This window comes from Pseudoalteromonas sp. A41-2, from assembly GCF_015767615.1.
In the GTDB taxonomy this organism is placed as follows: Bacteria; Pseudomonadota; Gammaproteobacteria; order Enterobacterales; family Alteromonadaceae; genus Pseudoalteromonas; species Pseudoalteromonas lipolytica.
This window is the reverse complement of sequence record NZ_CP065231.1, coordinates 3,178,187-3,235,857: the sequence shown is the minus strand read 5'-3', so window position 1 is coordinate 3,235,857 and position 57,671 is coordinate 3,178,187. Positions and strand designations below refer to the sequence as shown.

49 protein-coding genes and 1 tRNA gene (1 of these 50 cut by a window edge) are annotated in these 57,671 nt (G+C 40.8%); 46 read left to right on the top strand and 4 right to left on the bottom strand.

Going from position 1 to position 57,671, the window contains the following annotated elements:
• From IT970_RS14555 to IT970_RS14510, 10 genes are all read left to right on the top strand, one after another.
• On the top strand, positions 1-183 hold the final stretch of the coding sequence (locus tag IT970_RS14555; RefSeq protein WP_065979566.1) for an ABC transporter permease subunit. It extends 2,052 nt beyond the left edge of the window; 183 of the gene's 2,235 nt are visible here — the last part of the coding sequence; its start codon lies beyond the left edge, outside the window; it ends in the stop codon at positions 181-183.
• Between the two features lie 15 nt (positions 184-198).
• Positions 199-1,848, top strand: coding sequence for a phosphate ABC transporter permease PstA (pstA, locus tag IT970_RS14550; protein WP_036973315.1), 1,650 nt, complete (start codon positions 199-201; stop codon positions 1,846-1,848).
• Between the two features lie 26 nt (positions 1,849-1,874).
• Positions 1,875-2,702, top strand: a complete 828-nt coding sequence (pstB, locus tag IT970_RS14545; RefSeq protein WP_036973314.1) for a phosphate ABC transporter ATP-binding protein PstB — start codon at positions 1,875-1,877, stop codon at positions 2,700-2,702.
• A 47-nt stretch (positions 2,703-2,749) separates the two neighbouring features.
• Complete coding sequence (phoU, locus tag IT970_RS14540; RefSeq protein WP_036973313.1) at positions 2,750-3,451, top strand: phosphate signaling complex protein PhoU; 702 nt, start codon at positions 2,750-2,752, stop codon at positions 3,449-3,451.
• 149 nt (positions 3,452-3,600) lie between these two features.
• Complete coding sequence (locus IT970_RS14535) at positions 3,601-4,278, top strand: TIGR00153 family protein (protein WP_036973312.1); 678 nt, start codon at positions 3,601-3,603, stop codon at positions 4,276-4,278.
• Positions 4,279-4,320: 42 nt separating this feature from the next.
• Positions 4,321-5,589: an inorganic phosphate transporter gene (locus tag IT970_RS14530; RefSeq protein WP_036973311.1), complete on the top strand. Its 1,269-nt coding sequence runs from the start codon at positions 4,321-4,323 to the stop codon at positions 5,587-5,589.
• Between the two features lie 84 nt (positions 5,590-5,673).
• On the top strand, positions 5,674-6,600 hold the full coding sequence (locus IT970_RS14525) for a hydrogen peroxide-inducible genes activator (protein ID WP_036973310.1): 927 nt from the start codon (positions 5,674-5,676) through the stop codon (positions 6,598-6,600).
• Between the two features lie 123 nt (positions 6,601-6,723).
• The gene (locus IT970_RS14520; RefSeq protein WP_074989223.1) at positions 6,724-7,266 is read left to right on the top strand and encodes an RNA polymerase sigma factor; all 543 of its coding nucleotides are present in this window, start codon (positions 6,724-6,726) and stop codon (positions 7,264-7,266) included.
• Positions 7,259-7,858 carry a hypothetical protein gene (locus IT970_RS14515; RefSeq protein ID WP_118844707.1) on the top strand — a complete coding sequence of 200 codons (600 nt, stop codon included), beginning with the start codon at positions 7,259-7,261 and terminating at the stop codon, positions 7,856-7,858. The genes IT970_RS14520 and IT970_RS14515 overlap by 8 nt, the downstream gene beginning before the upstream one ends.
• Positions 7,815-8,774 carry a hypothetical protein gene (locus IT970_RS14510; RefSeq protein WP_196857454.1) on the top strand — a complete coding sequence of 320 codons (960 nt, stop codon included), beginning with the start codon at positions 7,815-7,817 and terminating at the stop codon, positions 8,772-8,774. The genes IT970_RS14515 and IT970_RS14510 overlap by 44 nt, the downstream gene beginning before the upstream one ends.
• A gap of 29 nt (positions 8,775-8,803) precedes the next feature.
• Here the strand turns inward: IT970_RS14510 and IT970_RS14505 are convergent, their stop codons facing one another.
• Both IT970_RS14505 and IT970_RS14500 read right to left on the bottom strand, forming a co-directional pair.
• Positions 8,804-9,007, bottom strand: a complete 204-nt coding sequence (locus IT970_RS14505) for a hypothetical protein (protein ID WP_118844706.1) — start codon at positions 9,005-9,007, stop codon at positions 8,804-8,806.
• Between the two features lie 231 nt (positions 9,008-9,238).
• Positions 9,239-11,749, bottom strand: coding sequence for a two-component system response regulator (locus IT970_RS14500; RefSeq protein WP_118844705.1), 2,511 nt, complete (start codon positions 11,747-11,749; stop codon positions 9,239-9,241).
• Positions 11,750-11,964: 215 nt separating this feature from the next.
• Between IT970_RS14500 and queA the strand changes: the two genes are divergently transcribed.
• The 8 genes from queA to IT970_RS14460 all read left to right on the top strand — a co-directional run bounded on the left by queA (position 11,965) and on the right by IT970_RS14460 (position 20,983).
• A complete protein-coding gene (queA, locus tag IT970_RS14495) occupies positions 11,965-12,996 on the top strand; it encodes a tRNA preQ1(34) S-adenosylmethionine ribosyltransferase-isomerase QueA (protein WP_036973304.1) in 1,032 nt (343 codons plus the stop codon).
• A gap of 258 nt (positions 12,997-13,254) precedes the next feature.
• Positions 13,255-14,382 carry a tRNA guanosine(34) transglycosylase Tgt gene (gene tgt / locus IT970_RS14490; protein WP_036973303.1) on the top strand — a complete coding sequence of 376 codons (1,128 nt, stop codon included), beginning with the start codon at positions 13,255-13,257 and terminating at the stop codon, positions 14,380-14,382.
• A 29-nt stretch (positions 14,383-14,411) separates the two neighbouring features.
• The gene (yajC, locus tag IT970_RS14485) at positions 14,412-14,750 is read left to right on the top strand and encodes a preprotein translocase subunit YajC (protein ID WP_036973302.1); all 339 of its coding nucleotides are present in this window, start codon (positions 14,412-14,414) and stop codon (positions 14,748-14,750) included.
• A gap of 22 nt (positions 14,751-14,772) precedes the next feature.
• On the top strand, positions 14,773-16,632 hold the full coding sequence (secD, locus tag IT970_RS14480) for a protein translocase subunit SecD (RefSeq protein WP_036973301.1): 1,860 nt from the start codon (positions 14,773-14,775) through the stop codon (positions 16,630-16,632).
• 8 nt (positions 16,633-16,640) lie between these two features.
• Entirely contained in the window at positions 16,641-17,588 is a 948-nt protein-coding gene (gene secF, locus IT970_RS14475) for a protein translocase subunit SecF (RefSeq protein WP_036973300.1), read from the top strand.
• A 57-nt stretch (positions 17,589-17,645) separates the two neighbouring features.
• On the top strand, positions 17,646-18,218 hold the full coding sequence (locus tag IT970_RS14470) for a hypothetical protein (RefSeq protein ID WP_141687265.1): 573 nt from the start codon (positions 17,646-17,648) through the stop codon (positions 18,216-18,218).
• Positions 18,219-18,278: 60 nt separating this feature from the next.
• On the top strand, positions 18,279-20,069 hold the full coding sequence (locus tag IT970_RS14465) for a GGDEF domain-containing protein (protein ID WP_036973298.1): 1,791 nt from the start codon (positions 18,279-18,281) through the stop codon (positions 20,067-20,069).
• A gap of 83 nt (positions 20,070-20,152) precedes the next feature.
• A complete protein-coding gene (locus IT970_RS14460; RefSeq protein WP_074989226.1) occupies positions 20,153-20,983 on the top strand; it encodes a substrate-binding periplasmic protein in 831 nt (276 codons plus the stop codon).
• A 43-nt stretch (positions 20,984-21,026) separates the two neighbouring features.
• On the opposite strand, the gene suhB is transcribed toward IT970_RS14460, so the two are convergent.
• The gene (gene suhB, locus IT970_RS14455; RefSeq protein ID WP_036973296.1) at positions 21,027-21,830 is read right to left on the bottom strand and encodes an inositol-1-monophosphatase; all 804 of its coding nucleotides are present in this window, start codon (positions 21,828-21,830) and stop codon (positions 21,027-21,029) included.
• A 346-nt stretch (positions 21,831-22,176) separates the two neighbouring features.
• Here suhB and trmJ point away from each other — a divergent pair, with 346 nt between their 5' ends.
• The 11 genes from trmJ (at position 22,177) to nagP (ending at position 35,638) form a co-directional block, all read left to right on the top strand.
• On the top strand, positions 22,177-22,899 hold the full coding sequence (gene trmJ, locus IT970_RS14450) for a tRNA (cytosine(32)/uridine(32)-2'-O)-methyltransferase TrmJ (protein ID WP_074989227.1): 723 nt from the start codon (positions 22,177-22,179) through the stop codon (positions 22,897-22,899).
• 192 nt (positions 22,900-23,091) lie between these two features.
• On the top strand, positions 23,092-23,583 hold the full coding sequence (iscR, locus tag IT970_RS14445; RefSeq protein ID WP_036973294.1) for a Fe-S cluster assembly transcriptional regulator IscR: 492 nt from the start codon (positions 23,092-23,094) through the stop codon (positions 23,581-23,583).
• Between the two features lie 22 nt (positions 23,584-23,605).
• Positions 23,606-24,823, top strand: a complete 1,218-nt coding sequence (locus IT970_RS14440) for an IscS subfamily cysteine desulfurase (protein ID WP_036973293.1) — start codon at positions 23,606-23,608, stop codon at positions 24,821-24,823.
• A gap of 40 nt (positions 24,824-24,863) precedes the next feature.
• On the top strand, positions 24,864-25,247 hold the full coding sequence (gene iscU, locus IT970_RS14435; RefSeq protein ID WP_036973292.1) for a Fe-S cluster assembly scaffold IscU: 384 nt from the start codon (positions 24,864-24,866) through the stop codon (positions 25,245-25,247).
• 11 nt (positions 25,248-25,258) lie between these two features.
• A complete protein-coding gene (gene iscA / locus IT970_RS14430; RefSeq protein ID WP_036973291.1) occupies positions 25,259-25,582 on the top strand; it encodes an iron-sulfur cluster assembly protein IscA in 324 nt (107 codons plus the stop codon).
• A gap of 78 nt (positions 25,583-25,660) precedes the next feature.
• On the top strand, positions 25,661-26,188 hold the full coding sequence (gene hscB, locus IT970_RS14425; RefSeq protein WP_075593902.1) for a co-chaperone HscB: 528 nt from the start codon (positions 25,661-25,663) through the stop codon (positions 26,186-26,188).
• Positions 26,189-26,234: 46 nt separating this feature from the next.
• Entirely contained in the window at positions 26,235-28,097 is a 1,863-nt protein-coding gene (gene hscA / locus IT970_RS14420; RefSeq protein WP_196857453.1) for a Fe-S protein assembly chaperone HscA, read from the top strand.
• A gap of 11 nt (positions 28,098-28,108) precedes the next feature.
• Positions 28,109-28,447, top strand: coding sequence for an ISC system 2Fe-2S type ferredoxin (gene fdx / locus IT970_RS14415; RefSeq protein ID WP_036973288.1), 339 nt, complete (start codon positions 28,109-28,111; stop codon positions 28,445-28,447).
• A 142-nt stretch (positions 28,448-28,589) separates the two neighbouring features.
• Complete coding sequence (locus IT970_RS14410) at positions 28,590-30,017, top strand: NAD-dependent succinate-semialdehyde dehydrogenase (RefSeq protein ID WP_036973287.1); 1,428 nt, start codon at positions 28,590-28,592, stop codon at positions 30,015-30,017.
• A 1,476-nt stretch (positions 30,018-31,493) separates the two neighbouring features.
• Positions 31,494-34,139, top strand: coding sequence for a family 20 glycosylhydrolase (locus IT970_RS14405; protein ID WP_036973286.1), 2,646 nt, complete (start codon positions 31,494-31,496; stop codon positions 34,137-34,139).
• Between the two features lie 215 nt (positions 34,140-34,354).
• Positions 34,355-35,638, top strand: a complete 1,284-nt coding sequence (gene nagP / locus IT970_RS14400) for an N-acetylglucosamine MFS transporter NagP (RefSeq protein WP_409076797.1) — start codon at positions 34,355-34,357, stop codon at positions 35,636-35,638.
• A 706-nt stretch (positions 35,639-36,344) separates the two neighbouring features.
• Here the strand turns inward: nagP and IT970_RS14395 are convergent.
• A tRNA-His gene (locus IT970_RS14395) sits at positions 36,345-36,421 on the bottom strand.
• Between the two features lie 277 nt (positions 36,422-36,698).
• Between IT970_RS14395 and IT970_RS14390 the strand changes: the two genes are divergently transcribed.
• The 17 genes from IT970_RS14390 to rfaH all read left to right on the top strand — a co-directional run bounded on the left by IT970_RS14390 (position 36,699) and on the right by rfaH (position 56,583).
• The gene (locus IT970_RS14390; RefSeq protein WP_036973285.1) at positions 36,699-37,517 is read left to right on the top strand and encodes a mechanosensitive ion channel family protein; all 819 of its coding nucleotides are present in this window, start codon (positions 36,699-36,701) and stop codon (positions 37,515-37,517) included.
• Positions 37,518-37,552: 35 nt separating this feature from the next.
• Positions 37,553-38,332 carry a DUF481 domain-containing protein gene (locus IT970_RS14385; RefSeq protein WP_036973284.1) on the top strand — a complete coding sequence of 260 codons (780 nt, stop codon included), beginning with the start codon at positions 37,553-37,555 and terminating at the stop codon, positions 38,330-38,332.
• 126 nt (positions 38,333-38,458) lie between these two features.
• Complete coding sequence (locus IT970_RS14380) at positions 38,459-41,128, top strand: SLBB domain-containing protein (protein WP_196857803.1); 2,670 nt, start codon at positions 38,459-38,461, stop codon at positions 41,126-41,128.
• Positions 41,129-41,186: 58 nt separating this feature from the next.
• Positions 41,187-42,155, top strand: coding sequence for a Wzz/FepE/Etk N-terminal domain-containing protein (locus IT970_RS14375; protein ID WP_075593906.1), 969 nt, complete (start codon positions 41,187-41,189; stop codon positions 42,153-42,155).
• A 48-nt stretch (positions 42,156-42,203) separates the two neighbouring features.
• On the top strand, positions 42,204-43,217 hold the full coding sequence (pseB, locus tag IT970_RS14370) for a UDP-N-acetylglucosamine 4,6-dehydratase (inverting) (RefSeq protein ID WP_075593907.1): 1,014 nt from the start codon (positions 42,204-42,206) through the stop codon (positions 43,215-43,217).
• Between the two features lie 12 nt (positions 43,218-43,229).
• Positions 43,230-44,390, top strand: a complete 1,161-nt coding sequence (gene pseC / locus IT970_RS14365) for a UDP-4-amino-4,6-dideoxy-N-acetyl-beta-L-altrosamine transaminase (protein WP_075593908.1) — start codon at positions 43,230-43,232, stop codon at positions 44,388-44,390.
• A 2-nt stretch (positions 44,391-44,392) separates the two neighbouring features.
• Positions 44,393-45,079: a pseudaminic acid cytidylyltransferase gene (gene pseF / locus IT970_RS14360; protein WP_182395683.1), complete on the top strand. Its 687-nt coding sequence runs from the start codon at positions 44,393-44,395 to the stop codon at positions 45,077-45,079.
• Positions 45,073-46,599 (top strand): UDP-2,4-diacetamido-2,4,6-trideoxy-beta-L-altropyranose hydrolase, encoded by a 1,527-nt coding sequence (gene pseG, locus IT970_RS14355; protein ID WP_196857452.1) that lies wholly within the window; start codon positions 45,073-45,075, stop codon positions 46,597-46,599. The genes pseF and pseG overlap by 7 nt, the downstream gene beginning before the upstream one ends.
• A gap of 6 nt (positions 46,600-46,605) precedes the next feature.
• Positions 46,606-47,658, top strand: coding sequence for a pseudaminic acid synthase (gene pseI, locus IT970_RS14350; RefSeq protein WP_075593911.1), 1,053 nt, complete (start codon positions 46,606-46,608; stop codon positions 47,656-47,658).
• A gap of 50 nt (positions 47,659-47,708) precedes the next feature.
• Entirely contained in the window at positions 47,709-48,926 is a 1,218-nt protein-coding gene (locus IT970_RS14345; RefSeq protein WP_196857451.1) for a lipopolysaccharide biosynthesis protein, read from the top strand.
• Between the two features lie 10 nt (positions 48,927-48,936).
• Entirely contained in the window at positions 48,937-50,322 is a 1,386-nt protein-coding gene (locus IT970_RS14340) for a capsular polysaccharide export protein, LipB/KpsS family (RefSeq protein WP_075593913.1), read from the top strand.
• Positions 50,319-51,404 carry a glycosyltransferase family 4 protein gene (locus IT970_RS14335; RefSeq protein ID WP_075593914.1) on the top strand — a complete coding sequence of 362 codons (1,086 nt, stop codon included), beginning with the start codon at positions 50,319-50,321 and terminating at the stop codon, positions 51,402-51,404. Before IT970_RS14340 ends, IT970_RS14335 begins: the two co-directional genes overlap by 4 nt.
• Positions 51,405-51,810: 406 nt before the next feature.
• Positions 51,811-52,479, top strand: coding sequence for a hypothetical protein (locus IT970_RS14330; protein ID WP_143474487.1), 669 nt, complete (start codon positions 51,811-51,813; stop codon positions 52,477-52,479).
• 137 nt (positions 52,480-52,616) lie between these two features.
• Positions 52,617-53,843 (top strand): exopolysaccharide biosynthesis polyprenyl glycosylphosphotransferase, encoded by a 1,227-nt coding sequence (locus IT970_RS14325; protein ID WP_075593916.1) that lies wholly within the window; start codon positions 52,617-52,619, stop codon positions 53,841-53,843.
• Positions 53,844-53,866: 23 nt separating this feature from the next.
• Complete coding sequence (locus tag IT970_RS14320) at positions 53,867-54,583, top strand: glycosyltransferase family 2 protein (protein ID WP_196857450.1); 717 nt, start codon at positions 53,867-53,869, stop codon at positions 54,581-54,583.
• Between the two features lie 220 nt (positions 54,584-54,803).
• The gene (locus tag IT970_RS14315) at positions 54,804-55,970 is read left to right on the top strand and encodes a nucleotide sugar dehydrogenase (RefSeq protein WP_196857449.1); all 1,167 of its coding nucleotides are present in this window, start codon (positions 54,804-54,806) and stop codon (positions 55,968-55,970) included.
• A gap of 127 nt (positions 55,971-56,097) precedes the next feature.
• A complete protein-coding gene (rfaH, locus tag IT970_RS14310; protein WP_196857448.1) occupies positions 56,098-56,583 on the top strand; it encodes a transcription/translation regulatory transformer protein RfaH in 486 nt (161 codons plus the stop codon).
• Positions 56,584-57,671: the final 1,088 nt, after the last annotated feature.

Sequence of the window (57,671 nt, the reverse complement as noted above, 5' to 3'; positions counted from 1 at the left end):
TTCCAAGGTATGCGAACACTTGCAGCGAATATCGCGGTTGAAATGCCAGAGTCAGAAGTAGGCAGCTCGCATTATCGCATTCTATTCTTAGCAGCGTTTGTACTATTCATATTCACATTTATTTTCAACACAGTGGCTGAGTTTGTTCGTCAGCAACTGCGTGATAAATACAGTTCAATGTAGGTGGAGAGACACGACATGGTAAAGCAGTGGTTTAAGTCTGGTTCTCCTTGGATTTGGATGACCGGTGGTGCGGTGAGCATCAGTTTAATCTCAGTTCTTGGTTTGTTAGCCATGATTGCTTGGAAAGGTTTAAGCTTTTTCTGGCCATCAGAAGTTATTCAACTTGAGTTACAAGGCTCAGTTGCAAAACAAACTGTGATTGGTGAAGTTTATGATCGTGAGCTCGTTGCAAAGTCACGTATTGAGGCAACAGGCGTTGATTTATCTCATTACGACAAAGAGCAGTTAGAACGTTTATTAATTAAAACCGGTAACCGTGAATACGTTGATTTAGATTTCCGTTGGGTATTAGAAACCGATATCAAATCACGCACAGCGCCGGCTGAACTTGCCGTATTTGAGCGCAGTAAAAATGGTAATTTTTACGGCTATGTTGACCAAGTTATTAAAGACGGCGAAGTTATCACAGAGAACAAAATAGACGTACTCTATGATCTTGTTGAGCGTGCTGTTGAGTTAAATGACCAAGCACTTGATCTGCAAAATGGCGACATTGGTCACATTAACTACGAACTTGAGCGCTTACGTTTAAAAGAAAAAGCGTATCAGCTTGATAATGAACTTACCGATGAACGTGTTGCAGAGCTGGCAGCTGCCCGTGCTGAGCTACGTGAAGAATACTCGGTACTTGAAAAACAACTTTTTGCGCTACGCAAAGAAGCAAAGCGTGACCAAGTAACCGTAAAAGATATGCGCGGTGAGGTTGTTACATTACCACTTTATCAAGTGCTTGATGTGTGGTTCCCAAATGACATGGGGTTCTTTGCTAAGTTAGGTCATTACTTTGTACAGCTAGGTAAGTTTGTGTCAGACGATCCGCGCGAAGCAAACACCGAAGGGGGTGTATTCCCTGCGATTTTCGGTACCGTGTTCATGGTATTACTGATGGCCGTTATTGTGACGCCATTTGGTGTGGTTGCGGCAATTTACTTGCACGAATATGCAGCCAAAAATGCTGTTACGAAGATGATTCGCATCGCCGTTATCAACCTTGCGGGTGTACCATCTATTGTTTACGGTGTATTTGGTCTGGGTTTCTTCGTTTACATGTTGGGTGGCAGTATTGACCAATTATTTTACCCTGAATCATCGCCAAGCCCCGTTTTTGGTACGCCAGGTGTGATATGGTCGGCATTGACCCTTGCGATTTTAACCTTACCTGTGGTTATCGTTTCAACAGAAGAAGGTTTATCACGTATTCCAAGTACTGTTCGCCACGGTTCATTAGCACTGGGTGCGACAAAAGCTGAAACCTTATGGCGTATTATTATTCCAATGGCCAGCCCAGCGATTATGACTGGATTAATTTTAGCGGTTGCACGTGCCGCGGGCGAGGTTGCGCCACTTATGTTAGTGGGTGTGGTTAAAATGGCGCCTACATTGCCACTAGACGGCAACTTCCCATACGTACATTTAGATAGAAAATTTATGCACTTAGGTTTCCACATTTATGATGTTGGTTTCCAAAGCCCGAACGTAGAAGCGGCACGTCCGCTGGTATATGCCACGGCATTCTTACTGGTTTCAGTAATTATCGCCCTGAATATCACCGCGATTGGTATTCGTAACCATTTACGCGAAAAGTTTAGAGCTCTAGAGCATTAATACAGAATTTTTATAGGTAGACAGAGATGATTACAGTTGCACCACACGTAAACCAAGCGAAAAGCGCGGCAAAACTAGACTTAGAGAATCTAACCGCAGAGCAAACTGCGTTAGAGATTAAAGATTTAGATCTATACTACGGTGATAAACAAGCGCTTAGCGGCGTAAATATGAAGATTCCCAAAGGTCAGGTAACAGCGTTTATCGGCCCATCGGGGTGTGGTAAATCGACGCTGCTTCGTTGTATTAACCGTATGAATGATCTAGTTGATAGCTGTCGTATCACCGGTGAAATTTTACTACATGGTCATAACATCTACGATAAAAGTGTCGATGTTGCCGCACTGCGTCGTAATGTTGGTATGGTATTCCAACGTCCGAATCCATTTCCAAAATCAATCTACGAAAATGTTGTTTATGGCCTACGCTTACAAGGAATTAAAGAAAAGCGTAAATTAGACGAAGTCGTTGAGCAATCTTTACGTGGTGCTGCATTGTGGGATGAAGTAAAAGATCGTCTTCACGATAGTGCATTTGGCCTATCAGGTGGTCAGCAGCAACGTCTTGTGATTGCGCGATCAATTGCGATTGAGCCAGAAGTGCTCTTGTTAGATGAGCCAACATCGGCACTCGATCCAATTTCTACATTAGTTATTGAAGAGCTCATTAACGACTTAAAGAATAAGTTTACCGTGGTTATTGTTACTCATAACATGCAACAAGCCGCGCGTGTATCAGACCAAACAGCGTTTATGTACATGGGCGAATTGATAGAGTATTCAGATACCAACACCTTATTTACGACACCAAGTAAAAAGAAAACAGAAGATTACATCACTGGCCGCTACGGCTAGTCGAATAAAACACTTGGTAACGTAAACGAATTTTATAGAGGTAGACAATGGAACATAATATTAATAAGCATATTTCAGGTCGCTTTAATGAAGAGCTTGAAAATGTTCGTAACCATGTACTTAGCATGGGTGGCTTAGTTGAGCAGCAGTTAAATAGTGCGCTTGATGCGGTTAGTAAAGGTGATGCAGAATTGGCGCAAAAAGTCCGTGAAAACGACTACAAAGTAAACGCCATGGAAGTCAATATTGACGAAGAATGCACACGCATTATTGCACGTCGTCAGCCTGCTGCCAGTGATTTACGTTTAGTTATTGCGATTGCGAAAACAATCGCCGATTTAGAGCGCATTGGTGACGAAGCAGAGCGCATTGCAAAAGTGGCGCTTGATTCATTTACCAAAGATCAACAAGATCTTCTTGTTAATATTGAAAATATGGGTCGCCAAGTGTCGAAGATGCTTCATGATGTACTTGATGCATTTGCCCGTATGGATGTGCAATGTGCCTTCGAAGTTCATAAAGAAGATGCAAAAGTTGACCGTGAATATGAAGCAATTACGCGTCAAATTATGACATATATGATGGAAGATCCACGCTCAATCCCTAAAATTATGGATTTAGTGTGGTCAGTTCGTTCACTTGAGCGTATTGGCGACCGTTGTCAGAATATCGCAGAATACATTATCTATTTTGTGAACGGTAAAGATATTCGTCATACATCTCAAGCAGATATCGAAAAGTCGCTGTAAATTTTTAAGCACTTTTCATTTTTAAACCGAGCGGCTTTAGGCCGCTTTGTCTATTATTGGTGATGTCAGGCAGAAAAAGCGTTCAAAATCGTACACAATGCTGTAAAATTCGAACCTGCCAAAGCATACTAATTTATAAAGGGTCAGTTATGCCTACAAATGCATTTTTAGGGGTTTTTGCTAAATCTCCTATTAAGCCTATGGAAGATCACATTAAGAAAGTACATCAAGCAAGCAAAGCCTTGATCCCTTTCTTTAATCACGTTTTTAAAGAAGAATGGAAAGAAGCGGAGGAAATCCGTCTAAACATTCGTAATTTAGAACGTGAAGCGGATGACATGAAACGTAACATTCGCCTTCAACTACCGCGCGGCTTATTTATGCCAGTTGAGCGTACCGATTTGTTAGAGCTTGTTACCCAACAAGACAAAATTGCGAATAAAGCAAAAGACATTGCAGGTCGTGTAATTGGTCGAGAAATGACGATTCCGGTAGAAATTCAAGAAGATTTTCTTGCTTATGTAACACGTTGTGTTGATGCGACAAAACAAGCATCAAAAGCAATTAACGAGTTAGATGAGCTACTTGAAACGGGCTTCAAAGGTCGCGAAGTGACTTTAGTAGAAAAAATGCTCGTTGAATTGGATGCAATCGAACAAGACACGGATGACATGCAAATCAAAATACGCCGTCAATTGCGCGCCGTTGAAAATGAACTAAACCCAATTGATGTGATGTTCTTGTACAAGATCATTGAGTGGGTCGGCGATCTAGCTGATATTGCAGAGCGCGTAGGTTCTCGTCTTGAGCTGATGTTAGCTCGTTAATTTAAAATCAGTTCAAATACGAAAAATTAAAGGTTTCACACAATGGATATCATTGCAAATTACGGCACTTTTTTAGTTTTAATTGCCGCAGCAGTCGGTTTCTTCATGGCTTATGGTATTGGTGCAAATGACGTTGCCAATGCGATGGGTACATCAGTAGGTTCAAAAGCACTTACTATCAAACAAGCAATTATTATTGCGATGGTGTTTGAATTCGCAGGTGCTTACCTTGCCGGTGGTGAGGTTACATCAACTATTCGTAAAGGAATTATCGACGCCACGCCATTTATTGATATACCTGAGCTTATGATCTTAGGCATGATTGCCGCGTTATTTGCTGCAGGTAGCTGGCTATTAATCGCCTCTTTCCTTGGCTGGCCTGTATCGACTACTCACTCAATTATCGGTGCGATTATTGGTTTTGCTTTAGTGGCTGTTGGCAGCGAAGCAATCCAATGGAATAAAGTACTGGGCATTGTGGGGAGTTGGATTGTAACACCTGCAATTTCGGGCTTTATTGCTTACCTTATCTTTATGAGTGCACAAAAGCTTATTTTTGATACCGATGCTCCACTTAAAAACGCTAAGCGCTTTGTCCCTGTGTATATGGGTCTAGCGGGCTTCATTATGTCTTTAGTTACGATTAAGAAAGGCTTGAAGCACATTGGTATTAACCTAGGCGCTGTTGAGGGTTACGCACTTTCTATCGCGATCGCTGTCGTGGTTGGTATTATTGGTAAGTTTGCTATTTCACGCTTAAAAATTGATCCTAAAGCTGACAAGAAAATGCAATTTAATAACGTTGAAAAAGTGTTCGCGGTATTAATGGTATTAACAGCTTGTTGTATGGCATTCGCCCATGGTTCGAACGATGTTGCAAACGCGATTGGTCCACTAGCTGCTGTTGTAAACATTGTTGAGCACAACGGTGAAATTGCTAAGAAAGCCGCTATCGCATGGTGGATTTTACCACTGGGTGGTTTGGGTATTGTTGCTGGCCTTGCTATTTTAGGTAAGAAAGTAATCAAAACAATCGGTGAAGGTATTACTCATTTAACGCCTAGCCGTGGTTTCGCTGCTGAGCTTGCTGCTGCATCAACGGTTGTTATTGCATCAGGTACGGGTTTACCAATCTCTACAACACAAACGCTTGTAGGTGCTGTATTAGGTGTTGGTATGGCACGTGGTATCGCAGCGCTTAACATGGGTGTTGTAAGAAACATTGTAGTTTCTTGGGTAATTACATTGCCAGTTGGCGCAGCCCTTGCTATTGTTATTTTCTACGTACTGAGAACAGCCTTCGGCGTTTAAAAAGTACTAACAGACTTTTAGCTTGAAAAGATCTCAATGCCCTAGGTATTGGGGTCTTTTTATTTGCAGGTAGTAAAAAAGAGTATGAATAACTTACCCAGTATTAAACAACTACAATATTTACTCGCCGTTCATCAGCACCAACACTTTGGTCGTGCCGCAAGTGCCTGCTTTATTGGTCAGTCCACGTTAAGCAGTGCGATTCAAAACTTAGAAGAAACCTTAGGTTGTCAGCTTATCGAGCGTGAAAATCGCAGCTTAATGTTTACTGCCATTGGGGAAGAGGTCGTAGAGAAAGCACGTAAAATCATTGACGATACGCTAAGTTTGAAAGAACTCACCAAAAGCTTTTTAACCCCGTTAAGTGGTAAGTTAACCTTAGGCGTGATCCCTACCATCGCCAGCTTTATCGCGGCGCCGTTGTATCACTTTTGCAAGCAAACATTTACCGAGCTTGAGTTAGTACTTGTTGAAGATACCAGTGAAAAGTTACTGGATAAGCTTGAACACGGGCAAATTGATATCGCGTTGCTTGCGTTGCCGTTCGATACCGAAAAGTTTCACACCCAAGTGCTCGCTAAAGACCACTTTAGCTTAGTTCACCATAAAGATTATATGCCAGCGAAAGGTGTCGAAGACTTTAACTTGTTGCCCGATGCCAGTGTGTTTTTGCTAGAGCGAGAGCACTGTATGACAGGTCATGCCTTAAGTGCTTGCCATTTAAATCGCTCAAGTTGCATTAACCCGTTTGAAGCGGCCAGCTTACATACGTTACTGAGCATGGTTGAGCATCAACTGGGCGTTACTTTTTTACCGCAAATGGCGATTAACGCCGGCATTCTAGAGAAAAAAGACATGGTGGCAACGCCATCACAAAGCGACGCATACCGAGATATTGGTATTGTGTGGCGTAAAACCACCGGGCGAATCCGCGATTTTAGGCTGTTTAGTCAACAGTTAGAGCTGTTTCTTGCCAAGCAATGCAGCTTACATACCCAATCAGCAGAATAAATTGCAGCCCCAAATAAAAATTTGGGGTTTTTTATTATTAAAGCAAACTATTTTTTTCCTTCCTTCGACTAACTTTATACATTACCCCTTTTTACGATAGATAAATAACATGACGAGGCTACCGTGTTTTTTCAATCACTCGACACATTAATTGCCAAGGCGCAACAAGGCAATAAACGGGCATGGTTGAAATTAGTGAAGCAACATGAAACGCAGGTCTATAACTATTGTTTGCGAATGTTGAGTCACCCTGATGATGCAATGGACTTAATGCAAGAAGTGTTTATTTCTGTGTATAAGAGTTTGCCTAGCTTTCGGGGAGATTGCAGCTTTAATACTTGGCTTTACCAAATCGTGCATAGACGAAGTGTTGAGTATTATCGTCGCCGTAAGCACCACCAAAGCCTAGATGCTTTACCCGAAGAAGCCTGTGAGCGTAGTGAAATAGAAGCGAATCAACAGCAATCTCAACAGCATAATGAGCTTAAAAGTATGATGAACAATTTGCCGTGGGAGCAGCGTTTGGTTGTAGAGTTAAAGTTTTTTCAGCATTGCACATTTGAGGAAATTGCTGAGCAGTTAGGTATTTCAACTAATACTGCTAAATCAAGATTATACAGTGCGTTAGGTAAGTTAAAAGTGCATTTGGAGGCAGTAGATGGCTAATTTAGAGTCGTTATTTACAGCATGGCTAGAAGGTGAAAGCTTAACGGAAGAGCAAATTAGGTTGCTCGAAAGTAATCCTGACTATGCCTTGATGATGGAAAATGCGACAAAGTGGCAGCAGCATAGTCTTAACTATCAACCGTTACCAGTACCTGACTGGGATCGTGGTTCTTGTATGCCACAAACGCACAAGCAGGCTGTGTATTTTGGTTCTGGTTTATGGGCGATGGCTGCGTCTATCGCATTGTGTGCCTGGTTATTAATAACCAGCCCAGAACAAACAGACTCACAGTTGCTTGAGCAAGTGGCTAAGCAAACTCGTTTATTAGAGTCACAACAAAAACAAATAGATCAATTGCAGAACATGCTAACAGCACAAAATGACATACAACAACAGCATATGTATCAGCTAGCGAAAGAAGCGATTAAAACGGGTCGTGTAGAGCGACAAGAAGATATTGCCAGTGTGCTTGCTTATATCAAAACGCAGCGCGCCCAAGACCAAGCATACTTGCGTATGCAATTGAATGATTTAGCAGAGCAAGTGGATGGCCGACCCATGCCAACCGTTGCCAACAACGTGGAGTATTAAAATGCCAAAGAACATGATAGCCAGTGCGGTGTTATTGCTATGTGGTGTAGCAACAGTGAACCCTGTGTTTGCACAAAGTAGTGATGAGTTAGATAAAATTCAGCGTGAAGTAGGAATTATGGAAAAAATTCTTACGGCTGCTTTAAAGCAAGATACGGATAACAAAGTGAGCAACGTGTCAGCAAGTTATTTACAGCACCAAGGAGTGGTGTTTAGTTTTGACGTGCGGGGGTCGCGATGGTCAACTATTTTTGCATCGGTGCCTGATGCTCCTTTGCCACCTATGCCAGATATTAATTTTGATGAAATAAGCGACATTGAGATTCTTGGTGACCATGTGCAGGTGATAAGCGACGCTGTGGTCGTTAAAACGCAAGAAGCGTATCAGCACGCGATGGAAATGATGCGTGAAAGTGCAGAGCAAGTCCGTGAAGTGGCTGAGCAAGAGCGTGATATTAGCCGTGAAATTCGTGATCTTGAACGCGAAAAACGTGATATTGAATTTGAGCGTCGTCATGATAAGGAAGCTGAAAATCAAGCACTTGAGCAACGTAAAAAAGAGTTACAAGCCTCTATTAAAGAGCTTGAAAAAGAGCAACAAACGCTGTCATTGAAGCAGCAAAGGTTACGCAAACAACTTGCAGAGAAAAAGCAAGCGCGCGCAAAAGAGCAGCAGCAGCAAATGATGGCCCTAACAAACAGTGTAAATAACAGTATTGCATTATCGTTGTGTGATTATGGCAGTGGTTTACGAAGCTTACCCGACGATGAGCACGTCAGTGTTGTTATTCGCGGACTCGATCAGAGCAAAAAGGATCACATTAAAGTGTTTAAAAAAGCAGATATTAAACAGTGTGTAGTGGGGAATATTAAATCGTCGCAACTACTCGAACGTGCATCAAGCTATGTATTTTAATTAATTGATTTTCCAACCAAAAAAGCAGCCTATAAGGGCTGCTTTTCATCCATTGAAAAAGGCTTTAAGCTGGGTAAAAACAATAAGTAAACCCAAACAACCAGATTAAAATAAGGCACTAAGCCCAACCCTGTAAATACTTTTACCGGGTACCCTTTGAAGGTCGCATTACGGTAACATTGATATGCTATCCCTAGATTAACGATCAGTAACAATACGATTAGTTGTGTCATCACTTTTCTCCTAAATACCGCTAATACAAGAACTTATAGATGTTAAGTTGTTTTCAGTATGTGTAATATAAAAGGTAATGTCATGTTTTTTTTAGATTATCACTATAAATACGCGACATTATCTCTTGGCGTGAATTAATTATAGATGAGTATTCTCAGGATGGTAGATAAAAAGTTAATAAAATTGTTTAAAAATGTATCAATATTCGGGGCGAATTAGCTAGTCAGTTGTTAGCTAAAAAGTTTATTGTTAGAGATTCTTTCAAGCTCACTGCTAATTTTTTCAACGGGCATGGGGCGTGCAATAAAGTAACCTTGCCCGTAATCGACGCCTATCTCTTTTAGTGCTAAAAATATTTCTTTATTTTCAACGTATTCAGCAACAGAACGCTTATCTAAAGAGCGGCTAATATCGTTTATCGCCTTCACGAGCGCAAGGTCGATAGGGTCGTTCAACATATCGCGAACAAACGAGCCATCAATTTTTACATGTTGTGCTGGCAGCTGTTTAAGGTAGTTAAATGTACTAAAGCCAGTGCCAAAGTCGTCAATCGAGAAATGGCAGCCTAAGCCATTGAGGCGCTCTATCATTGCGCGGGTGGCCGCTAAATTATTGATACTGGCTGACTCGGTTATTTCAAAAATAATACGCGTGGGTTCAACGTTATACTCTTGTAGGCTTGATTCTATATGCGGTAATAATCGTTCATCTAAAAATGACTGTGCCGATAAATTAATAGCCACTTGGTTGAGCTCAGGAAAATCAGCAACACTTTTAATCGCATTACGAATAACACATTGGTCCATCAGGTATGTGTCGTTTAGTAACTCTAATGCGGGGATAAATTGATTCGGGTAAATAAGCTCATTATCAAGCTTTAAACGCAGTAAGGTTTCAAAGTAAGCCACATGACCACGTTTAAAATCCCAAATTGGTTGGTAATGTAATTCAATTGCATCGTGTTGCAGCGCTTGGCGAATGCTGTGGCCCCACTCTAACCCTGCTTGTAGGCTATTGTGGTGAGTGTCTTCTTTTGAATAACAATGAACCAGATTACGGCCTAAGCTTTTTGCAACATACAGCGCAATATCAGCTTGCTTAAGGCATTCGTTGGGATCATTATTTTGTGCGGTAATTTGTGTTAGGCCAATTGAGCAGCTAATCGAATATTCTTGGCCTTCTGAATGAAATTGATGTTTTTCAATGGCCATACAAATACTTTCTGCGACTAAATGGGCATCAAGCAAATTGGTGTTTTTCAGAATAACCGCAAATTCATCACCGCCAATACGGCAAATTAAGTGCTCGTCGCTAATATTGGCAGTAAAGAGTTGAGCGACTTCTTTAAGCACAATATCACCTTGTTGATGACCTTTACTGTCATTGATGATTTTAAAATGATCTAAATCGATATAAATAAGCGCATGTTCTATATCGCCATTGGTGTATTTTGCTTGGCAAATACGTTGCAATTGTTGATCAAAATAATAGCGGTTATGTAATTCAGTTAGCGTGTCATGCAATGCTAAATGACGAAGCTGTAACTCAGCTTGCTTACGTTCGTGAATGTTATCGATAGTGGCTGTAATCGTTGCAGAGTTACGGCTGTTTTTTATTAACTGCATTCGGCATTCAACCCAAATGGCATTGCCGTTTTTATGACTCAGTTGTATCTCAACTTGCTGTTGTAGCTCCCCCCCGTGCAAAATACTTTGAATCGTATCTTGTAACTTGGACTGACACTCAGGCAAACAAAAATCAGTTAACGACTTAGATAAACTTGATTTAATGCCGTATCCCGTGAGGTTTTCCCATGCAGGGTTAATAAAGCGAATATTTCCTTGCTGATCAAACTCCAATACCACGGTGTTTAAATGCAATAAAATACGTTGGTGAGCCGAAAAAAGCTCTTTATAGCGGCTTTGGCTTTGGCTTAGTTGCTCAACTTTTTGTGCAAACTCTGCATAACTCACCATAAAATCTTCACGGCGTGCGGCATGGTCACATACTTTGCTCAGTAAAGACTGATCATAAGGGGCGCGTATAAAATCGGTGACACCAGAGAGCAACAGTTGCTCGGCATAATCAGCATCGTTGTTATCAATGATGGTAACAATGGCTTGTTTAGGATTATGCTGCAATATTTCGCTAATCAGCGCGCCTGCGGGATCTGATTGCGATTGCGTTGCATCAATCAATACAATTGCAAACTTTTGTTGTAGATACGTCGCCAGTGCTGCTTTTGTCGATGTCGTGTGTGTAACAGCAAAACTGAGTTTGAGTTGTTCGTTGATGTTATTTGCTTTGCTGTTATTCGTTTCAAGCAGGAGTAAATTAAGGCGGCTGCTTTTTTCTAGGTGTGTCGACAGGACATTAGCAAGGACTTGCGGCAGCATATCTTGGCGTTCAAAAGGCAATACAGCATCAATACCATAACTGCGGGCTGTTGTTTCAGCAATACGCTCACAATAAATGGGGGGAGTTAGCAGTATAGGTGTATTTTTTGGGGTTTTTAATAACCCCGAGCGAATCATGCGCGAGAAGCGCCAGCCGTCAATTTTGCCGACTTCAAGGCCCGTAATAATAATATCCACCGGCTGGCTTTTAAGTATTTTTAACGCCTCTTGCGAGTCGTTGGCTTCAATAAACGTAAAAACATTAAGTTTGTTGAGTGTTAACTTAATTGTTTCACGCTCAGCAACGCTAGCGTTTAAAATTAGCAGTTGCAACTGCTTTGCCATGGCGCTACTACCTCTTAACTGAACCCATGCTTAGTGAATGGGTTAGAATAATGACATTTCTATTATTCTACAAGCAAACTTTACCTAAAAACGGTTATTAGCCTGTACCAGCTTACACGGTTAGGTTGTTTGTTCTTGAACCGAGGTGCTTTGCTTGAGGTGGCAAGCGTATCAGAGTAAACTTGGCGCGTTTTTATTAATGAGAGATATGCTCTATGCGCGTGGCTGATTTTAGCTTTGACCTTCCTGATGAATTAATTGCTCGTTTTCCAAAAGCAGATCGAACAAGCAGTCGTTTATTAACGCTCGACGGCCCAACAGGGCAAGTTGAACACAAAGTGTTTAGTGATATTTTATCTCTGGTAAATGAAAATGACTTATTAGTGTTTAACAACACGAAAGTGATACCAGCACGCATGTTTGGCCAAAAAGAGTCTGGCGGTAAGCTTGAAGTACTCGTTGAGCGCGTATTGGACGAGCATCGTGTACTGGCTCACGTACGTGCGAGTAAATCACCAAAACCGGGCTCTAAAATTATCCTTGAAGGCAAAGCCGAAGCAACCATGGTAGCGCGTCACGGTGAGCTATTTGAACTTGAGTTTGCTAAAGACGAAAATGTATTAGATATCTTAAACGATATTGGCCACATGCCATTACCACCATACATAGACCGCCCAGATAACGAGGCTGATCGTGAGCGTTATCAAACGGTGTATGGTGAGAAACCCGGTGCTGTTGCAGCACCAACAGCAGGGCTTCACTTTGACGATAAATTAATGGCGGCTTTAAAAGACAAAGGCATTAACATGGCGTTTGTTACTTTGCACGTGGGTGCGGGTACATTCCAACCTGTGCGTGTTGATTCAGTTGATGAACATGTTATGCACTCAGAATATATCGAAGTTCCTGATGAGGTTGTAAAAGCCGTAGCCGAAACCAAAGCAAAAGGCGGGCGTGTTGTTGCGGTGGGCACCACTTCAGTACGTTCTTTAGAGTCGGCTGCCAAAGTACATGGTGGCAAGCTTGATACTTACTTTGGTGATACTGACATCTTTATTTACCCGGGTTATCAGTTCAATGTGGTGGATGCCATGGTCACTAACTTCCACTTACCTGAATCAACGTTGATTATGTTGGTGAGCGCGTTCGCAGGCCAAGAAAACATTATGGGTGCTTATCACACAGCGATTGAGCAACAGTATCGCTTTTTCAGTTATGGTGATGCCATGTTCTTAACGCGTAAATAAGCGTTAGTCATCTTTTATATTACCCCGTAAAAAGCCCAGCATTTCACTGGGTTTTTTATTTTCAGCCATTATTACTAAGCTATGCGTTGATATGAAGCCTCTGTGCAACACTGAATTCTGCATCGTGGGGAGAGTTTAGCTAGCGGGCTTTTTATTTTTGAATTTAGCCCAATTAATAGTAATAAATGCGCAAACAGGTTAGAATCGAGCGGTTAAATTATAGCTTGTTGGACTGTTTTTCCGACACTAGAGGATAATATGAAATTTGAATTAGACCGCACTGACGGTAAAGCGCGCCGCGGCCGCTTGATTTTTGAGCGTGGTGTTGTAGAAACGCCTGCATTTATGCCAGTAGGTACTTACGGCACGGTAAAAGGGATGACTCCCGATGAAGTAAAAGATACGGGGGCACAAATCTGCCTTGGTAATACTTTTCACCTTATGCTGCGTCCTGGCACAGAAATCATTAAGCAACACGGTGATTTACACGACTTCATGAATTGGGATCGTCCTATCTTAACTGATTCAGGCGGTTTCCAAGTATTCAGCTTAGGTGCGATGCGTAAAATCACCGAAGAGGGCGTCATGTTTAGCTCGCCTGTGAATGGTGAAAAAATCATGCTTTCACCAGAAAAAGCCATGCAAGTTCAGCGCGACTTAGGCTCTGATATTGTGATGATTTTCGACGAATGTACGCCATATCCTGCCACTGAAAAAGAAGCCAAAGACTCAATGGAGCTCTCGCTGCGTTGGGCTAAACGTTCAAAAGAAGGCCATGGTGATAATCCAGCAGCACTGTTTGGTATTATCCAAGGGGGTATGTACCCTGAGCTTCGTGCACAATCACAAAAAGGCCTAGAAGACATTGGTTTTGATGGTTATGCACTGGGCGGTTTATCAGTGGGTGAACCTAAAAACGAAATGATCAATATTCTTGATCATTGTGCGTATAAAATGCCAGCCGACAAACCACGTTACTTAATGGGCGTTGGTAAACCAGAAGACTTGGTTGAAGCGGTGCGTCGTGGTATCGATATGTTCGACTGTGTAATGCCAACCCGTAATGCACGTAATGGTCACTTATTCGTGACAGGTGGCATTGTTAAAATCCGTAACGCAGTACATAAAACAGACACCGGTCCACTTGATCCAGAGTGTGATTGCCATACATGTAAAAACTATTCACGTGCGTACTTGCATCATCTTGATAAATGTAATGAAATCTTAGGCGCACGTCTAAACACGATTCATAACTTACGTTATTATCAACGTGTAATGGAAGGCTTACGTAATGCCATTAGTCATGGCAAACTAGACGAATTTGTTGCAGATTTTTATGCACGCCGCGGCCAAGAAGTGCCAGAGCTTGCAGATACATCAGATTAAATTTTTAGAAAAATTAAAGAGGAAGTGTAATGAGTTTATTCATCTCAAACGCGCACGCAAGTGCGGCAGGTGCAGCACCAGCAGGTGGTGGCATGGAAATGCTAATCATGTTGGGTATTTTTGGTCTGGTATTTTATTTCTTAATTTACCGTCCGCAAGCTAAGCGTGTAAAAGAGCATAAAGCCCTTATGAGCGCGATGGCAAAAGGTGACGAAGTGCTTACGCAAGGTGGTTTAGTTGGTAAAATTGCTAAAATCGCTGATGACAAAGACTTCATCGTTATCTCATTAAACGACCAAGCAGAAGTAACAGTACAAAAATCAGCTGTTTCTGCAGTATTGCCAAAAGGCACTATGAAGTCGCTATAACAATAAAAATAAGGACTCACACGTGTTAAACAAGTTTCCATTATGGAAGTATTTACTTGTTCTTGTTGTGTTAGTCGTTGGTATTTTATATGCCTCTCCTAACTTGTATGGTCGTGACCCGGCCATACAAGTATCGGGCACTAAAGGTACTGATGCTGACCTAAGCGTACTCGATAAAGTAAATGCGACCCTCAAAGAACATAACGTTACTGTTAAATCAAGCAAACTTGAAGACGGACAAATCCTTGTACGTTTTAAGAATGTTGAAGATCAACTTAAAGCGCAAGACCTACTGCGTGATTCCCTTAGTGAAGATTACATCTCTGCCATCAACATGGCTCCAGCACAACCTGAGTGGTTAAAAGCATTGGGTGGTAACCCGATGAAGCTGGGTCTGGATTTAAGTGGTGGTGTTCACTTTACTATGGAAATCGACATGGCGACGGCGGTTGATACACAGCTTGAGCAAATGGAACAAGATTTTAAAAGTGATTTACGTGAAGAAAAGCTGCGTTACCGCACGATTCGTCGTGTAGCTGGCAGCGAGCGTTTACGTGTTGAAATGCGTAACGAAGAAGATAAAGACGCAGCAGAGCGCTTTTTATCAACCCGTTACCCGCTCAATGTGTACATTGATGATAGCAGCAGTGATAACGCTTTTTACGCCAGTATGAGCGAACAAAAGCTTAAAGAAATTCGTGATTACGCTATCAAGCAAAACGAAACGATTATCCGTAACCGTATCAACCAAATCGGTGTTGCTGAGCCAAACGTTCAGCGTCAAGGTGCTGAGCGTATCATCGTACAGCTTCCTGGTGTACAAGACACCGCCCGTGCCAAAGAAATTTTAGGGGCTACGGCAACGCTTGAGTTCCGTGAAGTAGACGAAGATGCTGACCCAAGTGCAGCCTTACAAGGGCGTGTACCACCAGGCACCGAAGTGATCATGGCGCGTGACGGTTACCCTGTGGTACTAAAAAAACGCATTATTCTTGAAGGTAGCCACATCACTGGTGCGCAATCAGGAATGGATGAGTATCAACGTCCGCAAGTAAGCATTAGCCTTGATAGCAAAGGTGGCGCAAAAATGAATGCGTTCACTAAGCGCGCGATTGGTAAGCGTATGGCAACTGTATTCATTGAGTACAAGCCATCGGGTAAAACAGATGAAAACGGTAAAGCACTTCCTCCAATTAAGGTAGAAGAAGTGATTAACGTGGCGACAATTCAAGCACGTCTTGACCGTTCGTTCCGAATCACGGGTATTGATAACCCTGCTGAAGCCCATAATCTGAGCTTATTACTACGTGCAGGTGCACTTGTTGCTCCTATTCAAATTGTAGAAGAGCGCACGGTAGGCCCAAGCTTAGGTCAAGAAAATATCGAAGCAGGTATGACGGCAGTGGTACTAGGCTTTGCATTTGTGCTTGTATTTATGCTGGTTTATTACAAAGGGTTTGGCATGGTGGCAAATATTGCCCTTGGTGCGAACTTAGTATTAATCGTGGGTGTTATGTCATTAATTCCAGGTGCGGCATTAACCTTACCGGGTATTGCAGGTATCGTACTGACCGTGGGTATGGCCGTTGATGCAAACGTGCTTATATTTGAGCGTATCCGCGAAGAGCTTGCCGACGGCCGTAGTCCGCAACAAGCCGTTCATTTCGGTTACGACAGCGCATTTAGCACAATTTTTGATGCAAATATCACCACGTTAATCGCAGCAGTGATTCTGTTTGCAGTGGGCACGGGTCCAATTGCTGGTTTCGCCGTGACACTTGCGATTGGTATTATCACCTCTATGTTTACAGCCATTGTTGGTACCCGTGCGGTAATCAACTTGTTTATTGGCGGTAAGCGTATTGATAAGTTGTCGATTTAGGAGTCAGCATGCAAATCTTAAAACTCGGTGGTAAAACACTCCCGTTTATGAAGTTCCGCAAGTTTGCCATGACATTATCAACGTTGTTGATTTTGGCTTCTTTCGTATCGTTTTTTACAAAAGGCTTAAACTTCGGTTTAGACTTTACCGGTGGTACAGCGGTTGAAGTTGGCTTTGCACAACCTGCAGATCTGAAAAAAGTACGTGAAGCAATTACGGCAAGTGGCTTTGAAGATTTCTCTGTTCAGCTATTTGGCTCAAGTAAAGAAATTCTTGTGCGCCTTGCACCGCAAGGTGATGGCGTGAAAGCAGAAGTCATTGGTAACCAAATCATTGATGCCTTAAAACAAACTGATTCAAGTGTTGAAATGCGCCGTATTGAGTTTGTGGGCCCAAGTGTAGGTGAAGATTTAAAAGAGCAGGGTGGCTTGGCCATGTTAACTGCACTTATTTGTATCTTGATCTACGTGGCATTTCGCTTTGAATGGCGTTTTGCGGTTGGCGCGGTATCAGCACTATTACACGATGTTATTATCACATTAGGTTTATTCTCAATACTGGATCTTGAGTTTGACTTAACGATTTTAGCAGCGATTTTGGCGGTGATAGGTTACTCACTCAACGATACCATCGTTGTATCTGACCGTATTCGTGAAAACTTCCGTAAAGTGCGTATCGATGACACCATAGAAATCATTGATATTTCACTTACGCAAACATTGAATCGTACCCTTGTAACATCAATCACCACAATTTTAGTATTGATTGCGTTGTTTGTATGGGGTGGTCAAACTATTCACGGCTTTGCGACAGCATTACTATTTGGTGTGTTTATCGGTACTTACTCATCTGTGTATGTTGCATCAGCAGTGGCGATTGCAATGGGTGTAAGTAAAGAAGACTTAATTCCAGAAGTAATCGAAAAAGAAGGTGCGGATCTCGATCCTATGCCTTAATAAGCCATGCTTAAAAAAGAACCGCCCTGTTTGGGCGGTTTTTTTATGGAAGAAATTATGAAGTATCTAATAAGTAATGTATTTATTATTTTTTTACTGCTCGGTTGCAAAGAGCAACAGGTTGCCAAGCAAGCTGAGTCAGCACCAAAGCCACCCACAATAACGCCAGAACAACAATTAGGTGAGTACCAAAGTTTGGCGTGGCAGGTTGTGACAGCACTGCAAGGGCAGTCAGATACGCAGCAAGTTAAATCCATGCTGTTGTCGTTGGTTCATTCATCACAGGGATTATTTTTAGCGTTTAATCAGGTGTTTCCAGAGTGTAAGCAGACATTAGACGCTATTACTGAATATGTTGAAAGCACACCGCTTACGGCAATCTCTAGTGACAATGAGCCCCTTAATTTACAACCTGAGTTACCCGATTTTACAGGGCCTAACTGTTATCACATACAACAGCTGTTACTTAATCCGTTAGCCGTTTTGGCGATGACGACACAACAACAAATGAATCATGTTGATATTGAACAGGCTGAACTAAAAATGATCGATAGCTTAGCGCGCATTAAGCAATTGGAATTAGTGGGAATAAATGAACAAGAGGTGAATGAAGCGCAGCGCTTGCCATAAAATTGTCATACTAGATTGCTAATTTAGTCATCTATTTGTATGACAGAAACTAGGTGAAAGGTGAGTGCACAACTACAGCGAATATTAGAAAACAGTGACATTAAAACGCTGTTTCAGCCCATCTTTGATGTTTCTAATCAACATATTTTGGGTTACGAGGCTTTAAGTCGGGGGCCAAAAAGCTCTGAACTTGAGATGCCCAGCGCTTTATTTTCTGCTGCAATTGCCTGCAATAAAATTTCAGAACTTGAGCTTTTGTGTCGCAGTAAAGCCATTGAAAACTTTGTTAAGCTCAACCTACAAGGTAAGTTGTTCTTAAATGTCAGCCCTAAAACACTGCTCGATCCATGTCATCCTAAAGGCGAAACATTACACCTAGTTGAACATTTTGGGCTGGCGGCTAATCGCGTTGTCATTGAAGTAACTGAACAAGAAAAAGTAGACGACGGATGTTTACTGTTAAAGACCATCGCGCATTATCGTCAATTAGGCTTTTCAATTGCCATTGATGATTTAGGGGCGGGTTATTCGGGGTTAAAGCAGTGGTCTGAGTTATGCCCTGAGTTTGTAAAGATTGACCGCTACTTTATTGATCACTGTGACCAAAGTGTGGTGAAAAAAGAGTTTCTAAAATCAATCATTGTATTGGCTAAAGCCACGAATACCCAAGTGATTGCCGAAGGTATCGAGCGCGTAGAAGAGTTACGTTTACTCGAAAGTTTAGGAGTGCAGCATGCACAGGGCTTTTTATTAGAAAGACCGAGTTTACAGCCCAGCTACCAAATTAATCTGCATTGCTTAAAACACCTTGAATCATCAGACAACAGCAGCAGCTTTGAACAATCAATGGCTATCGGTTGGCTTGCTGTTGAGCATGCCAGTATTGAGGCGAATACCCGTTGTAAAGATGCGCACAGTATTTTTGAGCAAGATAAAACACTCACCAGTCTTGCTGTCCTTGAGCAAAATAGTCCCGTAGGCTTATTACACAGGGATCAACTTACCGAGGTGTTTGCAGCTCCTTATGGTCACGCGCTTTATGATAAGCAGCCTGTTACCGCACTAATGGATAAGCAACCGCTAGTGGTTGATGAAAACGAATTGCTTGATACGGTTAGTCAACAAATCACCGAATTTGAATTCGATATTCGCCGCCATATCGTCATAACACGCAACGGCGACTACTTAGGATTGGCACCTTTGCGTAATATTCTCAAACACATCACCGAAGAAAAAATACGCCACGCTCAACACGCAAACCCATTGACCATGCTACCCGGTAATGTGGCAATAAATGAAGCTATCGAATTAAGGCTGCGCAACAGTTATGCGTTTTCGTTAGCGTATGTCGATTTAAATCACTTTAAGCAATTTAATGATTTATATGGATACGCCAGTGGCGACAGTGTGATCAAATTATTAGCTGAAGTGATCGTTGATGTTTGTAGCAAAAGCAAAGGCTTTGTTGGTCACATTGGTGGCGATGATTTTATGGTGGTATTCGATAAAGACGATGCAGAGCATAGGTGCCATGCGATCATTTCAGAATTTGAAGAAAAATCACGCGCCTTTTTTACCCCTGAACACATCTCGCAAGGTGGGTATTGGGCGAGTAACCGCGAAGGTAAAAAACAGTTTGTACCTTTGCTAACGCTGTCGATTGGTCTCGTTAAACCTGACCTTGAGCAATGCATTAATAGCCACCAAGTTGCAGCACTCGCAACCGATGCGAAAAAAGAGGCCAAACGCTTTAAAACGAGTCACTTATTTGTTTGTAAGCGTCGTTGTCCGGCCCCGGCAGTGGTGAGGCTAAGTGTCGCGAGCGATGACACCCTGCAAATCGGGTTATGAAGAAAATTTGAGTTCGGCCAATTTCACTTGTGTCTCACTCTAAGCCAGTGTAGGTTAAAAAAAACACGTTAAGAATAATAATAATGAAGCGACTATGTAGTGCAATCCTTGTTGTGCTAAGCCTAGGATGCAGCCTGCCTATTGATGCCAAAAATGTGGTGAACTTAGCCATAGAGCAACGTCCCTTGTATCAGCGCGATCATTATTTACACGCGCTGTTAGCTGCAGCGTTTCGTGCCGCAAAGTATCCCACCGTTATAAACGAAGTACTGGTGCACCCTCATCAACAGCGCACATTACTCATGCTCGACGAAAACCAAGCCGATGTCTATTGGAGTATGACCAGCCCAGAGCGAGAGCATCTAGCGATTGCTGTTCCAGTCCCTTTATTTAAAGGGTTTATCGGTAAACGCGCACTGCTTACAAAACGTGAATTTTTACCGCGGTTTAAAGAGGTAAAAACTAAACAAGACTTAATGGCGTTTACCGCTATACAAGGTCATGACTGGCCTGATACAAAAATATTGGCGCAAAATGGCTTAGCGGTTCGGCCACTGGCGAATTATCAAGCAATGTTTAACTTAGTTATAAGTGGCCGGGTTGATTACTTCCCGCGTTCATTTATCGAGGTGACTTCAGAGCTTAAGCAAATAAATAGTGAGCAACTGGCGATTGTGCCCAATGTCTATATTAGCTACCCGAGCGCTTTTTATTTTTTTGTTAGCAATAACAAGCCAGAGCTAGCCGAGGTATTATTAATAGGCTTAAACGCGATGAAAAGCTCAGGTGAGTTTGATCAGCTGTTCAACAGTTACTTTGCTGAAGACTTAGCCGGTCTGCCGTTTACAGAAAAGAGTGCCATAGAAATAAAGTTGGAGAATGACTATTTTCAGCCACAAAAAAAGGAGCCGTAGCTCCTTTTTGTCATGCTAATCACGCGTTAGAATTAATGGGTCATTAGCGAAGTAGTGACTCAGTTAATACTGGACGAATTTCACGAATGATTGCTTGTGTTAATTTTGGCGCGCCACAGATAATGTTGCCGCTTTGGTTGTAGTTAATACCGCCTGCGAAATCAACAACCATACCGCCCGCTTCTTTAACTAAAAGCTCACCAGCGGCTGTATCCCAAGGCTTAAGGCCAATTTCGAAAAAGCCATCAACACGGCCAGCTGCAACATACGCCATATCAAGAGCAGCAGAACCTGCACGACGAATATCAGCCGTGTGAATAAATAAAGCTTTGAATGCCTCAGAGTATGCGTCTAAGTGATGCTTTTGTTTAAACGGGAAACCTGTAGCAAGAATAGAACCTGCTAACTCGTTAGTTTTTGATACACGTAAACGCTTGCTGTTAAGCTGTGCGCCTTGACCGCGAGACGCTGTGAATAATTCACCACGAATTGGATCATAGATAACAGCTTGGTCTAAACGACCTTTTACTTTAAGTGCGATTGATACTGCGTAATGAGGGATACCCTTGATGAAGTTTGTTGTGCCATCAAGTGGGTCAACAATCCATTGGTAATCTGCATCTTTGCCTTTGTGCTCACCTAGTTCTTCACCAACGATACAGTGATCAGGGTAAGATCTTAAAATAGTGTCACGGATTGCGGCTTCAGCTTCTTTATCGATGTTAGTCACTAAATCGTTAGTGCCTTTTTGTTGTACATCAACTTTTGATAAGTCTTCACTTGCGCGAAGTAAAATTTTGCCTGCGTTACGCGCAGCGCGAACCGCAATGTTTAACATTGGATGCATAGCATTACCTTTGGGTTGTAAAAGAACGAATATATTTAAGCCGGCGTATTCTAGCGGTTTTTACTGCAAAGTAAACAACAAAGCGGAAATACTTTTGGTTGTTTTTTGTACTGAACTGATTTTAAATTAAATTTCTATCTGACTATTTTTAAAAGCTAAAAATTATACGGGGCGTTTCATACATAAATCTGATACTAAAAATAAGGATGTACTAGTAAAAGAAAAACCCCTAGCACCGCCCATGATCTGTGATCAATACTGATTGATCGCGTGATCTGTATAGCCTCCAGAATAGCTTTCATGGTAGAATTCGCGCAATTTTTGACATTCAGTAAGTAACAACGCAATGACACTTGATGATATTCGTATCGTATTAGTTAACACATCTCATTCTGGTAATATTGGCTCAGCAGCACGTGCTATGAAAACGATGGGCTTATCAAACCTTTATCTTGTTGACCCTGCATGTGAAATTGATAGTCATGCCAGTGCGCTTGCTGCAGGTGCAACCGATGTTTTAGGCAAAGCCGTGGTTGTTGATACCCTTGCTGATGCGATTGCTGATTGTAGTTTAACGATTGGCACCAGTGCTCGTTCGCGCACCTTGTCTTGGCCGATGGTTGAGCCACGTGAATGTGGTGAAAAATTAGTGGCAGAAGCGGCGAATGGCCCGGTTGCACTCGTGTTTGGTCGTGAAAATAGCGGTTTAACCAATGAAGAGTTACAACAGTGTAACTATCATGTGTGCATTCCTGCAAACCCAGAATACAGCTCATTAAACCTTGCTATGGCAGTACAAACTCTGTGCTATGAAACACGTATGGCGTATTTAAACACCCAGCCAAAACAGCAAGAACAAGACGACGTTACTTACCCTAACGCAAAACAAACTGAGTTGTTCTATGAGCATTTAGAGCAAACATTAAACGACACCGGGTTTATCATCAAACAGCACCCAGGTATGGTGATGACTAAATTACGTCGTTTGTTTAATCGTGCGCGCCCAGAAGAAGCCGAAATGAATATCTTACGCGGCATTCTGACTTCAATTAATAAGTCTATAAAATAATCACAGGTTATAAGCATAATACTTGACTAAATTACTCAGGTAATTACAATAGACATAGTACTTGACCAATTTAGTCGGGTATTCGGTTTTATCAATGGCAAGTATCAATTTTTATCACGTGATAATACTTGACTATTTTGGTCTGGTAATTAAAATTTGCACACCTTAGCGTGCAGTAACATCGGGGGCTCCATGAAGTTAACATCAAAAGGCAGATACGCAGTAACCGCCATGTTGGATGTTGCACTCCATACAAATGTGGGTGCAGTGCCCCTTGCCGATATTTCTGAGCGACAAGAAATTTCGTTGTCTTACCTCGAACAATTATTCGCCCGTTTACGTAAAAATGGCCTTGTGACTTCTGTGCGTGGCCCAGGTGGTGGATATTTATTAGGACGTGGCGCGAATGAAATTTCTGTTGGCGATGTTATCAATGCCGTTGATGAGTCTGTTGATGCAACTCGCTGCCATGGTGCAACGGGTGGCTGCCAAAGTGGCATGCGCTGTTTGACTCATACATTGTGGTCAGATTTAAGCGCGCGTATCGAAGATTTTTTAAATAGTATTACCCTTGCTGAATTGGTAGAAAAATCAGATGTGAAAGAAGTCGCATCGCGCCAAGATAACAGCATCAACACTGCAATTAAGCAACTGGAAAACATTCAAGTAAGCTGTCAACTGTAGCTTGACGAAAGCGGAGAGAGAAATGAAGTTACCGATTTATTTAGATTACGCAGCAACCACGCCTGTTGATGAACGTGTGGCAAAAGAAATGATGCAATGCCTGACTATGGACGGTAATTTTGGTAATCCTGCATCACGCTCACACCGTTTTGGTTGGCAAGCAGAAGAAGCGGTTGATCAAGCGCGTACAGACATTGCTGATCTGATTAACGCTGATCCACGTGAAATTGTTTTCACTTCAGGTGCTACAGAATCAAATAACCTCGCCATTAAAGGTGCTGCACAGTTCTATAAAAAGAAAGGCAAGCACGTCATCACGGTTAAAACAGAGCACAAAGCAGTGCTTGATACATGTCGTGAATTAGAGCGTCAAGGTTTTGAAGTAACCTACATGGACGTTGAAGAAAACGGTTTACTTGACCTTAAAAAGCTTGAAGCCGCTATGCGTGACGACACGGTACTTGTTAGTGTCATGCACGTTAACAACGAGCTAGGTGTTATCCAAGATATCGCGACAATCGGCGAAATGTGCCGTGAGCGCAAAATTATGTTCCACGTTGATGCGGCACAAAGTGCAGGTAAAGTACTTATCGACGTGCAACAGTTAAAAGTTGATTTTATGTCGTTCTCTGGCCACAAAGTATATGGCCCGAAAGGTGTTGGCGCATTGTATGTTCGTCGTAAGCCACGTGCTCGTTTAGAAGCACAAATGCACGGTGGTGGTCATGAGCGTGGCATGCGTTCAGGCACACTGGCTACTCACCAATTAGTGGGTATGGGTGCGGCATTTAGAATCGCAAAAGAAGATTTCGAAAAAGACCATGCACATATCAGCGCACTTCGTAAGCGTTTGGTTGATGGCATTATGGCTGATATGGACGAAGTTTACTTTAATGGTGAACCAAGTCAGTCAGTTCCGGGTATTGTAAACATCAGCTTCAACTTTGTTGAAGGTGAGTCGTTATTAATGGCTGTTAAAGACATTGCTGTTTCATCAGGTTCAGCCTGTACCTCAGCAAGCTTAGAGCCTTCTTATGTACTACGTGCGTTAGGCCGTAACGACGAATTAGCTCACAGCTCAATTCGTTTCAGCATTGGCCGCTTTACGACTGAAGAAGAGATTGATTATACCGTCGAACTAATCAAAAACTCGATTGGCCGTTTACGTGAGATGTCTCCTTTATGGGAAATGCATCAAGAAGGTATTGATTTAGATTCAGTTGAGTGGGCGCATCACTAATCAGTGATCGCCGCCGCTAGCAGGTAGTGAGGATAGTATTATGGCTTATAGTGATAAAGTAATCGATCATGTTGAAAATCCACGTAACGTGGGTTCTTTAGACAAAAATGATCCATCTGTTGCAACAGGTATGGTGGGTGCACCTGCGTGTGGTGACGTAATGAAATTGCAAATTAAAGTATCACCAGAAGGTGTTATTGAAGATGCAAAATTTAAAACATATGGTTGTGGTAGCGCAATCGCCTCTTCTTCACTTGTAACAGAGTGGGTGAAAGGTAAAACATTAGACGAAGCTTCAACAATCAAAAACACTGATATCAGTGCAGAGCTTGAATTACCACCAGTGAAAATTCACTGTTCAATTTTAGCAGAAGACGCGATTCAAGCAGCGATTGCTGATTACAAAAGCAAACAAGCGAAGTAAGAGATAAATTCATGGCAGTGACATTGACAGATGCGGCAGCAAACCGCGTAGAATCATTTTTAGCAAATCGCGGTAAAGGCATTGGCCTTCGCGTAGGCATTAAAACGACGGGCTGTTCAGGTCTTGCTTATGTTCTTGAATTTGTTGATGAGTTAGCAGATGGCGACGAAGTTTTTGAATGTCGCGGTGTGAAAGTAATCGTTGATGCAAAAAGCTTAGTGTACATAGACGGCACTGAACTTGATTACACTAAAGAAGGTTTGAACGAAGGGTTTAAGTTTAACAACCCAAATCAGGCCGATGAGTGTGGTTGCGGCGAAAGCTTTACCGTTTAAGCTAGCACGTTTTCCTTGCTTGAAGCCCTACCTGTGTAGGGCTTTGTTCTTTTTCTGTTTACCGAGTTGGATTATGTAATGCGTTACTTTGAGTTATTTGCGATTCCAGTAGACTATAACATTGATTTAGCGACTATTAATAAACACTACCTCGAGCTGCAACGTGCAGTTCATCCAGATCGTCATGCCAGTGCTAGTAGCCGCGACAAACTACTTGCTGTGCAAAACGCGGCTGAAATCAATGATGCATTACAAACGTTAAAGCACCCGGTAAAGCGTGCTGAATACATGCTTAGTGAGTTGGGCGTTGATATTCGTGCTGAACAACAAACATTACAAGATCCGCTATTCTTAATGCAGCAAATGGAGCTTCGAGAAGAGCTCGAAGAGCTTGAAAATGCCGCAGATCCTGATGCAGCAATTGCCCAGTTTGAAACGCAAATTAAACAGTTAGACACGCAATACAGCAACGAACTGGCTGATCAGCTAGCAAGCAATGATGAACAGCAATGGCAGGCAGCGGCGGATAATATTCGTAAGTTAAAGTTTGTTTATAAGCTACGCGAAGAACTTGAGCGAATTGAAGACAGTTTATTTGATGATTAATCGTTAGTTGTAACTTAACAGCTATTTAAGAGTTTAAAAGAGCATTATGGCATTATTGCAAATTGCTGAGCCGGGGCAAAGCGCGGCACCACATGAGCACAAATTGGCAGTGGGTATTGACCTAGGTACAACAAATTCACTTGTTGCGACTGTCCAAAGTGGCGAAGCTCGCACACTAACAGACCTTGCAGGTAATGCAATGCTGCCGTCGGTTGTTCAGTACCAAGCAGACAGCATATTAGTGGGTGAACAAGCGGCTGCAGCGGCTACACAAGACCCAGCAAATACACTCATTTCAGTGAAGCGCTTCTTAGGCAAAACACAAACCGAAATTGAGCAAAGTTACGGTCAATTACCGTATCAGTTTTGTGAACATAATGGCTCACTTGCCATTAGCACTGTTGCTGGCCCAATCAGCCCGGTGTCTGCTTCAAGTGAAATATTAAAAACCTTAAAACAACGTGCTGAAGAAAGCTTTGCCGGCCAAGATATTATGGGCGCCGTGATCACTGTGCCAGCGTACTTTGATGATGCACAGCGTCAAAGCACTAAAGACGCGGCTGAACTTGCGGGTATTAATGTTTTACGCTTACTCAACGAGCCAACAGCGGCGGCAGTTGCCTATGGCCTAGACTCAGGTCAAGAAGGCATTATTGCTGTTTATGACTTGGGCGGCGGTACTTTCGATATCTCTATTTTACGCCTGCATCAAGGGGTATTCGAAGTCATGGCGACGGGCGGTGATTCGAGCCTAGGTGGTGACGATTTCGACTCATTACTGGTTGACTACTTTAAGCAGCAAACGGGTGTTAACGAGTTATCGGCATCGGTTTTACGTTTATTCATCAATAAAGCAAAAGCCTGTAAAGAAGCATTAAGCCAATACCAAACAGTGAACGTTGGCTTAGAGTTTGATGGCCAAAGCTACACAGTTGAAGTAACGCGCGAAACCTTTGATGAATTGGCGCTAGGACTTGTAAAGAAAACGCTTCGCTCGTGCCGACGTGCGGTTAAAGATGCCGGTATCGAAAACCAAGAAGTACTGCAAGTTGTTATGGTGGGTGGATCTACCCGCATGCCGATTGTACGCTCTCAAGTTGCGGCATTTTTTGATAAAGAACCACTGACCTCAATTGACCCCGACCGCGTTGTGGCCCTTGGTGCTGCACTGCAAGCAGATGTGTTAGTGGGTAATAAGCCTGATTCAGACATGTTATTGCTCGATGTATTACCACTTTCGCTTGGTCTAGAAACCATGGGTGGCTTGGTCGAGAAAATCATTCCACGTAACACCACAATTCCGGTGGCGCGTGCACAAGAGTTCACCACCTTTAAAGATGGTCAAACGGCGATGTCATTACACGTGTTGCAAGGTGAGCGTGAATTAGTAGATGATTGTCGATCGCTGGCTAAATTTAGCTTAAAGGGCATTCCAGCTATGGCGGCAGGTGCTGCGCATATTCGTGTTACTTTTAAAGTTGATGCAGATGGTCTATTGAGCGTATCAGCAATGGAAAAATCAACCGGTGTGCAAGCTGAAATACAGGTAAAACCTTCATTTGGCTTATCGGATGACCAAGTTGCTAATATGCTGAAAGAGTCGATGACAAATGCCAAAGACGACATGGAAGCACGAATGCTCAAAGAGCAGCAAGTTGAAGCATTACGTGTTGTTGAAGCACTTGAAGCCTCACTCGCAACCGATAGCCAATTGCTTGATGAACAAGAATTAAGTGTATTAAAAGCAGAAATTGCTAAACTTATTGCGGTACGCGAAAGTGCCACAACACCGGCAGAAATTAAAGCAGCGATTGAAGCTGTAGATAATGCAAGTAGCGAGTTTGCTGCGCGTAGAATGGACGCATCAATTAAAAAAGCGCTGCAAGGGCAGTCAGTAGACGAAGTTTAACGAGGTAAGGTATGCCACAAATTATTTTTCTTCCACACGAAGAGTTATGCCCAGAAGGCGCAGCAATTGAAGCACCTGCAGGCGAAACTGTATTAGATGTTGCGCTTAAAAATGGCATTAGCATCCCACATGCCTGTGAAAAATCATGCGCGTGTACGACATGTCATTTAATTATTCGCGAAGGGTTTGACTCTTTAGACGAAAGTGATGAGCTAGAAGACGACATGTTAGATAAAGCATGGGGACTTGAACCAGAGTCACGTCTTGGTTGCCAAGCAATCATTAAAGATGAAGATCTTGTGGTTGAAATTCCAAAGTATAATCTCAATATCGTTAATGAAGAGCATTAATTCTTAACGGCTTTGAATACCTAAAAACCGCTGTAGTTGCTTGGTCTCTACAGCGGTTTTTTGTTTTTTAGCTGTCAGATAGTAGATTTCAGATGATAGTCGTCAGATTTCTGATTTCTAGTGTCTTTAACTTGGAGGTTCTATGTCTGATTTGGTTTTTTCTGATTCATTTATCGACGGTGACTTTTATTCTACAAGCCAGCGTTTTAGTGTCGATAACCCCGCAACCGCAGAGGCTATTACCCATGTCTCTAATATTGATAAAGCCGGGGTTGAACTGGCTATAAAAAGTGCCGACGAAGCCTTTAGCAAACTAAAGCAAACAACGGCGACTGAGCGCAGTGAAACGTTGCGACGTTGGTACGACTTAGTCATTGAGCATAAACAACAACTTGCTGAGTTAATGACCAAAGAGCAAGGTAAACCTTTAAAAGAAGCATTGGGTGAAGTGGAGTACGGCGCCGGGTTTATTAAATGGTTTAGCGAAGAAGCCAAACGCAGTTACGGCGATAGTATTCCTGCGACGGATAGTCAGCATCGTTTATCAACAATAAAACAGCCCGTGGGTGTGGTAGCAGGTATTACACCGTGGAACTTCCCGATTGCCATGATCACGCGTAAAGTTGCTCCCGCATATGCGGCAGGCTGTAGCTTTGTTATTAAACCTTCTGAGCATACGCCATTGTGTGCAATTGCACTTGCATATCTCGCTGATAAAGCCGGTTTCGTGAAAGGTGCCTTAAATGTGGTGGTATCTGAAAACGCAAAAATGGTCGGCGAAATCATGACAGAGTCTGAGCGCGTACGTAAATTTACTTTCACAGGTTCAACTGGGGTCGGTAAGCAATTACTCGCTCAGTGTGCTTCTACAATTAAGAACACATCGATGGAGCTCGGTGGTAATGCTCCCTTTATTATTTTTGAAAATGCCAATTTAGATGACGCCGTTACAGGGCTCATGGGCGCGAAGTTTAGAAACGCAGGGCAAACCTGTGTCGCCGCAAACCGTATTTTTGTAGAGCGCTCAGTGCTTGAAACCGTGCTTGAAAAACTCACTGACAAAGTAGCAGAGTTAAAAGTAGGCAATGGCCTTGATGAAGGGGTGGATATTGGCCCATTAATTTACCCAAAAGCAAAAGAGAAGGTACAAAGCTTAGTCGAAGATGCGGTGAACAAAGGGGCTTCTTTAATTGGCGATAATAAGGAGCTTGAGGGCAGTTTTCAAGCGCCACTCATTTTGACTGATGTCACCCCAGAGATGGATATTTACCATGATGAAGTGTTTGGTCCTGTAATCAGCATTATTGCCTTTGATAACGAGCAAGAAGTACTGAAACTTGCCAATGATGTGCCTTATGGCTTAGCTGCTTATTTTTACAGTGACAACATCAAGCAGATTTATCGCGTAAGTGAAGCACTTGAATACGGCATGATAGGCATTAACGAAGGGCTTATCTCAAACCCAGTTGCCCCATTTGGTGGTGTGAAACAGTCGGGCCTGGGTCGTGAAGGTGGTCATCAAGGCTTAGATGAGTATCTAGAAGAGAAGTATCTTTGTATGAAGATTTAAAAGCCGCTTTAACCTCTGCGCGCGAAATCAATTTAACGCCTACAACAAACCGTAGGCGTTATGTTTGCATGGCGCATTTAGGCAGCAACATCTCTTTTAAAATTCGCGGCTAAAGCCCCTCCTACAAAAAGCAACTCATACAAAAGATGCACACGATACACGTAGGAGGCGTTTTAACGCCGAAAAAGCAAACCTATTCAGCGGTATTAAACAGCCTTCTCAGTATAACTGTATTAGCTCGTATCTCGTTTTTCGTCACTCGTTGCTTACAACCTCTTCGCGCGAAATAAATTTCACGCCTACATTAAACCGTAGGCGTTATGCTTACATGGCGCGTTTGCGCAGCAACACCTTTATAAGATTCACGGCTAAAGCCACTCCTACAAGTGACATACATCACACACGTAGGAGGCGTTTTAACGCCGAAAAAGCAAACCTGTTCAGTGGTATTAAACAACCTTCTCGATTTAGCTGTATTAGCTCGCACCTCGCTTCTCGAAGCTTATAACCCTTTCACGGCTAAAGCCCCTCTTACAAAAGATGCACACGATACACGTAGGAGGCGTTTTAACGCCGAAAAGCAAACCTTTTCAGCGGCATTAAACAACCATCTCGATTTAGCTGTACTAGCTCGTATCTCGCTTTTCGATGCTCGTTGCTTATAACCCTTTCACGGCTAAAGCCACTCATACAAAAGATGCACACGATACACGTAGGAGGCGTTTTAACGCCGAAAAGCAAACCTATTAACTGGCATTAAACAGCCATCTCGATTTAGCTCGCACCTCGTAACTTACAACCTCTTCGCGCGAAATAAATTTAACGCCTACAACAAACCGTAGGCGTTATGCTTGCATGGCGTGTTTGCGCAGCAACATCTCTTTTATAAAACCACGGCTAAAGCCCCTCCTACAAAAGATGCACATCACACACGTAGGAGGCGTTTTAACGCCGAAAAAGCAAACCTGTTCAGTGGTATTAAACAACCTTCTCGATTTAGCTGTATTAGCTCGCATCTCGCACCTCGCTTCTCGAAGCTTATAACCCTTTCACGGCTAAAGCCACTCATACAAAAGATGCACACGATACACGTAGGAGGCGTTTTAACGCCGAAAAGCAAACCTATTAACTGGCATTAAGCACCCCTCTCGGTTTAGCTCGCACCTCGCAACTCGTATCTCGAAGCTTATTTATCTCGCATCTCGCACCTCGTTGCTTACAACCTCTTCGCGCGAAATAAATTTCACGCCTACAACAAACCGTAGGCGTTATGCTTGCATGGCGCGTTTGCGCAGCAACATCTATTTAATAAAATTAGCGTTAAAACGCTTCCTACGATGAAGCTACCCGCTTATTTTTAATAAAATGATAGCGCTGTCATTTTAGTTTTTATATGATAGGTATGAATAATAAACAAAAATGACAAATATTACGGAATAAATACCGTAAACTCAGGGCTTAAACGAGGAGAAAGTAATGGATTTTAAGAGGTCAATACTCGCCGCGATACTGGTAGCATCACCTGTAGTCGCACATGCGACACTGACGCAATCACAGGTTAATCACTTTGCTAAAGACACTGAATTACTATTTTCGGTAGAAGATAATTTCCGTAATAAAGACGCGGGGTTCTTAGGTCAAATTACGCTTAATAATCGCTCTGACGTGGCTTTGCCTGCGGGTGAAAGTGATTGGCAGCTTTATATTCATTCTGTTCGTAAAATTTCGACCGAACATGTCGCAGGCTTAAATATTGAACATGTTAATGGTGACTTACACCGTATAGTGCCAACGAGCAGCTTTAAAGGGTTAGCAGCGGGTGAAAGCCTAGAACTGCCTTTTGATGCACAAGTATGGGTTGTTGCTTACAGCGATTTTATGCCGCGTGCATTTTTTGTTTCAGGAAAAAATAAGCCAGCGGTATTTGCAAACACAGATACCGAAGACTTTAAACAATTTGTAATGCCGTTTACGCGCGATAACCAATTATACCGCTATAACGAGCCGAAAGATTTATCTGTGCTTGCAACGCCTAAAGTACGCTTTGAAAGAAACAATGCCGATAACGTTGCTGTAAGTAAAGAAGAAGCACTAAAACGCATTATTCCAAAACCACGCAAAGTTGACTTTAACCGGGGTACAACAACTATCAATAATGATTGGCAAATTAGTTATCAAGGTCAGCTCAAGCACGAAGTAATGGTGTTTATGCAAGACTTACAAGATGACTATGGTATTAGCCTTAAAGCGCAGCCTGACCATATTAACCTTGGTAAAGAGAAACTTATTCGTCTTAAAGTCGACCCTGCACTGAATGCCGGTAAAGCTGAAAGCTACACCCTCGAAATTGATGATGAAGTCATTAACATCGTCGGCAGTGATAATGCTGGTGTGTTTTATGCGATGCAAAGTGTGCTTAATTTGATGCCAGCAGCAACCCAAGGCTCAGCAAGCTTACCTCAGCTTGAATTAGAAGACTCACCTCGCTATGGCTGGCGTGGTATGCATTACGATAATGGCCGTAACTTTCACGGTAAAGAAGCCATGTTTAAGCTCGTTGAGCAAATGGCGCGCTATAAAATGAATAAGCTACATTGGCATTTTTCTGAAGATGAAGGCTGGCGACTCGAAATACCTGGCCTACCGGAGCTTACCGAGGTAGGTGGATACCGTTGTTTTGATTTAGAAGAGCGCACCTGTTTATTAACGCAGCTAGGTACGGGACCATTTAAAACAGGTTCGGGCAATGGTTACTTAAAACGCGAAGAATTTGTTGAACTGTTAAAATACGCAAAAGATCGCCATATTCAGATCATCCCTGAAGTAGAGGGACCCGGGCATGCGCGTGCATCAATAAAAGCGATGGAGGCACGTTATCATAATATGCTCGAACAAGCCGAAAAAGCAGCTAAAAACAATATAAAAACTGGCTCGGCCAAGCAAGAAATACAACAAGTGGATATGGGTCCTGCAACACAGTATCTACTGACCGATCCGAAAGACACCTCAGTGTATATGACGGTACAAAATTACAAAGATAATTCGATGAATGTCTGTATGGATTCAACCTATGCATTTTTAGATAAAGTAACGTATGAATTACAACAAATGTACCGCGAAGCGGGCGTACAGCTGAAAAACCTACACATTGGTGGTGATGAAGTGGGGGCTGGTTCATGGATTGGCTCACCTGTTTGTCAGGCGTTATTTGCCGAGCCGAGTAATGGCGTGTCGGGCCCCGCTGATCTTAAACCATATTTCACGCAACGCGTCGCGACACTATTAGAAAAGCGCGGTATTTCCCCGGGAATTTGGGAAGATGGCATTATGTATGACCGTGAGAATTCATTTAAACGTGATGAATTCCCAAATAAAACCTTTACGGTTAATACATGGGATAATATTTGGGAGTGGGGCGTTGCAGACAGAGCATATCGGTTAGCAAATGCCGGCTACCAAGTGGTGTTATCACATGGTACGCACTTATATTTCGATCATCCCTATGAAGCCAGCCCAGAAGAGCGTGGTTATTATTGGGCAACCCGTTACACCGATACTAAAAAAACCTTTAACTACATGCCAGACGATGTATACGCGAATGCAGACTATACCCGTACTCGCGAGCCAATTGTTAATTTAGAAGCCTTGGTTGGTCGCCCGTTACCTAAGCTTGAGAAACCTGAAAATATTCTGGGTATGCAAGGTCAGGTGTGGTCTGAAACTATCCGCACAGAAGATCAGGTGTTAGCGATGATTTTTCCGCGTATTTTGTCAGTTGCAGAACGTGCGTGGCACAAAGCAGAGTGGGAAGGCGAAAATGTCGATACCAAAAAGCAAGCGAAAGACTGGGCTGAATTCTCAAGCGCTGTGGGTTTAAAAGAGCTCGAAAAGCTGGCGCAAGATGGTATCAATTTGCATTTACCTGTGCCGGGAGCTGTTATTGAAAATGGGACGTTAAAAGCCAACACAGCGTTTAACTATTTAAGCATTGAATACAGTCTAGATAATGGAAAAAATTGGCAGCTTTATGCTGATCCGATCAGTGTTGAAAATGATGCAAATGTAGCCTTGCGTAGCCGTTTAAATTCGCAGAAAACAAGCCGAATAACCTATGTAAATTAATAGATTACAAGCAAAATAAAAGGGCCTTTGGCCCTTTTTTATTATCTTGCTTTTAACTAAAGGCATCGTATTATGACTACAATTTGATGTCAGTTTAATGGCAGCGCTGTCATTTTTGTTGCGTTAGTGTTATAAATATTTCATCAAACGTATTTATAATCATCTTGAACAAATGGCGTTGATAAATTGAGTCAATGCTATGAATGGGAATTACCATGTCAGAAACGAATAAACAAAGCAGCCTAATACCTATGGCTATCGTTGCCACGCTGTTTTTTATCTTAGGCTTTGCTACTTGGTTAAATGGCTCTTTAATGCCTTTCCTGCAGCAAGTTTTGCAGCTTTCGCCGTTTCAGGCGTCGTTGATTATTTTCTCGTTTTATATCGCGGTAACATTCACTGCGATTCCATCAGCGATGATTATTCGTAAAGTGGGTTACAAAAATGGTATGGCCCTTGGCATGGCAACCATGATGGTTGCAGGGTTGTTATTTATTCCTGCTGCAAAAACACAAGTGTTTGCACTGTTTTTATTTGCGCAACTCGTTATGGGCGCGGGTCAAACATTACTACAAACAGCGGTGAACCCGTATGTGGTAAGAATTGGTCCCGAGGAATCAGCCGCAGCCCGAGTAAGTGTTATGGGTATTTTAAATAAAGGTGCAGGGGTTGTAGCCCCGATTGTGTTTACCGCACTCATATTGAGTGATTTTAAAGGGTTTGTTGGTAAAGAGCTCAGCCAAGCTGACATCGATGCTATGGCCAATGGCTTAATATTACCGTATTTAGGGATGGCACTTTTTATTGGTATACTTGGCTTCGCAGTGACTAAAATGCCGTTACCTGAACTAATTGATGATGCTGATGAACAGCAGCCTGGGCAAGTTAAAAAAGCATTGGCGCATCCGAGCCTTGCGTTAGGGATTGTAGCGTTGTTTGTGTATGTGGCTGTCGAGGTAATTGCTGGTGACACCATTGGTAGCTTTGCTCTGTCATTGGGTGTCGAGCAATACAGTGTGATGACATCGTACACCATGGGTTGTATGGTACTTGGTTACTTTTTAGGTATCTTATTGATTCCACGAGTGTTGTCTCAGCAGGCAGCACTGACTATTTCAGCGCTGTTAGGCTGTGTGTTAACGCTTGCGATAGTAACTGGCAGTAATGAATCGGTCGTTATTTCTACATTGCTTGGCCTAAAATCGGTACTTCCTGATACCTTATTGCTGATTGCTGTGCTAGGCTTTGCCAATGCAATTGTTTGGCCAGCAGTTTGGCCGCTAGCGCTTTCGGGCTTAGGTAAGCTTACCAGTGTGGGATCGGGCTTGCTTGTTATGGGTATTGCCGGCGGTGCATTTGGTCCGTTATTTTGGGGCTTGGCAAGTGGCGGCGTTAAAAGTGCCGAGGCGCAACAAATGGCTTATATTGTGATGTTGCCTTGTTATTTATTCATACTTTTCTATGCTGTGAAAGGGCATAAAATGAAAAGTTGGAAGTAATTAAAAAGCGTGAGGTAAAGACGAGTAAATCGTCGGCCTTGCACTGATGTAAAGCATTTCTAGTAAATAGAAATAATCCCGTGTGTAATGCCACCGAAAGGTGGCATTTTTTTGTCTTATTTAAACCGTAGGCGTTATGCTTGCATCGCGCGTTTGCGCAGCAACTTACCTTTAAAAATTCACGGCTAAAGCCCTTCCTACAAAAGATGCACACGACACTCGTGGGGGGCGTTTTAACGCCGAAAAGCAAACAGTCATCTCGGTTTAGCTCGCACCTCGCTGCTCGTACTTCGTAGCTTTAAACCCTTTCACGGCTAAAGCCCTTCCTACAAAAGATACACACGACATACTTAGGAGACGTTTTAACGCCGAAAAAGCAAACCTTTTAACTGGCCTTAAACAACCATCTCGGTTTAGTTCGCACCTCGCACTTCGCAACTCGTTGCTTACAACCTATTCGCGCGAAATAAATTTCACGCCTACATTAAACCGTAGGCGTTATGCTTGCATGGCGCGTTTGCGCAGCAACTTTTTAAATAGCTTTGAGGTTAAAAAATAAGCAAGGTGAAATGTATAAGATGCGCTGAATAAAAACAGAGAGTTAAAAAACAAAGGCTAAAAATTGAAATAAAATAATGCTAGGGTAACTAGGCTAAGAATAAATCTATAAAGGAACAACAAAAGAAATACAAAAGGGGGGGGGGAGTGGGGCGACTGATGGGGCTTGAACCCACGACAACCGGAATCACAATCCGGGGGCTCTACCAACTGAGCTACAGCCGCCACTGAGATACACCATGTTTGGTGTGGCGCGCATATTACATAATTAACGTGGGCTTGTGAACCCCTAAATATAAAAAAAGATAAAAAAGTTGAAAGAGTAAGAAATTTCAGAAACTTAACACTGGTCAGCTGGCGTTCAGTTTCGGGGGCTAGACTCTCGCTTTTGCAATTAAGCAATCACTCATTGATTAATCTGCATGTTATTTAATGATTTTTTAACCAAAGATCATATATAATTTCAACAGCGTTACGCTAAAAATGAACTTCAGGAGAGAACATGGATACAATAATGAACTGGATCAATGAGAATTCAGATTTAATAATACATTACGCCGTTCAGGCTGTTCTGGCGCTAATTATCTTCTTTATTGGTAGCCGCATCGCCAAATTCTGCGAAGGGTTAACTGAAAAAGCATTTGATAAGAAAAAAGTAGATAAAGCGGTAGGTTCATTTGTAGCGAGCATTGTTTATGCAATCGTTTTTGCTGCAACAATCTTAATGGCTCTATCTCAACTAGGTATCGAGACAACATCATTCATTGCTATCTTAGGTGCTGCGGGCTTAGCTGTTGGTTTAGCACTTCAGGGTTCATTATCTAACTTTGCTTCTGGCGTATTAATTATTTTACTTCGTCCGTTCAAATCAGGTGACTATGTTGAAGCTGGCGGTAAAGCGGGTACGGTTAAGAAAATTGAAATTTTCTCTACAGAAATGCGCACACCAGACAACAAAGTAATTGTAATGCCTAACTCAAAAATCATGGGCGATGCAATTGTTAACTATTCACGTGAGTCTACACGTCGTATCGACTTAGTAATTGGTGTTGGTTACGACGCTGATCTTAAAGAAGCAAAAGCAGTGCTTAAGTCAGTACTAGACAAAGAAACACGTTTATTAAAAGATCCTGCATACACAGTAGCTGTATCTGAACTTGCCGATTCAAGCGTAAACTTTGTGGTTCGTCCATGGGTTAACTCTGCTGACTATTGGCCAACATATTTCGACTTAATGGAAAACATTAAGATTGCACTTGATGATGCAAACATCACTATTCCATTCCCGCAAATGGACGTTCATTTGCACAAAGAAGACTAAATTGTCTAATTAAAAGTAGTAAAGGTTATTTTTTAATGAAATTAAAAGCTTTATCAATTCTAGTTGCAGCATCTGCTGCAACTAGCGCATTCGCAGCCGATGAAACGAAAACGTGGGACGTTACGAGTGAGTTAGGTGCCATCATAACCAGCGGTAATACAGAAACAACCACTCTAAAAGGTGGCATAAAGGTATTACATAACCTTGAGAGCTGGAATAACGAATATAAGCTTGATGGTCTTTATAAAGAAGACGAGATCGAAAATGATGCCGGTGTTAAAGAAACACAACGTACTAACGAAAAGTACTCTTTTTCTGCACAGGGTAACTACAAGCTAAACGAAAAGCACTCACACCTATTCATTTACGGTTCGCACGTATCTGATTACTTTGGTGCTTACCGTAATGAGACCGTAGTTTCAGCGGGTTATGGTTTACGACTAATCGACCGTTCTGATATGTGGTTAAATGCAGAAGTGGGTCCAGGTTATAAATACTTCCAATACCCAGATACAAGCACAGAAGTTGACGAAAACGGTAACTCACTTGCGGGTGAACGCGAAGGTGAAGTAATTGCGTTAGGTAAACTTGACTACAATTGGCAAATTTCAGACAGTGCGCGTTTCACTCAGCTCGTTTCTGTGGAATACGGTGATACCAACACCAAAACACGTTCTGAATCAGCCATTCTTGCCAAAATTAATGGTTCACTGCAAATGAAAGTGGCGTACAACATTACTCACAACTCTGATGTCGCTGACGACAAAGAAAATACAGATACTGAAACGTCATTAACGTTGGTTTACAGTTTTTAACTAAATAAACCGGAATATTGATGTTTTTATGACAGAAAGGGACGAAAGTCCCTTTTTTATTTTTTGTCATTTCAGGTAGAATAGACAATCTTTTTGACTGTAGAACTATGGAAATCCCTACTTGTGATGTTATTTAAAAGACTCTTTATTACTTTTTTGCTATTAACTTCTGCATCAGTATTGGCATTTACCCCTACAGCAGCTCAAATTGAGCAATTTAAAAAGCTTCCTAAAGCTCAGCAAGAAGCGCTTGCTAAGCAATATGGTGTCGATTTATCCACCATAACAGGCAAAACCTCTAATAAAGAATCTGTTGAACAAGAGTCAACAATTCAACCTCGCTTTGAAAAAGAACAAGAAGAACTCACAGACGATGAACGTTTTGCGCCGAAAGTCGATGAAGTAAAACCTTTTGGTTATGAGCTATTTGCTGGTGAGCCAACCACATTTATGCCCAGCGAAAATGCCGCAGTCCCAGATACTTATCTAATTGGCCGTGGTGATGAGCTTACTATTAACTTTTATGGTAAAGAAAGTGAAAGCTACGATGTGATGGTTGATCGTGAAGGCCGTATAAGTATCCCAAATCTTAGCCCAGTCCAAGTTGCAGGGCTTACATTTGCAGAAGTAAAAGAGCTCATTAAAGCCAAAGTTGAACAGGAAGTTATTGGCATTAAAGCGTTTGTATCGGTCGGTAAACTTCGTAGTATTCGTATTTTAGTGTTAGGTGAAGCTTATAAACCGGGTAGTTACAGTGTGTCATCACTGACTACAGTATCGCATGCTTTGTTTGTGAGCGGCGGGGTGTCAGAAATAGCCTCATTACGAAACATACAAGTTAAACGTGCCGGTAAAGTTGTTGCAAATTTTGACTTGTACGATCTGCTTATTAAGGGTGATAGCAGTAACGATATTATATTAAAGCCAGGTGATGTTGTTTTTATCCCGCCTGTTGGTTCGCAAGTTGCTGTTGAGGGACTTGTAAAACGTCCAGCAATTTTTGAGTTAAAAAAAGGCGAAACGGCAGAGCAGCTTTTAAAAATGGCTGGCGGTTTAAAGCCACAAGCATATGCTAAAAAAGCGTTGGTTGAGCGCTTTAACAATCACAACATGAAAGAAGTATTATCTGTTGACTTTAGCTCAGATAGAATTAGCTATATTCCGCGTGATGGTGACCGTATTCGTTTTAACCCTATCAGTTTACAGTATCAAAATAGTGTTAGCTTAATTGGTGCTGTTGCGCGTCCTGGTCATTACCAATGGCATCAAGGTAAACGCATTTCAGATATTTTCACTTCAGTGCGTGGCGACTTACTGCCACAGGCCGATCTTGGTTATGGCTTACTGGTACGTGAAATAAACGTTGCTGGTGATATTGAGGTTTTTCAATTTGATATTGCCCAAGCTATCGTGAAAGCTCAAGGTCATGATTTAGAGTTAAAAGCAAACGATAAACTGTTTGTTTTTAGCCGTTATCAAGAAAAAGAAGCTGAAGAAATAGCACTTGCAAATATGGCGTTAAGCGAAGAGCAACAGCAACAGCAATTTAAAGTGAAGCAATGGCACGAATATCAGAACAAAGAGTTTGAACGCTATATTGGTGTTTTAAAAGAAGAAGACCCTTTCAAACTTGAAGAAGAAAAAGTACTCACCATCGCAGAAATATCGAAGCGTAAAGCGAAAGAAGAAGAGCAGGAATTAGAACCTGAAGATTACGCAGTCTTTAGTCGCTATAACTTATTAAAACCAATCATAGCAAAGCTTAAACAGCAAGCCTCTGTTACTGCAGCAATGCAACTTGTTGAAATTAATGGTCATGTTACGTACCCAGGCGTTTACCCGTTAACGGTTGGCAGCGAAGTAAATGAACTTATTGCAGCAGCCGGAGGCTTACTTGAGTCAGCTTATACAGAACAAGCTGAAATCACTCGGATTGTTGCGGGTGATGCGTCAAAAGTTGAACACATCAAGTTTGACCTACATGCAGCTATGCTAGGTGAAAAAGCTGAAAATAAAATATTGCGTAGTAAAGATAGTATTAATATTTTCTCTATTCCTAATTGGCAAGAAAACGTAAAAGTTGAGCTAAAAGGTGAAGTTAAGTTTCCTGGTGTATACACCATTCGACGTGGAGAAACCCTTACTAACCTGCTTGAAAGAGCTGGGGGTTTTTCTGACTTTGCAGAACCCGATGCAGCTATCTTTACTCGTGAGTCAATACGAAAACAAGAACAACAACAGTTAGCAAAACTATCAGAAGACTTACGTCGAGACATTGCCACAAAAAGCTTTGAAAAATCCGTAAGTAGTAACACCCTTTCTTATGAAGAAATGAACAAGTTACTTATTGATTTGGCAAATGTTGAAGCTGTAGGACGTTTAGTTATTGACCTTCCACTGATTGCAGATAACAAACAAAAACTAGTTTTACAAAATGGCGACACGCTTTATGTCCCAAGCAAACGTGACTCAATAAGCGTTATTGGAGAAGTAAACTACGCGACTTCTCACTTGTTTAAACCCGGTATTGACGTTGAAGATTACATCAGCCTCAGTGGTGGTTTAAAAGAGCGTGCCGCTGATGATCGAATCTATATCATTAAAGCAAATGGTTCAGTAAAAATTCCAAATAGCGGCAGCTGGTTTGCAGTTAATGATTCACAGCTCTTAGAAGCGGGCGACACTATCGTTGTACCAATGAATGCTGATTACATGGATAACTTAACCTTGTGGAGCACTGCAACGCAGATTGTTTATCAGCTTGGTGTAGCCGTAGCAGCGATTAGTAGTATTTAAATTAAGCTCTTGTGCAGTTTGATATTTCACTGAAAGAAAAACATTAGGTAGCAATAGTGTGACAGAAAAAAAATTGAGCCCACGAGATGATGAGTATCTCAATATTAGTGAGTTTGTACTTATTATTTGGCAAGGTCGGTTGAAAGTATTGATAATAACAATCTTGTTTGCATTATCAGGAGTGCTAATTTCACTCCTATTACCAAATGTATATAAGTCATATGCAGTTTTAGCTCCTGCAGCTGATAATGATACAGCAAGTGGGTTATCAGCTTTAACAGGCCAATTTAGTGGTCTCGCTAGTTTTGCAGGTATTAACCTTAATGCCAATAAAGGCGGCGATAAGGTACAATTAGCTATTGAGATTATTAAGTCGAGGCAGTTTGCTAGTGAGTTTATTAATTCACATGAGCTTTTAGCTGATTTAATGGCAGCAGAGTCTTGGGATAGTGCCAGCAATAAAGTTTTATACAATGAGGATCTATACGATAAAGATACTCAAAAGTGGGTTCGTAAGGTTGAGTGGCCATTAAAAGCAAAACCATCAATGCAAGAAGCTTACAAAGAGTATACAAAAATTGTGTCTATAAATGTGTCAGAAGAAACAGGAATGATCACTCTTTCTGTAGAGCATTACTCCCCATATGTTGCTGAAAAGTGGGTTAGATGGCTAGTGCAAGATATCAATAAAAAAATGAAACAACGAGATCTTAGTAGCTCTGTTAAAAATATTGAATACCTTAAGCAACAGATCGAGCAAACGAATGTAGCTGACATGCGGGCGATCCTTTATAAACTCATTGAAGAGCAGAGTAAGACTATAATGTTTTCTGAAGTTAGAGATGAATATGTATTCAGGACTATTGATCCCGCTGTAATACCAGAAGAAAAGTTTAAGCCAAAAAGAGCATTGATCTGTATTTTTATGACTTTAATTGGCGGTGTAGTGGGAGTCGCACTCGTTTTCTTGAACTACATTCTTAGAAGAGGTAACTCAGTTTCCCCTAGACACTTTGAGGTTAAGTAATGTTATTTAACTATCCATACTTAACCAAATCACTTTAGAGAGAACAAAATGTTAAATAACAAAACAGTATTAATCACGGGTGGCACGGGTTCATTCGGTAAGAAATTTATAGAGACAATTTTAGCGCGTTACCCTGACGTGAAAAAGATTATTGTTTTTTCTCGTGACGAATTGAAGCAATCAGAGCTTCGTATGAGCTACCCGCCACAACAGTTTCCCCAGTTACGCTTTTTTATTGGTGATGTACGTGATAAAGAGCGTGTAAAGCAAGCGTGTGAAGGTGTTGACGTGATTATTCATGCTGCTGCAATTAAGCAAGTAGATACAGCAGAATATAACCCAACAGAATGTATTCGTACTAATGTAGATGGCGCAGAGAATGTGATTCATGCGGCACTAGAATGCGGCGTTAAAGACGTTGTTGCATTGTCAACAGACAAAGCATGTGCCCCAATTAACTTATACGGAGCAACAAAACTTGCATCTGATAAGTTATTTGCAGCGGCGAACAATATTAAAGGCTCAAAAGACATTAAATTTAGCGTTGTTCGTTATGGTAATGTTATGGGTTCACGTGGCTCGGTTATTCCATTTTTCTTGAATAAGCGTCAAGACGGTATTCTACCTATTACGCACGAAGAAATGACACGTTTTAATATTTCCCTTCAAGATGGCGTAGATTTGGTTATGTTTGCGATTGGCCATCATTTAGGTGGTGAAATCTTTATTCCTAAAATTCCTTCATACAAAATTTTAGATGTTGCTACAGCCGTGGCTCCAGAGTGTAAGACTGAAGTTGTTGGTATTCGCCCTGGTGAAAAGTTACATGAAGAAATGCTCACTGAAACCGACTCAATTAATACCATTGATTTAGGTGACAAGTACGCGATTCTACCGTCAGTTTCTTACATGTACACTGAAGCGCAATTTCTTGAGCACCATAAAGCGAAGAAAGTTCCTTTTGGTTTCAAATACAACTCAGGTACAAACACCGAGTGGGAAACCGTTGAAAGTTTACGCCACTTAGTCAAAGAGCACGTTGATCCTACGTTTGAAGTATAAGAGAACGCATAAATGATACCGTACGGAAAGCAATCTATCACAGCAGAAGATATCAACGCTGTTGTTGAGGTATTGAAGTCAGACTTTTTAACTCAAGGGCCACAAGTGCCTGCATTTGAAAAGTCGTTAATGGATGCCACTGGTGCACATTACGCATTAGCAGTTAATAGTGCCACCTCAGCATTGCATATTGCCTGTTTAGCCTTGGAGCTAGGGCAGGGGGATGTTCTTTGGACAACACCCGTCACATTTGTTGCATCAGCTAATTGTGGCCTTTATTGTGGTGCGACGGTTGATTTTGTCGATATTGATCCACAAACGTACAACCTATGTCCTACTGCATTAGAGGCGAAGTTACAACGCGCTAAAGTTTCGGGAACGTTACCAAAGGTGTTAGTGGCTGTTCACCTGTGTGGTCAACCTTGTGATATGAAAGCTATCCATGCGCTATCACGCGAGTATGGTTTTAAAGTAATAGAAGATGCGTCGCATGCGATTGGTGGTCGTTACCAGTCACAACCGATTGGTGCGTGTGAATACAGTGATATAACCGTCTTTAGTTTTCACCCTGTTAAAATTGTCACGACGGCAGAAGGGGGCGCAGCACTCACAAATGATAAAGCGCTGGCCGATAAAATGGCACTGTATAGAAGTCATGGTATCACTCGAGATGAAGCCTTGATGGAAAATCCATCACACGGCGGCTGGTACTATGAGCAAGTTGACCTAGGTTTTAACTACCGTATGACAGAGTTACAGGCGGCACTAGGAGTGTCGCAAATGTCACGCTTAGAGTCGTTTGTCGCTGCTCGCCATCAGTTAGCTAATCGTTACAATGAAAAGCTTGCACATTTACCGATTACTTTGCCGTATCAGTTGCCTGAGACGTATTCTGGCTTGCATTTATATGTAATTCGTTTGAATTTAAGCGCCATCACCAAATCACACAAACAGGTATTTGATGAGCTAAGAGCGGCGGGTATCGGAGTCAATTTGCACTATATTCCGGTGCACTTGCAGCCGTATTATCAGCGAATGGGTTTTAACGTAGGTGACTATCCAGAAGCTGAGCGTTATTACGCAGAAGCGATTTCTATCCCGATGTTTCACGGGATGACCCATGAACAGCAAGATGACGTTGTGAAGCAATTAACAGCTGTTTTGAGTGAATAGTCGTGAATATAGCAATCATTCCAGCTCGGGGTGGCAGTAAACGCATTCCGCGAAAAAACATCAAACTGTTTCATGGTAAGCCAATGATAGCCTATTCGATAGAAGCGGCTATCAAAAGCGGGTGTTTTGACAAGGTGATAGTGTCAACAGATGATGCTGAAATTGCCGATGTTGCACAGCAGTTTGGCGCACAGGTGCCGTTTATGCGACCAGCAGATATTGCGGATGATTACGCAACGACTTTGGATGTTATGAAACATGCGCTTGAATGGCTTGAGGCACAGGGTGATGCTATTGATAATGTCTGTTGTCTTTATGCAACCGCGCCGTTTGTTTTGCCAAGTAACCTAAAACAAGGGTATGAAGCATTGCAATCGGGTGAGTTGGATTATGCATTTAGTGCAACGAGTTATGCATTTCCTATTCAGCGAGCGCTAAAACTGAATGCCGAAGGCACGGTTGAAATGTTTCAACCGGAGCACTTTAATACCCGTTCGCAAGATTTAATTGAAGCATACCATGATGCGGGCCAATTTTATTGGGGCACAGCGGACGCATTTAAAGCTAAACGGCCTATATTTGGGGTTAAGTCAAAAGCTGTACTTTTGCCACGAAAGCAAGTGCAAGACATTGATACGCCAGAGGATTGGGATTTAGCTGAAGCGTTATTTCAGGTTATCAAATGCTAAAAATTGCTTTTCGGGTTGACGCATCCACTCACATTGGTAGTGGTCATGTTATGCGCTGTTTGGTTTTGGCGGATGCGCTGTCAATCCATGGCCACCAAGTTGTTTTTTTGACTCGTCCACAAGCCGGTGACTTAATATCATTTATTAAGCAGCGCGGTCACAATGTTTGCCCACTTTCAGCGCTAGCGTGCCCAGTCGAACCTGTTAGTACAGATGACTATCAAGCCTGGCTTCAAGTCCCAGAGCTTGATGATGCAGCAGAGTGTGCTGATTTAATTAAATCGACGGACTTAGTCATTGTTGACCATTATGGTATTGGTGCTTTATGGCACAAGCGAGTAAAAGAAACGCATGATTGTAAAGTGGTTGTAATTGATGACTTAGTGAGAGCGCATGACGCTGAATTAATTATCGATCAAACATTACAACGACACGCAGCGGAGTATAACCGAAAAAATGCCAATGCATTGGTACTTGCAGGAACGCAATACGCACTAATTGCGCCTGTTTTTGCGACATATCACCAACAGTGCCAAGTAGAAAAACAGCCGCCTTTGCGACAGCCGCCTCGTATCCTTCTTTCGATGGGAGGCATTGATGCACCAAACGCGACACTTCGAGCTCTGCAGGCTTTACAGCAGCTTGACACAAAGCCACTTGTCACCGTTTTATTAAGCCCCCGCGCGCCAAATTATGAAAGTGTAAAGGCATTTTCGTTACAACATCCACATTGGGTAACGCATATTGACTTTGTAAGTGATATGGCAGCATTAATGGCCGAGCATTCACTTGCAATAGGCGCACCGGGAAGTACCTCGTGGGAGCGAGCATGTGTTGGGCTACCAAGCATTATTATTGCCCTGGCTGAAAATCAGCAAACAATTAGCCGTAATTTGGCATTGGTAGGTGCTGCAAAACAAGTAGACCTATCTCGAATACAGACAGATTTAGTGCCAACGTATCATGAATTACTCAGTCAGTATGAAGAGATACGGAGAATTAATTTACAGCTGTGTGATGGACAGGGAGTACAGCGAGTGGTGAAAGCCATTAACCGACTGAGTGAGTTTAGGTTAAAGTTACGGCCCGCTATCACCTCAGATATTGAACAAGTTTACGAGTGGCAGTGTAAGCCAGAAACACGAAAATATGCATTAAATAAAGCGGTGCCGAGTTTTTCAGAGCATCAAGCATGGATGACAAAGAAGCTCGCAGCAAACAACGACTATTTTTATATTATTGAACTTGTTGACGAAAATAACAAAGAAACGGCACCTGTGGGTGTGGTTCGCCTTGATAATAGCGCGCAAGGTCAATACACGATTTCAATTTTTATTGACGCTGATTATTTTGGCAAGGGCATAGGAAAATATGCCTTACAGCAAATAGATAACTTACACCCTGATGTGATAATAAATGCCACGGTATTAAAAGAAAACGCGGCATCACAAGCGCTTTTTAGTAGCGCAGGGTATCAGAGAGTCAATTCAGAGCAATTTACTCGACCAGTTGTGGAGTGAGGAATAATGACAAAATTTATTACGATAGATAACAGAAAGATAGGCCCAGATTACGCACCGTATATTATTGCGGAAATGTCAGCAAACCATAATGGCAACATAGAAAACGCTTATAAAATAATGGAAATGGCAAAAGAATGTGGCGCAGATGCAATTAAGCTGCAAACTTACCGTCCCGATACAATCACGATGAAAAGTGATAACCCTGAGTTTTTAATTAAAGGCGGGTTATGGGATGGCAAAATGCTTTATGACCTATATGAAGAGGCGCACATGCCATGGGAGTGGCATAAACCTTTATTTGAGAAAGCGAAAGAGCTTGGCATTACAATTTTTAGTTCGCCATTTGATTTTACGGCAGTGGATATGTTGGAAGAGCTTGGTGCGCCAGCTTATAAGATAGCTTCGTTCGAAGCCATTGATTTACCCTTAATCGAGTATGTGGCGAAAACGGGTAAGCCGATGATAATTTCGACGGGTATGGCAAACGAAGAAGAAATACGCGAAGCAGTCGAAACAGCGAGAAACGCAGGGTGTAAAGAGTTGGTTGTTTTACACTGTGTGAGCGGTTACCCAGCGCCAGCAGAAGACTACAATTTAGCAACGGTTGCAGATATGGCAACGCGTTTTGATGTGCTAACGGGGCTGTCTGACCACACAATAGATAATACAACAGCTATTACGTCGGTCGCGTTGGGTGCATGTTTAATCGAAAAGCACGTTACGCTAGACAGAAATGGTGGCGGACCGGATGATAGTTTTTCGTTAGAGAAGCCAGAGTTAGAGCAGTTATGCAGAGATAGTAAAATAGCATGGCAGGCGCTAGGAAAAGTAAATTATGAGCGAAAAGAGAGCGAGAAAGGGAATGCAATCTTTAGGCGTTCATTGTATGTAGTAAAGGATGTTGCAGAAGGTGACGTGTTTACACATGAGAATGTAAAGAGTATTAGGCCAGGCTATGGCTTAGCACCAAAGTATTTACATGATGTAATAGGCAAGCAAGCAAAGTCTTCTATTAAGTCTGGTACAGCTCTTACAAATAGACTGGTTGATCTTTAAATTTGAAAGCTTTGAACCAATTTATAAAATTAATTAGCAATAAAGAGGTAGTGATAAATATAGCATTACGCTTGAGTGTGCTTGTAAGTAAGTTTTTCTTTATTTTTCTTGCTGCGAAATACCTATCCCTATCAGATATGGGGGAGTATGGTATTTTTATTGCTTCTGTAACTTATTCAATATATTTGATCGGTTTTGACTTTTATACTTTTTCGAATCGAGCTTTTATACAAAGTGAAAGTGAGCAAGCTTTAATCGCGTCTAAGCAGTTAAGTTTTAATTTATTATCGTTATCACTTGTAATAATTCCTTTTTTACTGCTTTTCTTTTTAGATGTGTTCTCAGTAGATATTTTGCTTATATTTTGCATGGTTGTAATTAGCGAATATCTGGGGCAAGAAATAGGTAGATTACTTATTGCATCAGGAAGAGTCATTGCAGCAAGTTGGACGTTGTTTATTCGAAGTGCTCTTTGGTCATATATTGTTGTGTTCTTAATGGTATTTAACCCAGATTATATTTCTCTAAAAGTCATTCTAGGCTTTTGGCTGCTCTCTAGTTGGTTAGCACTTTTTATAGGTGTATATTATTTAAGAGATATATTTTCTCTTGCACCATTTAAGTTCAATATCGATTCAAAGTGGATTATTCGAGGGATAAATATATCTATAATTCTATTTTTTGGCACTTTGCTAGCTAGGGCTGTCTTTACTGGTGATAGACTGATACTGGAGCTTTTAGGCCATAAAGAGTTAGTTGGAATATATGCTGTGTATGTTGGGTTATGCAATGTTTTTATGACATTTGCTGATTCTGCTGTATTTCAATTTAGTTACCCAAAGCAAATAAATAATTTTAAAAATAAAAATATGCACGCAATCTTAAATCAAATGAAGAAAGATGCAGTTGCAATAGTGTTTGTTTATATATTGATCATCTCCGGTTACTATGTTTTGTTAGAGTTTTTGTTTAGCTATATAGGTAAGCAAGAGTACCTGAATTACATAAACTACTTTTGGGGATTGCTTATTGCGTATTTTTTCATTGTTATTTCATATATACCCCATTATGTAATTTATGCTGCAAATGAAGACAGAAAGATACTAAAAACCCATTTTTTTCAATTTTTAGTTTTTTTCGTTAGTGTTTTTTGGCTTTACGTAGCAACAGATATTAATGTGTTCATGAATATTGTATTGGCTATGCTTTTATCATCAGTGATTACATTCCTGAGTAAAGCTTTCTATTGTTACCAAGTGTTGAAATAAAGAGTTGGTTTTGAAAAGTATTTTAATATTAATTAATACAGCAGCATTTTCTAAGTACTATCTAAAGTTGGCAATTGAGCTTAAACAGCGAGGCAACAATGTTGTCATAGCAACAGACTCTAAGTTTACTCAAGAATTATTTCAACTAGATAAAAGTGGTATCCCTGTTGAGGTGTTCGAAAATGATCTATCAATAGACAGTGATCTGGTAAGTAATTTAGATACTTGGTGCTTGCATCCAGATTTTGACCGAGGCAACTATTATGGTTTTTCTGGCGAGTTTTCAGGACATAAGTCAAGTCAAGTCGTCGAAAGATTATATTGCTTTTTTAAACGAGTCATTCTTGAGCATAAAATATCAACATGTTTTTATGAAAACGTGTCTAATGGGTTTGCTTATATTGCTTGGAAAGCTATCGAATCTGAAAATGGTAAATATTTAGGCCTAACGTCTTCAAGATTACCATCTATGTGCTGCTTTTCGTCTGATGATAATGAATTAGCAGATAAGATTGAGCAGGCTTTATTATCGAATACTTTTAGAGCAGATGATTTAGATTTTGCTAAAAATTATTTATCTCAGATTAACGAAGTTGAGCCAGATTACATGAAGAATAATGGGTTAAGCAAAGTAAGTGCTTTACCTGCATTAAAAAAAGTGGGTATACACAGTCTTAAAACTCATATCAAATATTCATTGGGGTCTAATAGTGCAGGGTTTCAGTTAGGTAAGCCTATTGTATCTTCAATCCGATATAGATTACGAAATGTTTATAGAAAGCTTAACTCATATAGAATAAAAAAATATTTTACTAAATTTGAGCCATTAGATACCCAAACTTACTTTTTATATCCTCTACATTATCATCCCGAGTCGTCGACCTCTTTGTTAGGACGATTTTATGATGAGCTAAATATCATTAAAAATATTGCTTTTAGCTTAAAAAAAGGGGAGTTACTAATAGTAAAAGATCATAAAAGTGCTCATGCGTTTGAGGATAAGCAGTTTTATAAAAAGCTCTCTAATTTACCAAATGTTCTTTTGGTTCGTCCTGAACTGAATGCAAAAAAGATTATTGATGAATGTTCTGGAATCTTCACTTTAACTAGTACGGTAGGCTATGAGGCGGTTCTTAAAAATAAACCAGTTTCGATGTTTGGGGATGCATTTTATAAGAAGCATTTCTTAGCAAGAAAACTGAATGGGTTCGGTGAGATTAGAGATGCAATAGAGTGGATGAAAAGCCGACCCCAAAATAGCTTGCCGGCAGATTATAATATTAATTTTGTCGCTAGCTATCATAAAGTTTGCTTCGAATTTAAGCTTAATTTAGCGGATAAAGAAACAGCTGAAGGAATCGAAGAGTTAGCAACATTAGTAGAAGAAAATATATGAAAATTATGTTCGTTAATCATGCCATGCATTGCGGTGGTACTGATAATGTAGTTAATAAGCTTATAAATATTTTTTTAAACGATAAAAATATTCAGTGTGAGCTAGTTACATTTAGAAGTCCAGATGAAGATTTCTTTAAAATTCCAAGCGAAGTAAAGAGGTATTCATTAGGTTTTGATAGTGATGACAGTGAAAATTCAGGTTTAAGCTATTTCTCTTCATCAAATGCTAAGATGTTATTTTCATTAAGAAAAATAATTAAAGACTCAAACCCAGACTTCATTGTTACTAATTGGACATCTACAAATTGTTTCACATTACTTGCGTCCTTATTTCTAGCAAAAAAAGTAATATGTTACGAACATATTCACTTTGACTCGCCGAGTATCGTGTGGCGCGTGTTAAGAAGACTGTTATATCCATATGCTCACAAAGTGCTATGTTTAACAGAGTCTGATCAAAAGAAATATCAAAAGTTTTGTACATCGATAAAGACAATAAACCCAATCACTCTTGTTAAGCCGAAAAATATTCCTGCTTATGAGGATAGGCAGAAGCAATTCTTGGCTGTCGGTAGATTAGACCCACAAAAAGGTTTCGATAATTTATTAAAAGCATATTCTTTGATACATCACAAATGCCCAGAGTGGAAGCTTAAAATTATTGGTGAAGGTAAGGAAAGAGCGAATCTCGAAGCTCAAATTTCTGAGCTTAATTTATCTAGTCAAGTCGAGTTACTTGGTGCTCAAAATGATGTATCTAAATATTACTTACAGAGCAAAGCATTTATTCTTTCTTCAAGATATGAAGGGTTTGGACTAGTGATTTTAGAGGCTCAAGTTTGCGGTGCTGCAGTTATTTCGTTTGACTGTAAAACAGGCCCGTCAGATATTATTACAAATAATTATGATGGTATCCTAGTTCAAGATCAAAGCATTGAAGAGCTAGCTAGGGCAATGCTTGATATAGCTGAAAATGATAAACTGGCAAAAGAACTCATAGGTAATGGTTTAGAGACATCAAAAAGCTATGATGATTTACACATTCTTGAACTATGGCAAAGCAAAATAATCAATGAATAAATACTATGAAAGCATGTTGCTATATTTTATTTTCATTTTCATGTACGTCAGTAACTTTTTTAGTTACATGCTTTTATTTCAAGATAACAAAAACCTTCTTATAGCAATTCGGTTTATCTGCTTTGCTTTATCTTTCCTTATTTTATTGAAGTCAAATGTATTGATAAAGAAAAAGTTTATATCAAAAATTTTACTTTTTTTATTTATTTGTCTCTTATATTTACTAATAACAAAAAATTTATTTTATTTTGACGTTATGAGTGTCGTTATATTTGCTTTATTTTTAAGCTTTTTCGACTGGAAGTCTAAGAAACTGAATCTGTTTTTTCTTTCATGCATACTATTAACTTTGTTTGTATTAGTTTCATTACTTGCACTAAATGGGTTAATTGAATCTAAAAGTTTCATGATGGCTAGTAGTTATGGTTTTTCGATAAAACACTCACTTGGTTTTTTAAATCCTAATATTATATCAATGCTCATACTTTCAATTACCGTTTTAATCTATGTGTATGATCAAAAAGCATTATTTTTTATTTCAACTTTAATTTTCTTAGCGTTTTCAGTTTGGTTAGGTTCAAGAACATATATGCTTGCCTCTGTTCTTTCTATAGTTTTGATTCCCTTTGTCGGTATGCTGCACCGATTTAAATTTTTAATTTTCTTGTACCTTCTCATACCTTTAATTCTGTATGGTTTGCTTTACTCTCAATCATTTAAGTTAGTTACAGATCTTTTAAATTATGCTTTAAGTGGTAGGCTGACTCTGATAACAGAGTACATTAATGCAACAAGTTTCATAGGCTTACTTTTTGGAGGAGTCACTTTTGAGAAGGTCGATATGGCGTTTTTTAATCTCATTTTCTCATTTGGAATTTTGGGGTATATGCTTTTTATGATGCTGGTATTAAATACATTTAAAAAAGCTACAGAAAAAGAATTGTACATGTTATTTGTAATTTTATTTGTAATGATGTTTGAAAATGTAATTAGTTTTAACTGTATATTAATGGCTGTTTTTTTATCTGATATTTTCAATAAGTATGGTGTTAAGGTAAGTAAAAGTAATGTATAAAGCATAAAGGTATTGCTGGTCGTGCAATATTGTTACGAGTCAGTATTGCCCTCAATATAGGTTCTAAGTATAATATCATCCTTTTCGTCCCTCTAATTCAGAGGGTTGTAATCAGAGTTAAGCTAAAAGATTGTAACGTGTATAAACTATTATCAAATTCATTTGTATGTCACACACTGGGATTGTTGTTTACGGCATGCTTGGTGTTAGCTTTTTCTGCATTCCCTTACTCTACGGAATCTGTAAAAAACTCTTTAATGCTTGTTGAGGGAAGTTACCTAGCGACAGCCTTCACTTTGCCTTTAGTGGCGAAGTATCTTTTAGTTGATCGAAAATACTACATAATCCCGTTAATTTTTTCAGTGTTTAGCATAGCACTTTCGTTAGTATTGATTTTGCGTTTTGATTACTCTTTATTTCTAATTTTTGTCGGTGCTGCATCAAGCTTTGCTTGGTTATTTACAACAACGATTTTAAGAACAAATCATAAAAAGTTAATGTTGCATGTGATTGATAATTTTGATTATTCTGACTTGGAATCTCATAGTAACATTGAAACGATCTTACTATCTGAGCCTTATGATCAAACTGCGATTAAGCATGGTTTAGTTGTTGATTTACACCAGAACTTAACGCCTTATCAAGAAAAGTTTATTGCAGATTGTAGCTTGAACGAAATCTCAGTTTTTCATGCCGAAAGTATAAAAGAAATGATCAAGGGTAAAGTACAAGTTCATCATCTTTCTGAAAACTCAATAGGAACTCTGCAACCAAACCCTATTTATCAGCTTTTTAAGCGTGTATGGGAATCAGCTATTATTATTTTAACGTTGCCTTTTTCACTTTTTGTAATGATAGTAACGGCGATATTGATCAGATTAGAAAGTCCCGGTCCAATTATATTTACACAAGAGCGAGTTGGCCAAGCTGGTAGAGTTTTTAAAATTTATAAGTTCCGAAGCATGACCGTTGAAAAGTTGTGTGATAAAGATAAGTTTGCAACGGATGAGCAAGCTCGAATTACTAAAGTTGGAAAATTTATTCGAAAAGTTCGAATTGACGAGTTACCTCAGTTTTTTAATGTACTAAAGGGAGATATGGCGCTTATTGGTCCAAGACCCGAGCAAGAGTCTTTCGTGAGGTTATTTGAGCAAGATATCCCATTTTATGGTTATCGTCATATGGTTAAACCAGGCATTACTGGGTGGGCACAAACAGTCCATGGTTATGCAGATGATACTGACTCTACAAAAGAAAAACTTGCTTACGATCTTTATTATATTAAACATTTGTCTTTTTGGCTTGACGTAAATATTGTGTTCAAGACTTTAAAAACTATGCTGACAGGCTTCGGGGCAAAATAATAATGTCGTTGGTTTCCATTATTATGCCTGCGTTTAATGCTGAAAAAACGATAGAAAACAGCATTCGCTCAATCCAAAACCAATCCTATACAAATTGGGAACTGCTTGTTACAGATGATAGCTCAACAGACTCAACTGCTAAAATTGTACAAGAGCTTGCCTCTAATGATAAACGTATAAAGTATACCTTGAATAAGGGAGCATCAGGGGCTTGGTCAGCTAGAAATAACAGTATAAAAGTGGCTCAAGGTGAGTACATTGCTTTTTTAGATAGTGATGACACATGGTTACCTAATAAGTTAAAAGCTCAAATTGAAGCGATGAACATACATAATGTAAACGCTTCACACTGTGCATACTATCGCGTAAACGAGTCTGGCGATGTTCTTAATATAAAAAAAATAAAGTCACGTGTAACTCTTAAGGATATGCTAAAACAAAACTGTATAGGTAACTTAACAGGCATATACAACGCTAAATTGCTTGGTAAATTTTACCAACAGCACATAGGGCATGAAGACTATGCTATGTGGTTAAATATAATAGAAAAAACAGACTCTATAGGTATTGAGGAGCCCGTTGCAAATTACTTAGTTGCTACGAATAGCTTATCAAGTAACAAGTTTAAGGCCGCAACGTGGCACTTTAAGATACTTAAGAGTAGTAATAAGGTTGGCTCTTTGAGTGTTTGGTATTATTTCCTATGTTATGTTGTGAACGCAGTTAAGTCTCGCGTGTAAAATACATTCTTCTTAATCCACAATGTTTAATCTACCTTCTTTCTTTTTACCTTTTCTAAACTGGTTTCATTCAGCAATTTCAAGTTCATAGACTTACCGATTAAAATTAATAACGTTTACTGGTTGTTTTAAAAAAGTAGCTTGATAATTAAATCGTCACAAAAATAAATTAGCGTAGTAAGTAAATACAGCAGCGCGTTGTTTTTACTTACGAGCAATTATGAACATAACAATTGTGGGTACGGGTTACGTTGGTTTGTCTAATGCGATGTTGTTGGCTCAGCACAATAATGTAGTGGCTTTGGATATTGTTGAAGAAAAAGTGGCATTACTGAATGCAAGTAAATCACCCATATCAGACACCGAAATAGAAAATTTCCTTGCGAATAAAAAATTAAACTTTACGGCAACAACAGATAAGTTTTTGGCTTACGAAGCAGCTGATTTTGTAGTGATAGCAACACCGACAGACTACGACCCTGAGACTAACTATTTTAATACCCAGTCAGTTGAAGCAGTTATAGCAGATGTGCAAGCTATAAAACCACATGCTGTTATTGTGATAAAGTCGACAGTACCAGTTGGCTTTACCGAAAGCATAAAACAAAAGCTAAAAACCGATAACATTATTTTCTCGCCAGAATTTTTACGTGAAGGCAAAGCCCTTTACGATAACTTGCACCCATCGCGTATTATTGTTGGTGAGCGCTCAGAGCGTGCCGAGGTATTTGCCAACTTGTTAGCTCAAGGCGCCATTAAAGAAAGCATTGATATTTTGTTTACTGGCTCAACTGAAGCCGAAGCGATTAAGTTATTTTCAAACACTTACCTCGCTATGCGTGTGGCTTATTTTAATGAGCTTGACAGTTATGCTGAAAGTCATGGATTAAATTCTAAACAAATAATTGAAGGTGTGTGTTTAGATTCACGCATTGGGAGTCATTATAACAATCCCTCATTTGGATATGGTGGGTATTGTTTACCTAAAGACACCAAACAATTATTAGCTAATTACCAAAACGTACCTAATAACATGATTCGTGCGATTGTTGATGCAAACTCAACACGTAAAGACTTCATAGCAGAGTCAATTATTGCTAAAAACCCTAAAGTTGTGGGTATTTATCGTCTTATTATGAAAACCGGTTCAGACAACTTCAGGGCATCTGCTATTCAGGGTGTAATGAAGCGTATTAAGGCTAAAGGGATTCAAGTCATTGTATTTGAGCCTGAGCTACAAGAAAGTACTTTTTTTAACTCTAAAGTGACACAAGATCTCAATGAACTAAAAATAAGTGCAGATGTAATTATTGCAAATCGTATGGTTAAAGAGTTGCAAGATGTTGCAGAAAAAATATATACACGAGATCTGTTCGGAAACGATTAGATTAATGACAGAAAAAGCATGAAATATTATAATAGACACGCCAGAACTCTATGCGTATAATCGCCGACTCATAAAAAGCAATCCTTTAGGATTGGATTTAAGGAAAATGAGCATTCTGGGTGTGACTATGGAAAGTTGGTACTTACTTTTTTGCAAAGCAAAACAAGAGCTAAGAGCTCAAACAAACCTACAAAACCAAGGTTTTGAGGTATTCTTTCCCGAACATAAAATAGAGCGAATTATAAAGGGACGCCGTTCTATTAAAACATCTCCTCTTTTTCCGAATTATTTATTTATTAAGTTAAACACACGAAATTGTAATTTTTCTGCTGTAAAAAATACACGGGGTGTGAGTGGCTTTGTAGCTTATGGCAGCAAGTTTCAAATTGTTCCTGAACAGCTTATTTCCCAACTCCGTTCTTTTGAAACAGCGTGCGAAGTAAAATCAGACTTACCTAAAACGGGTGATGTGGTTTATTTAAATATCGAGTCGTTTAAAAATGTTCAAGCCATATACCAAGAACCCGATGGCGACATGCGCAGTATTTTGTTAGTTAATTTATTGAACAAACAAGTCACCGTAAGTGTAGATAACAAAGAAATTAGTTTATAAGTTCTACGAGTAATCTTGTAGGAATGGCCGCAGGGACCATGCTTGCGTGGCGCGGAAAATTTATAAGTCGTGATTCAACACGACATTAACGTAGGAACGGCTTTAGCCGTGAATAAGGTAAAAATGTTCGGCGTTAAAACGCCTCCTACGGTGTAGGCATTATGCTACAACGCGTAAAAACAAAAACTAGCAATAAAATCAGTACGTAGGAACTGCAACCTAGGGGCGGAAGCGTGTCCGAAGGACTAGACAAGCAAAAAGTTTTGCTTTCAAGCGTGAGCGAGAGGAGCTCTGCGACGAACTGGAACGGAAGCGTGTCCGAAGGACTTGTAACAGCTTCGAGCCACGAAGTACGATATGCGAGCTTATTTATTTCGCGCGAAAACACCAAATGTAATTCGGCGTTAAACACCGCCTACGGTGTATGAATATCGCATGTAGGAACTGCTTTAGCTGTGAAAGGGATTATAAGTAACGAGTTACGAGAAGCGAGATACGAGCTAAATTGAGCTGGTTGTTTAATACCGCTGAATGGGTTCGCCTTTTCGGCGTTAAAACGCCTCCCACGTGTGTGATGCGTATCACTTGTAGGAACTGCTTTAGCTGTGAAGGGATTATAAGTAACGAGTTACGAGAAGCGAGATACGAGCTAAATTGAGCTGGTTGTTTAATGTCGCTGAAAAGGTTTGCTCTTTCGGTGTTAAAACACCTCCCACGTGTGTAGTGCGTGTCTTTTGTAGGCATGAAATTTATTTCGCGCGAAAGGTCAAATGTAATTCGGCGTTAAAACGCCCCTACGGTATTTGAATATCGCGTGTAGGAACTGCTTTAGCTGTGAAGGGATTATAAGTAACGAGTTACGAGAAGCGAGATACGAGCTAAATTGAGCTGGTTGTTTAATGTCGCTGAAAAGGTTTGCTCTTTCGGTGTTAAAACGCCTCCCACGTGTGTAGTGCGTGTCTTTTGTAGGTATGAAATTTATTTCGCGCGAAAACACTAAACATAAAGAAAAAGCAATCGGTACTAAAGAACCTCGACGCATTCATTAACTATTTTGCAAAAAACTGTCACAAGTGAGCGTTTACTAA

Coding starts and splice junctions, on each gene's coding strand:
- pstA (WP_036973315.1), top strand. CDS start 199: ATGGTAAAGCAGTGGTTTAAGTCTGGTTCTCCTTGGATTTGGATGACC.
- pstB (WP_036973314.1), top strand. CDS start 1,875: ATGATTACAGTTGCACCACACGTAAACCAAGCGAAAAGCGCGGCAAAA.
- phoU (WP_036973313.1), top strand. CDS start 2,750: ATGGAACATAATATTAATAAGCATATTTCAGGTCGCTTTAATGAAGAG.
- IT970_RS14535 (WP_036973312.1), top strand. CDS start 3,601: ATGCCTACAAATGCATTTTTAGGGGTTTTTGCTAAATCTCCTATTAAG.
- IT970_RS14530 (WP_036973311.1), top strand. CDS start 4,321: ATGGATATCATTGCAAATTACGGCACTTTTTTAGTTTTAATTGCCGCA.
- IT970_RS14525 (WP_036973310.1), top strand. CDS start 5,674: ATGAATAACTTACCCAGTATTAAACAACTACAATATTTACTCGCCGTT.
- IT970_RS14515 (WP_118844707.1), top strand. CDS start 7,259: ATGGCTAATTTAGAGTCGTTATTTACAGCATGGCTAGAAGGTGAAAGC.
- IT970_RS14510 (WP_196857454.1), top strand. CDS start 7,815: ATGGCCGACCCATGCCAACCGTTGCCAACAACGTGGAGTATTAAAATG.
- IT970_RS14505 (WP_118844706.1), bottom strand. CDS start 9,007: ATGACACAACTAATCGTATTGTTACTGATCGTTAATCTAGGGATAGCA.
- IT970_RS14500 (WP_118844705.1), bottom strand. CDS start 11,749: ATGGCAAAGCAGTTGCAACTGCTAATTTTAAACGCTAGCGTTGCTGAG.
- queA (WP_036973304.1), top strand. CDS start 11,965: ATGCGCGTGGCTGATTTTAGCTTTGACCTTCCTGATGAATTAATTGCT.
- tgt (WP_036973303.1), top strand. CDS start 13,255: ATGAAATTTGAATTAGACCGCACTGACGGTAAAGCGCGCCGCGGCCGC.
- yajC (WP_036973302.1), top strand. CDS start 14,412: ATGAGTTTATTCATCTCAAACGCGCACGCAAGTGCGGCAGGTGCAGCA.
- secF (WP_036973300.1), top strand. CDS start 16,641: ATGCAAATCTTAAAACTCGGTGGTAAAACACTCCCGTTTATGAAGTTC.
- IT970_RS14470 (WP_141687265.1), top strand. CDS start 17,646: ATGAAGTATCTAATAAGTAATGTATTTATTATTTTTTTACTGCTCGGT.
- IT970_RS14460 (WP_074989226.1), top strand. CDS start 20,153: ATGAAGCGACTATGTAGTGCAATCCTTGTTGTGCTAAGCCTAGGATGC.
- suhB (WP_036973296.1), bottom strand. CDS start 21,830: ATGCATCCAATGTTAAACATTGCGGTTCGCGCTGCGCGTAACGCAGGC.
- trmJ (WP_074989227.1), top strand. CDS start 22,177: ATGACACTTGATGATATTCGTATCGTATTAGTTAACACATCTCATTCT.
- iscR (WP_036973294.1), top strand. CDS start 23,092: ATGAAGTTAACATCAAAAGGCAGATACGCAGTAACCGCCATGTTGGAT.
- IT970_RS14440 (WP_036973293.1), top strand. CDS start 23,606: ATGAAGTTACCGATTTATTTAGATTACGCAGCAACCACGCCTGTTGAT.
- iscU (WP_036973292.1), top strand. CDS start 24,864: ATGGCTTATAGTGATAAAGTAATCGATCATGTTGAAAATCCACGTAAC.
- iscA (WP_036973291.1), top strand. CDS start 25,259: ATGGCAGTGACATTGACAGATGCGGCAGCAAACCGCGTAGAATCATTT.
- hscB (WP_075593902.1), top strand. CDS start 25,661: ATGCGTTACTTTGAGTTATTTGCGATTCCAGTAGACTATAACATTGAT.
- hscA (WP_196857453.1), top strand. CDS start 26,235: ATGGCATTATTGCAAATTGCTGAGCCGGGGCAAAGCGCGGCACCACAT.
- fdx (WP_036973288.1), top strand. CDS start 28,109: ATGCCACAAATTATTTTTCTTCCACACGAAGAGTTATGCCCAGAAGGC.
- IT970_RS14410 (WP_036973287.1), top strand. CDS start 28,590: ATGTCTGATTTGGTTTTTTCTGATTCATTTATCGACGGTGACTTTTAT.
- IT970_RS14405 (WP_036973286.1), top strand. CDS start 31,494: ATGGATTTTAAGAGGTCAATACTCGCCGCGATACTGGTAGCATCACCT.
- nagP (WP_409076797.1), top strand. CDS start 34,355: ATGTCAGAAACGAATAAACAAAGCAGCCTAATACCTATGGCTATCGTT.
- IT970_RS14390 (WP_036973285.1), top strand. CDS start 36,699: ATGGATACAATAATGAACTGGATCAATGAGAATTCAGATTTAATAATA.
- IT970_RS14385 (WP_036973284.1), top strand. CDS start 37,553: ATGAAATTAAAAGCTTTATCAATTCTAGTTGCAGCATCTGCTGCAACT.
- IT970_RS14380 (WP_196857803.1), top strand. CDS start 38,459: ATGTTATTTAAAAGACTCTTTATTACTTTTTTGCTATTAACTTCTGCA.
- pseB (WP_075593907.1), top strand. CDS start 42,204: ATGTTAAATAACAAAACAGTATTAATCACGGGTGGCACGGGTTCATTC.
- pseC (WP_075593908.1), top strand. CDS start 43,230: ATGATACCGTACGGAAAGCAATCTATCACAGCAGAAGATATCAACGCT.
- pseG (WP_196857452.1), top strand. CDS start 45,073: ATGCTAAAAATTGCTTTTCGGGTTGACGCATCCACTCACATTGGTAGT.
- pseI (WP_075593911.1), top strand. CDS start 46,606: ATGACAAAATTTATTACGATAGATAACAGAAAGATAGGCCCAGATTAC.
- IT970_RS14335 (WP_075593914.1), top strand. CDS start 50,319: ATGAAAATTATGTTCGTTAATCATGCCATGCATTGCGGTGGTACTGAT.
- IT970_RS14330 (WP_143474487.1), top strand. CDS start 51,811: ATGATGGCTAGTAGTTATGGTTTTTCGATAAAACACTCACTTGGTTTT.
- IT970_RS14320 (WP_196857450.1), top strand. CDS start 53,867: ATGCCTGCGTTTAATGCTGAAAAAACGATAGAAAACAGCATTCGCTCA.
- IT970_RS14315 (WP_196857449.1), top strand. CDS start 54,804: ATGAACATAACAATTGTGGGTACGGGTTACGTTGGTTTGTCTAATGCG.
- rfaH (WP_196857448.1), top strand. CDS start 56,098: ATGGAAAGTTGGTACTTACTTTTTTGCAAAGCAAAACAAGAGCTAAGA.